The organism is Sphingobacterium tenebrionis, from assembly GCF_037126265.1.
In the GTDB taxonomy this organism is placed as follows: Bacteria; Bacteroidota; Bacteroidia; order Sphingobacteriales; family Sphingobacteriaceae; genus Sphingobacterium; species Sphingobacterium tenebrionis.
In genome coordinates this window covers 1-43193 of the sequence record NZ_JAYLLN010000034.1, presented here as the reverse complement: position 1 = coordinate 43193, position 43193 = coordinate 1, and the positions used below count along the sequence as shown (strand labels likewise).

The following is a 43193-nucleotide window of genomic DNA, read 5'->3' as shown; positions in this document are numbered from 1 at the left end:
AAAAACACACTTTCAGAAATCCTTTAAACAAAAATGACCGAGTAAGGTAAATCCTGTACTCAGTCATTTCTTTAAATCTCATTAAAAAGTTGAGACTTTTTCAGTGCCCTCAACGAAAGTTAGGGCTTTTTTTTTGTCCGGGTGGCAGATTCGAACCGTGGTTCGATCCGTAGGAGCTTGAGGGATTGAGTTTGGGGCTGTGGGGCTGAAGCAATCCTGCCACCCCGACAAAATAAGAAGCTCGACTCTGTCGGGCTTTTTTTATTGTTTTAATGTAAATTTGCAGTGGAAGGATTAAGTATCTTAGAAAAGCTAATAGGAACATGACCAAGCGAATGTTTAAAGATTTGATTGATGCATGATTGTTATTGCGGATAGTAATATCATTTTCAGTGCGTTGATAACTCCTAATGGCATAGTCTCACAAATCTTAAAATCAAAAGGCAAGTTACAGTTTTTTGCACCCAGTTATCTGTTTGATGAAGTGAACAGACATTTGGCTAAAATAGAAGAATTTTCTCCATTTATAAAAGTCAGCTAAAGGCTGAAATAAAAGCTTTTAAGAAGCTATCACGATAATAGAAACCAAAGACATTCCCAAAAAATATTATCTCGAAGCCTATTAAGGTAATAAATGCGATAAAATCATTAGATAAACCCAAAATAAAACTCAATAGTGATGATTTAGCTTTATGTTAAATTAAGGTGGTTAAAAGCCATCAGCAACGACAAAACATCCGACTGCAACAACTTTTTAAATAGTAGAAAATTGCAACAATAATCTGGTTCTGTCTTTTGCTAATGGCTTTTATTGAAGTTTTATCTTCGTTAATTGCTGAATAGAATATTGTTGATATTTACTGCATACCATTTACTATCGGTTCCTTTTATACAGATGCCATAACTTTCCGGAAATTCTGTTTCTAAAAGATAAATGGTAAGTACCCAGTTTTTAAGATTTAATTGACTTGGTATTATTTCGCCAGGTAAGCCCAACACATCAGTAGTAAATACAGTTCCACCATCTCCCATTATTACTTCTTTCGTGTTGTTGTCTATGAAAGAAAAGTAAAATGATGTCACTCCTTGACTTTTACCATTGGAAATTTCTTGATATTCTGTTTCTTGAAATGTTTTACCAACACCTTCTATCTTACCAAGTTCAATTACATCACCATTGTCGACTTTTCCATATACAACAACATCGATATTTTCATAAGGAAGTGATTTTGTCGCCAAATTTGCGATTTTAAATTTTATAAATCCATCTTTTGCCGCAGGTTCTTCGCTATTTTCGGATTGGCTTATTATGCTTATTGGCTGTCCCTCCTCTGGTTGAAACAATGTCCATTTTTCCGGGTTACCAGCTACCACATTAACTGTTTTTTCGGCCAAAACTTCACCGGTACTTTTATCATAAAATTCAAAAGTTCTTTCGCCTTCAGGAGCAGCGATCATTCCATCTTGCCTCCAGACAACTGAATTACCATTTTTTGTGCGAACTGCTAAAGAGGATTTAGTATTCTGGGTGTCAAAATATACCTCCCCAAAAATAGTAAACTCCTGTTCAACCTCTATTTTTTTACAACTACTAATGCTAATAAATACCAATAACATTACCGCCATCCATTTTAACATATCTTTTTTCATAATTATTTCAGTTTAAAATTTATAAGTAAAGGATAAAGAGAAATTTCTTCCAGTTTTTGACCGGTAAGTAACCCTATCACCATTATTCGGCTCATAGGCTGTAGTATTGCCACTTTTAAGTTTCATAGGAGAACCCATCGCATTACCAGATCCAATTATATTCCGACTTTGGATAATCCGAACTCACATTCGGAGCCCAATGCTGTAGCCCCGTCGGTGTTAACTCGTTTAAAGTTTGCCAATGCTGATCTCCGTAATTTTTCCATTGTGAGGAATAGTGAGATTAACAATGCTTTATTGAATACGGCAGATAGTGCTTTTTCATTTTCTACCGATGAGGCTGTTCTTAAAAAGTCTCTGGAGATCATCAGTCTTCCAAGGGTGGATGTTATTGTGAACCAGTTTTCGGGCCTTAATGAAGCTGGAGCTGGGACAGGATTTACGTTAGAAAATGCAAAGTATAAAGCCGCCTTAGTGAAATTTGATGAAGAGGTTGGAAAGATGTTGACTGCTATAATGGGAAGAAGCAATTATGCAAATGAAGAATGGTTAATCATTCTATCATCCTCTTTTGGAGGGTCTAAAACCGGACAAATAGGGTTGTTTGATAAGGATGCTGTGGAAACATTCAATGTATACTCCAATAGTAAATTCAAATCGAGCGAGTTTAAGGGTGGTTATTCCGCATATTTAAATGTTAATGGTTATTTTCCTGGAGTTTATACCTTCAATAATGTAGCGGATCAGAAGCCAAGAACCATAGAGAATCTAGGGGTGAATGCGACGACCAAAATGGGGCCAGAAAGTGAAATATTTAATGCCTCTAATTATGGCGGATTGACCGTGGATTTTAGGGTGAAACTGTATCCGGATAACTTCTGGGAAGAATATTCCCAATCTGGAGGAGATACACTTTTTTATAATAACATTGTTGGTAAAGATGAATCTTTTGACACCGCTACGAAAGGTTGGAGTATCTTGACAAGTAGGACCAATGTTTACCTGAAAATGGATTATGGAACTGCTTCTGCATCTTCACCATCTTATTTATTAGAAAGAGGTAAAATGGGAGAGTGGGCACATTATACATTAAGTATCGAAAATGGATCCCAAAGGGGGACTATCACCTATAAATGGTATTTAAATGGGGTACAGTCAAATCCTTTAAACCAAACTTTATATGGTCCAACATTAGAAACTATTGCCTCCGATGCCTCTTTAAGAGTTGGATTTAACCAACAATCTACTTCGTATAGATCCTTTTTAAATGCAGACGTTAGTAATTTACGGATATGGAAAAAAGTATTAAGTGCTGATGAGATTAAGGCTATTTCCTGTTTAAAAGAAATCCCAGAAAGTTTTTCATCCTATGAAAGCTTATTGGCAGATTATAATCAGTTATTCGAAAAAGGTAGTAATGGCCCTGTTTGGAAAAGTTCAACCAAACAAGCTGTCGCTGATCTGAATATTAGTGGTAGAAATCCCTACTTTAACTTTTCAGGGATTTCAACAGTTTGTGACCCATTAGATTATTTGAGCACTTACGATGTGCTTCCGCAAGTTTTCTACTGGATGAACCTGAGCACTCAATTGGACTGGAATTTAAATGGTAGACTGTTTTTGAACAAGTTTGAAAGCGAATTTTTGTAAGATGAAAAGATTTATATATGTATTATTAGGCATCAGTTTATTACAATTTTCTTGTAAACAGGATGAACTATTTGTTCCTGTGGATGAGAATGGTAATCCAGTAGAACAGATAGGTATTGTTAAGAAGTTATCAGGATTGACCGTTAAAGGCGATTATGATCTTAAGATTAATGTAGCTTGGCCTACTGATTTAGACCAACAAATAAAAGAAATTTTAATTTCTTTTATGGATGAAGGTGAGAAAAAGGAATTTACTGTGTCTGATTTTTCAAAACCTTATATTTTTGAAGTTTCCAAATTTCAAGAATACACTATCTCGTTTTATGCGGTTAATGCTTCTGGCATCTCATCGAATGCTTTGGTAACACAGGTTACTCCAAAAAAATCTTATAATGAAGATTTATTGGATAATATAACAGCAAAAGTAGGTCCTAATATTGTTCAAACTACTATTCCAAATTTGCTGTCCAAAACTTTAGAATTAAATTATTCGTATCAGGATTTGGAAAACAAAACTGTAACAGGTAAACTTACAATTGACGAAGTGAATGAGAGATTCCTGATCAAAGGCCTGAATGCAGATGATCCAAAAGTAAAGTTCAGTATAGTATCTGCTGATGGAACGGATGAAAAGACGTTGACCATTAATACAAAGCCTATCCTATTTGAATCTGCTGAAAGCAAACAAGGATGGACAATTTACGCCAACGCGGCCAATACCTCTACCTCGGCAGGGAAATTGGATTTAGCATTTGATGGGAAAGTTTTTGAAAAAACATCTGCAAACTATGGTTTTATATCGGCTAGTTACCCAAAATCCACTAGCACCAGGGAAATTTATATGACATTCACCAAAACACGAATGGAGCCAACTGATTCGCGATATGTAAATGAAGAACTTAAATCCCCTGCAGGTCCTTACGATAATATTATCCCTCTAAATCTTCACATCTATTTAATAGGTGGTAACAATGTGGGGGCATCTGAGGTCTTTCTTGACCCATTAAATACAGTTCAGGTTTTTGGTATTAAGAATAATGGGGAAATGGTTGAGCTAGCTCTTAAAGATATACCTAAAAATGAGATTTTGCCTTTGCTAAATTATAAGGTTAGCATTCCTCTTGAACAGCTTGGAGATTTACAGGTATATAAAGGCTTAAAAGTCCAGTTTAATAATAAGACCACTGCTCAAATGGGCGTTCATGAATTTGTATTGGAAGGTTATATCTATGAATAAGCCATAAAAAGATTCTGTTTAGTTTGTTATATTTATTTATTAAGGACTGTATCAAAAATTGATACAGTCTTTTTTTGTAAGAGGTATAATTTGTATTCGATTTACTCGATTTGTGGTCGATCAGGATTCAATTTTTGTTCGAAGTTTAAGTATGATTTAAGTGAGGTGTAAGTGTGTTGTAAGTGACTTTGCACACTTACATCCTGCTTACAACTTGCTTGTTTAGAACTTACATAAAGAGCAGTGAATAAGGAGTAATAGTAGCCGTTTAATTTTAATTGGATAAAGAAAGATGGTAGAAAAAGTGATTATGGATTTTGCATTAGCTGATGAGCGTATTAGAGCAGTTCTTTTAAATGGCTCCAGAGCTAATCCTCGGGTTAATTCTGATGACCTCCAGGATTATGATTTTTTATTATTAGTAGAGGATTTGGAAAGCTTTTTAATCGATAGAAGCTGGATAAATAAGCTAGGTAGCCTCAGTTTATTCCAATTGCCAGATGAAATGGAACTAGGAAAAGATCTCTTAAGTAGTAAGCCTTCATTTACCTTCTTGATGATGTTTAAGGAAGGATATCGAATAGACCTTACTTTATTTCCTTTGGATAGATTTAACAAGGAGGAACCTTTGGATAGTTTAACGGAAGTATGGTTAGATAAGGATGGGGTTTTTCAGGATGTTCCAGCAGCTTCTGATGTGGATTACCATATTAAAAAACCCACATCCAGGGAATTCCAGGAAGTGGCAAATGAATTCTATTGGTGTAGTACCAATGTGGTAAAGGGATTAAAAAGAGGGGAGATACTATATGCTAAAGATATGTTGGAAACAGTTGTGCGACCCATGTTTTGGCGGATGATAGAATGGCAAAAGGCTTGTGTTTATGATTTCAACATCAACCTTGGAAAATCAGGAAAATTTGCCAAGCGATTTCTTTCTGAAGACGAATATAAAAGGATTTTGGAAACCTATGCCGATGCGGATATTAAACGTAATTGGGAATCCTTGAAATTGATGATGGAATTGTTTCGGAAATATCAGGAAGAAGTTGCACAGCAACTTGGTTTTGAATTCAATAAGCTAGAAGCAGTATATGCTATGGAATATTTTAATACACATAATCATAAATGACCTCATCCTCTTCTAAATCTGCTGTTTTCTTAAACCCTAATCGATTAAGAAGATTGATGGCAGCCTGATTGGAATTAGAAGTCTCTGCCCAGATCCTTTTTAATCTAAGCGTATTTTTACCATATTCGATTGCCAGATTCATTGCCTCCGTCATGAAACCTTTCCCATAAAATTGAGGCAATAGTATACAGCCTAATTCTCCTGCTTCTTTTTCGAATCCTCTATAATATCCACACGTGTCAGCAAGTTTATTTGAATCGTTCAATGCTATTCCCCAATGTACCGATGAGCCTTCAAGGCAATTCTGTTGGATAAGGTTTTGCATGGCTGCAGCTTGTTCAACGGTTGAAGCTTTTTGGCCATCGTAATAAGAGATATCTAGAATATCTAATAAATCGGTGTGCTGAATTTCCCGAAGGGTTATCCTTTTTCCTGGAATAATAGGGAACTCCCTTGAAGGTAATTTGAGCATATTTTTAGAGTTTGATGGTAAAATCCTTTACTATTTTGATAATTCTCTTTATAAATATATGATATTCTAATCAATATATTTGTTTTTATAATGTATGACATATTAGATTAAATCACACCATTTACTAATATTCAACAGGAATAACCATTTATATTTTTAATACAGTCAGATATTTATTAATACAAACAGATTACGGTATATAAAACAATCACCTAAAAAAGAAAGGAGGGATAAACTAAACAGATATACTAAAAAAATAACGAGGAACTGCCATTCCCCGTTATGGAATAATTCGAATTAGCATAATTACACTAAATCGCAAATAAACTAACCAAAAGTAATGAAAATAACCAAATTATGTGTTGCAACATTTGTAATACTATGTGGGAATAATGCCCATGCAACTAATGAAAAAATTAACCTAAATAATCATTCAAGCCATACAACTTTTGAATTGGGTCCAAATATCCAATCAACCATTAAGGGAAAGGTGCTTGATAAGGATGGAAAGGGATTCCCAGGAGTTACCATTACTTCCCTACAATCCAATGAAAGTGTCACCACCAAAGAAGATGGTTCTTTTGAGATTAAGGGTAAGTTGGGAGATGAACTCGTGTTTACCTATGTGGGTTACAAGAGATTACAGGTAAAGGTAGAAGATCCCGATAACATGGAGGTCAAAATGAGCGACGATGTGATGAGCATCGAGGAAACGGTGATCGTCGGTTTCGGAACGCAAAAGAAATCAAGTTTAGTGAGTTCTGTAGCCACGGTTAAAGGATCTGACCTAGCCTTTCCAACCCGTAACCTGACCAATAACCTGGCCGGTCAATTACCAGGTTTGATCGCTATCCAACGTACCGGTGAACCAGGCTATGATAACTCTGAGTTTTGGATCCGAGGTATCAGTTCCTTCTCAGGAGGTACTTCACCTTTGGTATTGGTGGATGGTGTTCCTAGGGCCATGCAGGATATCGAACCGGATGAGATAGAAACCTTCACATTACTAAAAGATGCTGCTGCTACAGCGGTATATGGCGCCGAAGGAGCTAATGGCGTTATTATTATCACTTCAAAACGCGGTCGTCAGCAAAAAACGCAGATTAATTACCGTGGAGAATATAGTGTACTACAGCCTACTAGGCTACCTGAATTCTTAGGTTCTGCTGATTTCATGACGCTTTATAATGAAGCCTTGCGAAATGAAGGCTCTGCAATTATGTTCACTGATGAATTAATTGAAAATTACCGTCGCGGAGAGGATCGAGATCTATATCCAAATACCGATTGGTTGGATCTGATGCTCGACAAAACCACGAACAACATGCGACATACCTTGAATTTCAGAGGAGGGGGTGATATTGCTAGATTCTTTGTTTCTGGTGCTTACTTTTCAGAAAGTGGGATATTTAAAGAGAACAATCTGGCAGAATATAACAATAATATTGGTTTGAAGAGATTCAATCTACGTTCCAATGTGGATCTGAGTGTGACCAAGACCACGACTATTGGTGTTGATCTAAGCGGACAATATCTGATGACCAACTATCCAGGAGTCGGTACAGGACTTATTTTTCAACGAATGACCACTATTCCTTCTTACTTATTCCCGGCTGTCTATTCCGATGGAACCATTGCTGGGCACCCAAGGCCTAGTAATAACCGGATAAACCCATACAATTTATTAATGGAATCGGGGTATGCCAAAGAATGGCGTTCCAGCATACAATCTAATGTTTCCTTAAAACAAGAATTGGATTTTCTGACCAAAGGATTGGTCTTTCAAGGAAACGTAAGCTATGATGCGGTCATGAACTACTATATGAACAGAACCAAAACGCCTAAACAATTCTATGCTACCGGAAGAAATCCGGATGGTTCTTTGATTTACAAGGAAGTAGTAGCAGGGAATCCAGATTTTGGTGAACCGGCAGAAAGCAATACGGGGAGTAAGAATGTTTACCTGGAAATGTCGCTCAGATATAACCGTAATTTCTTGAATCTTCATGATGTTGGTGCCATGCTCTTGACCTATCAGAAAGAATCGCAATTGCATAACGAAGCATTGGCTTTCAGAAAACAAGGCTATGTTGGTCGTTTGACCTATTCTTATGATAACAGGTATGCTATTGAAGGTAATTTTGGTTTTACAGGTAGTGAAACCTTCGCCAAGGATTACCGTTTTGGATTTTTTCCAGCCGTTGGAGTTTCCTGGACTGTGAGCAATGAAAAGTTCATGACCGAAGAGATGAAGGCGGTGGTCAATAACCTAAAATTCAGGGCATCGTATGGACGTACAGGAAATGATAACACTGGTGGTGCAAGATTTCTTTACCGAGGAACCTTTTCAACTGGTGCAGCGGGATATCCATTTGGTATTGGAGGATCTGGTTCTTTGAATGGCTTGCCAGGATTGATCGAAGGGAGATTCGAGGCACCATACCTTTCTTGGGAAATCGAAGATAAAAAGAACTTTGGTATGGAACTCGGGATGTTCAATAACAAATTAACGATGCAGGTGGATTATTTTGATAATATCCGTTCCAATATTTTGCTTCAACGTCGAACCGTTTCCGCAGTGGCAGGATTTCGTCAAAACCCATGGCAGAACTTCGGAAAAGTAGCCAACCATGGTATTGATGGTAGCTTGAACATCAGACAGCCAATTGGAAATGAATTTGTATTGAGTCTACGTGGAAATGTCACCTTCGCAAGAAATAAAATCCTGGAATACGATGAGGTACCTCAATTATACCCTTGGATGAACGAAACAGGGAAAAGCTTAAGGTCATGGAACCTATACGTCGCTGATGGATTGTATAAGCATGAAGATTTCCATATTTCAGAGGTGAATGGTGTAAAAACTTATGAACTGAAAGATGGAATAGTGGAGTCGACCTTAAGTTCTAACATCCGTCCTGGAGATATAAAATATAAGGATTTGAATGGAGATGGCATCATCAATCAATACGATCAAACGCGAGATATTGCTAAACCAGGGGTGCCAGAATTAATTTATGGCTTTGGGATTTCAGGAGAATATAAAGGCATGTATGCCAATGTATTCTTTCAAGGGGCTGGAAATACTTCTACGGTTTTCGGGGCAAATATGGCATCAGGATTCTTCCCTTTTCAATGGGGAGTGGATGAGTCCAACCTCCGTGTAGAGGCTTTGGATAGATGGACAGAAGAAAACCCTTCGGATAACGTGTTTTATCCACGTCTTCATTCTGCGACCTTTGCCAACAATTCTGTACCAAGTACTTGGTGGCTAAGGGATGCTTCCTTTGTCCGGTTGAAAAATGTAGAACTGGGATATAGATTTAATGAATCCTTCCTAAGTAAATACGGCATCAAGGCAGGTAGACTTTATCTGAACGGGAATAATATTTATGTATGGGACAATATTAAAATGTGGGACCCAGAATTGGGCAACGCTAATGAAGGTCTGAATTATCCTATACCTTCTGCCTATACTTTCGGTCTAGAATTTACCTTTTAACTGACTATCATGAAAAATTTCAAAAAAATATACAGCATACTTTTAGTGACAGCCTCCTTAAGCCTAACCCAATGCAGCACCAGTTTTTTGGATGTTTCCGACGAACTTGCAGGTCAATTGACCATGAAGGAAGTTTTTGACAATACAGCATATACCCGGAATTGGCATAGAAATGTATTCACAGGAATACCAAATAGTTCTGGGATGATTTTGGATGCAGCTGCGCTGACCAACCCATGGGCAGGGGCTTCGGATGAACTCAAAATGGCCCAAGGGACGTTAAGAACGCTTAATTCAAGTGGCTTTAATTCTGGGAATGCACCTTTCCATCGTTGGGGATCCTTGTATACCCTCATCCGTCAGGCAAATCTGTTCTTAGAAAATGCCCATGAAATTCCCCGTAGTGGTGATACGGATTATATAGATGCTACAGAATTGGCAAAAATGAAAGCTCAAGTTCGTTTTTTAAGGGCATATTATCATTATTTGTTGTTCGAACAATATGGTCCGATTCCAGTGATCGATAAATCTATAGATCCATCTGGAAGTGATATCGATTTTGAACGAAATTCCATCGATGAAGTGGTGGATTTTATTTCCAATGAACTGACTGCTGTAACCAATGAGTTAGATGAATTTATTACGGATCAAAATTACCTGGCTTTACCTACCAAAGGGGTTGCCTTGGCTGTAAAAGCTAAACTTCATCTATATGCGGCAAGCCCATTGTTCAACGGGGGCTACCAAGAAGCTTTGGCTTTGACGAATCCTAGTGGGAAAAAGTTGTTTTCAGCGGCTGATCCTTCCAAATGGAATAAAGCTGAGACAGCGTTAAAGGAGTTTATTGATTTTGCCAATTCTGGTAAATATCAATTGTATAAAGTGAATACGAACGGTGTTTATGATCCAGATAAATCGCTATATGAGTTGTTTATGTCGTATAACGCAGAGATTATTTGGGCCAATCCAAACCAGTCATGGGGTGCCATTAACGGAGAAGGTGTTGATCGGCGATCTACGCCAAGATCGGAGAATGCTGGATTCGCCTGTATTGCGGTTACCCAAGAATTAGTGGACGACTTTTTTATGAACGATGGATTGTCGATTGAAGAATCTCCTAAATATTCAGAACAAGGGTTCTCTACCGCTGGCGATGACATTACGGGTAGAACCGAGGTTGGAACCTATAATATGTGGGTAAACCGAGAACCTCGTTTTTATCAAACGGTATTTTATCATGGTAGAAAATGGCACTTAACCAATAGGGTCGTTAAATTCAATAGAGGAAATGGAAATGATAATACTGCAGCAGATCATCCTTGGTCAGGGTATCTTTTGTATAAACGTATTTCAAGGAATGTTCATAATCAGGGGTCTTTTCCAAAAAGTCATTATAGACCATCTATTATCTTCCGCTTGGCAGAATTCTATCTTTTATACGCAGAAGCAATGAACGAAGTAAATCCGGGAAATCCTTTAATTTTAGAATATGTAGATAAGATCCGTGAGCGAGCAGGTATTCCAAAATTGAAGGATATCAAACCTGAGATCATTGGTAATAAAGATTTACAACGGGAGGCGATCCGGGCAGAAATGCGCGTGGAATTAGCCACTGAGGGGCAACGTTATTTTGATGTTCGACGTTGGATGATCGCAGAAAATGATGCTGGAGAAGGAGGTCAGGGCGGCCTGTTTTACGGAATGAATATGGGGGCAACTACAGAGAGTGAGTTCTTTAAGCGGACATCGTATGAAAACAGGGCGTTTACTCGTGAAATGTACTTGTATCCAATCCCTCTAAATGAAATACAGAAAAGTAAAAAATTAGTGCAGAACCCAGGTTGGTAATAAGTAAATAATAAAATAACGGCAATTCGAGAGAATTGCCGTTCATCATTTTAACTATACAACTTTAATATTACCTTAATGTTCTCTTTGGTTGTAAAGGACAGGGTATCTCCTTCTTCCTTCGTCCTTTTTCCGGAAGTATTCTCTTTAATGGCATCCTTGATCCGGATGATTTGCATGATCAACTTACGATTTGCCGTACCTCTTTTTAACCCTTTCATAAGAAATCAAATTAATTGGTCAGTTTGTACAACAAATATAATTTCAATAGGGCAGTTAAAAAATACTCCATTTAGGGTATTTTTTAAATTTTTATGGTTAAAAAAGGCGGTTAAAACCCGAATCTTGATACCATTTTAACGTTCGGTAGTAATTATGCACTAATTCTTCATTGTCTGAGATGGGTATATAGCAGGTCAATCCAGAATTAGTAACAATTGGAAATCCATTGAATTTCGGGGTGTTGGCTTTAAAGATTACTGCCCGTTCAATGCTGGATTGAAGGGTTGTAATATTACTGTAATTTTGATTTATAAAGTCTAGGAAATCAAAGGCAACCAAGGGGTTGCTGGTTCGATCAAAATCCATCCGTTGGATCTTTGACCGATTGAAGTCGCTATAGGTTGGATTCTGGTTTATTAGAATAGATTTGGTCTCCTCGGCAATGGTTGATAGGAGAGAGGCATCAATAACAGAAATGGTAGCTGATTGGTAATTACCCGTCATGCTGTTATAATGCTCGTAATATTTTTGAGCTAAAGTAGCATAGCCACTTTTGTCTTTACTAAAAAAGTAATTGATGGTTTTATCATAGGGCATACCATTGGCAATTACTTCGCCTGGAGAGGCGATGAAATACTTTGCTTTGTTTTTGATTTCATACAATACTTCTAAGCTTGCCATGGAGCAGGCATCAAAGCAGATGAAATCCAGATCATTTGGTAAAGCATAATCCAGATCTTTGATATCCATTTGGGATCCATTATCCTCTCCAAAGGATTTTAGTTTGATATTTCCGGTTCCAGGAGGAATCCATCCGGTAGCATGTGACCAAAGAATCAATCCATAGGTTTTTGCCGGAAAATTTTCCTTTACATCCTCCATGACTGTTTTCAACGTGTTAGGATCCGAGGAATTGTGGTTGGGATATTCCTTAATTTTTATCCTTCCATTTTTTGATTCCTTTATGCTCGGGATTCTATACAATGCAGGAGCAGTATTCGGAAGTTTGGTATAAATGATCAGATTGCTGTTCTCTACCTCAAAAGCTTTTTCCATCTGTGCAATGTTTTTATAAGCCTCTTGGTTGAGATTGTTGTCTGCAGCAATATAGATCACTACAGTCCTGAATTTCTCTTCTTCGATTAATGGTTTTTTCTCGGTACAACCTAGAAAAATAAAAAAGAGCAGGAATAGATAATTGGATAGGAACTTCATAGCTAATGGTTTTAATTGGATTGGACTAGTTCATAATCTTTTCTTGGCTAGGATAAAGATACAAGAAGTAATGGCAAATAATACCAAACAAACATTTAAACAGATTATCGTGTTAAAGACATCATTTTCCATATGTAGAGGGTTTAAAAAAGGGCGGCATAAACTGCCGCCCTTCGAGTTTTAAACTATTTATTCAACCTAATTACTATAAGTTCGGATTAACTTTAATTTTCACTCTAGTGATTACTTCACCTTTTGTAGGTGCTACATCACCGATGTTGAATTTGTTAGTTACTTTCACTTCGTAAACCAAGTAGATTGGTTGTTGTAGGTTAGCACCTAAGTTTTCCCAAACTAGGTCGTTTCCATTTACAACTGCTCTAGCACCTGATTGAAGTGGAACAACAGTACCTGATGCATTTTCTGCTTGGATGAATGTAATGTTAGATACATCGAACGCAGCATTTACACCTGATAGACCATAATATCCAGCTAATTGAGCGTTGAATACGTTGGTTGCAGGGTTGTTGTTGAAATCAAACAAGGTAACGTTGTTGAAGTCTGTTAACTTGATCAATCTTCTAGCATCAACTGTTGAAGTGTTGGTTCCAGAAACCTCTTTGTCCTTGAACTCTTTGTAAGGAGTTTTCGTAGCAATTGGTTTCACAGGATTAATGAATCTTACTGGGAACGTTGGTTGAGAAACTTCGTATACCACGCCGTTTACTCTTCTAGTTACACGTAAGGTTACATTGCCATTGTTCACTTTGTTACGAGCGGCTAATAGAGCTTCGTTAAGTACTACTTCGCTGCCAGATGCGATAGTGAATCCTGTTAATGGATCGATGATGGTGAAATCGTAGGTAGTTGCTGGTTTATCTGCTGCGGTTACAGTAGATTCGATCCAGTAATCCCAAAGATCTGCTTGTAATTTCCAAGTTCCTCCAACTAATTTACCATTGATGATACCGTAATTCAATCCTGAATCCCAGAATGGAGCACGTTTGCTGATGTTCGTGATTTTAGTACCTGTAACTGTAACAGTAACTGTAACCTGTACCACTGGATCGCTAGAGATCGATGAGTTGTAAGTACCTTTCATGGTGTAAGTACCTGGCATTACGGTGTTCGCAATGTTCAAGTTACGAGGAGAACCTTGTACTGGGTTGTTCATGCTTGCTGCATCGAATGTAATTCCAGCTGGGTTACCTGCGCTAGGTGTGAAGGTATATACTTGGTGGAAGTCTGAAGCAGTTTTTTGCGTTTTGTTGTATGCTGCATCTAATGTCAATGGTGTACTCCAAGAAATTGCTTTAACAACTCCTGTAGCAATAACATCATGAGAAACTACTCCATTAACCGCTACTGGAACCGCTGCATCCTGAACAAAATTAACTTTGATGAAACGTTCAGCAATTGCATTCGTTGTGCTTTGTGCAGGGAACATTCTTACGCGGATAACCACAAAATTGTTCACAGCTGCAGAGTTGTACACATTTCCATTGTTAGTAGAAATTTTAACCGAGATCTTACCTGTAACTGGGTCTAATGTAATCCAATCTCTTTCTTGTGCAGTTGGAGCATAATGATCTAGATCATAACGTAAGTTGTAATCATCCAAACCATGATCGTCCATGGATACTACTTTGTTGCCGATTTGCGTACGAGCATAGAAACCATTCAATTTCTCGTCCAAAATCGTTCCACCAACATAGGCAGTATTGTTGTCTAGGTTAGTAGTTGCATCGTTTTTGAAGTGTAGACTGAAGTTAGAAGTTGATCTAGCGTCTGCCAAAGCTTTTGTGAATGCCAATGATTGACTTCCTGCACCAGCGTCTGTGAATGAGCTACCATTGAATGAAGGGTTAACACCATTTAATAAGGTAACCTTATCGCCAGTTGCAGAAGTGTTTCTGTTGGATTTCTCGATGGTTGTCTCGTCTCTTTCAACGATTTCTTCTTTCGCTAATTCGTACTCAGAAGCAACATATTGCTGATTTGATGCCGCTTTATTGTTTTTGATCTGTAAAGCGATCATCAAATCTTCATTATCACCAGCATGTGGGAATACCGAGTTCGCATTTGTTGGTTTGTATTTAACTACGATATCGCCAAATGATTTTACGGAAGCTCCACCAGATACGAAATTTGAACTTGGTGTTTCACCAGAAGAACGGAATTGAACCTTATCTGCAGTAGAAACCAATAGACCATTTGCGTCGTAGTTTGCAACAGCAACACCAAATGGGTTCAAATTGTATTTGATTTTTGCATAACCTTGTAATACTGTATTTCTCAACCCGTTGTTATCTACGATACGTGGGAAGAAAACTACTGCCGAATTACTGTTCGTAAATTCTGGAACCAGGCTCATAGATGAAACAGCGATCGCTTCGGTTGCCAAGAACACATTGTCAACTACAGCACCCGTTGAATCGGTAATCGCTACATTATAACCACCAGCAGTTTTAACGAAAGTAACATCACCTGTAGAAGCTGCCACATTGGTGTTCACATCATTGATGAACCAGAAATATTTGCCACCAACTGATTTGATCTCCAATTTGGCATCTTTACCATCTGTACCATTAGTTCCGTTAGTACCGTTCGTACCTTGTGCTTTAATGGTTGTGTTGGTCCAAGTTTTACCGCCATCATTGGATGATTGCCACATAAACGTGGTTGGATCAATCTTCCACATGGTTCCTGCTGCACCGTCTTTTCCTGCTGCACCATCCGCACCTTTAGCGCCATTGACGATGTCGTAGGTAAAGGTTGTTCCGTCTGCTTTCTTGAACGTGATTTTGAAACCACCTGCAATGGAAGTTACAGATTCAACAACGTTGGTTGAGCCTAATGAAGTTAACTGAGATTTTAAAGAGGCAATGTCAGATTTGTTCTGATCAATCCCCTGTTGAAGTCGTGTGATGTCGTCATCATACTTCTTACAGCCTTCTAGCATCACTGAGCTACTGATCGCAATGACTAGGGCTAATTTGGATAGAGTTGTAATTTTCATATTTACTTATTGAAATTGATACGATGAATTTAAATATTGCAATACTTAATTAATTGTTCAGTAAAATTACAATATAATATTGTATTCACAAATTTTTTTTAATTTTTTTATTACGTGTAAGTTTTTAGCTCCAAAGTGAGGGAGTAGGTCTTGTTGTCAACGTCCTGGACGCTGATTTCATAGGTGGTCGTCGTTTTTGATTTTTGAATAGTAATATGGTCTTTAACAAAGTTTAAATCTTTTATTTTAATATTTTTTAAGGATATAAGATTAATTATATCCAGTGTTGTAATCTCACTGACTTTCTCATTGTTCGCTTGCTCCAGTACTTTGTTGTTACTATTGCTCATGTTGCTGGATAATAATAATGGTCTGTAATTTTTATACAATAGCTAATGCTCTTGGTTAATAACATTGCAAACGTACAATAAAAAATTGTATTCACCAATAAAATATTGTGTGATGAAATAAAAATTTCTTTTTTTACGGTTTTGGTCTTACTTTTGTGTATAATGTATGGCTGTTAGAGGATCTATTCAGTAAGACATTGTATATAAAAATTGAAATAAAACCATAAGATGAATAATTGGGATCGCCTGGAACAGGTAATACAATATTTGGGTTTAAATGTGAATTCTTTTGCTAAGGAAATAGGTCTTAGTAGGGCAGAGCGTTTATATCAGATAAAAAAAGGTAATTATGCCATTAGTAAAAACCTGGCAGGAATCATTACAGAAAGGTTTCCCGATATCAATGAAGCATGGTTACTGACAGGAGAAGGGACAATGGGCAAGGAAGTGGAACCTGTAACCAATACCAAGATACCTTTGTTTAACATTAGTTTGGATGCGTTTGATACGGATCTGTCCAATATGCCAGTGGCCTATGAGCTTGAAATCCCACTTTTGTCAGGTAGTGATTTTGCCTTTGTGAACCAAGGGGAGGCGATGCAACCGGAGATTGAGCATGGCAGTGTGGTTTTTGTCAAGGAAGTGGATAAGGATGCGGTTGTATTTGGTGATATTTATCTGATCATCTCCGAAAAGATGAATGTTGTCCGGTTCGTGCGGGGAGGAAATGATAAACAATGGCGCTTATTGGCCAAGAATGTGGAAGGCTATGATGAATTGTTCTTGGATCCTGACCATGTAAAAGCGATATATAAAGTTAAGGGTGTCCTATCGATGGTTTCTTTATAGGACAGTTTTAAAAAGAATAAGCCGTCTCACTCTTAGTTTCTGAAAGTACAAAATAAGTCTGTACCGTATTTACCTGCGGTAGAACCGCCAATTTATTCCTAAGGAATTGGTGGTAGGCATCCATATCTTTCGTTGCGATGCGCAGCATAAAATCGTAAGATCCCGCCATTTGATAACATTCCATAACCTCTGGGAATTTAGAAACCTCTTTTTCGAATTCATTTAGCACCTCAAAAGTATGCGCCTTTAGGAAAACCTGTGAAAAGGAAATCAAACCGATGCCTATCTTTTGCCGATCTAATATGGCAACCGTTCGTTTGATATAACCCGCATTTTTGAGTTTTTTTATCCGCTCATGAACGGCTGCAATAGATTTGTGCAGTTTTAGGGAAATTTCTTTGTTGCTCAAGGTGGCATCCTCCTGAAGGATCTTTAATAATTTGATGTCTGTAGGGTCAAGCTCCATAACGTTGATTTTCTCGTTGTTACCAAATTTAAACATTAAATTCTGAAAAATATATGGAAAATGGTGTATGTTTCGATAAAATTTATTGAAATGATGTAATCCAATTGAATATATTTTGGTTAATTAGCAATTTTGCAGAGTAAAATATTTATAACCTATTTTAATCACAAACAAAACAGATATGATCGCAGAGGAAGCTACAGTTAGCAAATGTTTGTCTCCAGAGTTGGATAGCCGTTTCAATCACCTTTGGTGCTTGGTAGGAAATACCCCTATGTTGGAATTGCAATATACTTATAAAGGTAAACCTGGAAAAATCTATGTTAAATGTGAAAACTACAATCTAACTGGAAGTATCAAGGATCGTATGGCATTGTATATTCTTTATAAAGCTTACGCAAATTGCCAAATCCGTCCGGAAGATATGATTGTAGAAGCCACCAGCGGTAATACAGGTATTGCATTTTCTGCTATTGGTAAAGCATTGGGCCATCAGGTAAAAATTATTATGCCAAATTGGTTGTCCAAAGAGCGTATCGATATCATCAAAAGTATGGGTGCAGATATCCAATTGGTGAGCAAAGAGGAAGGTGGTTTCTTGGGTAGCATCAAAATCAGTGAAGACCTTGCTGCACAAGGTGGTGTCTTTTTACCGAGACAGTTTGAGAACCTTTTCAATGCCGAGGCACATGAATTGACTACAGGAAAAGAGATCGCGCTACAATTAGCTTCCATCGGCCTTACAGCAGATGCATTTGTAGCTGGTGTAGGTACGGGTGGTACCGTAATGGGCGTAGGAAAGCAATTGAAAAATTATAATCCAGCTGTAAGGATCCATCCATTGGAACCACAGGAAAGTCCAACCTTGACCACTGGTTATAAGGTAGGAGCACACCGTATCCAAGGGATTTCTGATGAATTTATTCCTGCGATCGTAAAATTGGAGAATCTGGATTCAGTAATCTGCGCGTCAGATGGTGATTCTATCATCATGGCTCAAAAATTAGCACAGCAATTAGGATTGGCCGTAGGTATTTCATCCGGAGCCAATGTAATCGGTGCTATCAAATTAAAGGAAGAAATGGGGGATAATGCAGTTGTGGTGACTGTTTTATCTGATGATAATAAAAAATACCTAACCACTGATTTGGTGAAGGAACAGCCCGTTAAAGAAGGATACATTTCCACAGATCTTGATTTTACAGGCTATCATCCAATCGCTAGGTTAGAGAAACCTCTTTTTTCACACTAAGTAATTTATACCCCTTAAGGACAATGATGTTTCATATTGTCTGATGTTTACTGTTAAATAATCTATTCAGCGTCTTTAGGAGCCCTCCTAAAGGCGCTGATTGTTTAAGGGTAATGTCTTAATCTTTATGAGATTGCTATGTTATATTTTTATTAATTTTCTTAAATTACCTTAAATAATCATAGGCAAGAATTATTTTTGCTTTTCTTTTTAACCTAAACTGTATATAATGAAATTACAACAGCACTTCTTACTTCAACCATCGTTTATCAGGCAATTTTTATTGATGTGTATCTGTATGGTGTTTTCCATCGCAGCGTTTGGCCAACAAGCTGCCGTCAAATTATTTGCCCATAGGGCAGCTGCCCACGAATTGGACGAGAATACCATGTCGGCATTTAAGGAGTCCTATGAAAAGGGGATGAGGGGCTTTGAGACGGACATCAGAAGAACGAAGGATGGCAAATTGGTTATCTTTCATGATGATAATTTTGAACGTATTGTGGGGATAAAAGGTGGGGTAGAAGATGTTACCTTGGCTGAATTCAAGAAATTGCGAACAAAAAAGGGAAATGAGATGCCAACCTTAGCGGAGGTGGTACAGTATTTTTCAGATAAACCTGGGGTTTATATCGAATTCGAAATGAAAACTAATAAGCCGGTTTACGAAGAAAAGGTCCTTCATCAATATTGTGATGAACTATATAACCGTGTATACAGCAATAGACCAAAGGATTCTGAATACTTATTGACATCCTTTGATAAGCGACCCTTGAAATATTTGAATACGACTTATCCTGATGTGGATCTTCTGCTGATTAAATCAGAAGGTTTATCACAGAAGTTAATTGATGAGGCAAAAGAATTGGGGGTAAAAAGGATTGGGGCACGCGTGGAAATGAGTACGCGCAATATGGTTACTGCAGCTAAAAAGCAAGGGATGACCATTACCTTATGGCCAGGAAGATCTGTTGATGATTTCCTTTTAGGGCTATCCTTAGGTGCAGATTACCTTTGCTCTGACGTGCCATTGGCAGTAACGGATTGGGTGAAAAAAAATGCGCCTTGGATTGAGCTAAAATAAGGTCGGTTTAAACAGTTCAGGTTGTCCGAAATTTATTGGCAATATGATCCAGCCATTTTTTGATGATGGCGCATATTTCATAGGCCTCTTGGTTTTCATATTGATGGATCAATGATTCCAAGGTTAGACTGATCTCTTCCAAGTGGATGAAATTTCCTTCCTCATTCCGATATTCTGATAAAATATCCAGCAGAAAACAATGTGTCTCAAATTCCACGAATTTTTGCTGGTACTTTTCATCTGCAGATAACCAAAGTTTTTCATGTTTGAAACCAGAATCTATGTGTAAGCTACAGGCTTCCTCATATTGGTACCGATGGGATTGAAGGTCCTTCTTCATTTTTTCAACACTATTCAATAAAGAATCATACATGGTAGAAAGATGAATCTGAACCTGCTTTTGTCTTGAAATAAGTGGCATAACAAGGGGGTTTTTGATGCTCGCAAATAATTCAACAATTAAATGTACTGTTTTGTTTTTAATAAGTGGTTGATTGTTTGTCACTTAAATATTAAAATTAATTCTGCCCAACAAATTAAATATCTTTGATTTATGATGGAAAAGGAAATTAATGGTTATAAACTGGAGATTTGTGCCAACTCTTTTTATTCTGCCAAGCAAGCGCAATCCGCTGGAGCAAGTCGGATAGAATTATGTCAAAACCTTGAAAATGGTGGTACAACACCTTCTTTTGGCTTGATAAAATTGACAAGAGAAACATTAGACATTGCTGTACATGTGTTGATACGACCAAGGTCAGGAGATTTCGTATATAATGAGGAGGAATTTGAAGAGATGAAGGAAGATATTCTGATCTGTAAATCCTTAAATTGTAACGGTGTGGTCCTGGGCATCCTTTTACCTTCGGGAGATGTTGACAAAGTAAGGATGCAAGAGTTGGTAGATTTAGCTCGTCCAATGGAGGTGGTATTCCATCGAGCATTTGATCGATGTAGAGATCCAAAGGAAGCCTTAGAAGATATCATTGAGTTAGGATGCAATAGAATATTGACCTCTGGTCAAAAGAATAGTGCAGAGGACGGAATTGAGCTTATTCGTGAACTTGTGGAGCAAGCGGCTGGAAGGATTGAAATTATGCCAGGTGCTGGGGTAACTTTTTCAAACGTTAAAACTATCCTGGAAAAAACAGGTGCCAAGAGTGTTCATGCATCTGCAAAAATAACCCAGAAATCTACCATGACTTTCCATAATCCAGCACTGGTGGGTATGGATGAAGACATCTTTTATAGTGATGAAAAGAAGGTGGCTGAAATAATTGAACAAATAAAAAGCCTTTAGGAATTCCTAAAGGCTTCATATTTCCTTTTAATCTAAACTTATTTAGCGTCAGTAGCTAATTTGTTTAAGATTTCGTCATTTTTAGTGATTTGACTGTCTTTGGACATTTTGCTTTTTGAACCTAGTTCAATGTTGCGTCCTAATTTCAAAAACTGTACTTCAACACGTGCAACAGTTTTGTTTCTTCTATCTTTTCTTTTTAAACGTGTAACTCCCATTGTTAACAATATTTTTAATTTTCAAACGAGGTCGGAAGCGGATTCGAACCGCTGTAGGAGGTTTTGCAGACCTCAGCCTAGCCACTCGGCCATCCGACCCTTTACCTTAATAGGCATGCAAAAATAGGATTTACTTTTGAATATTAAAAGTCTTTTTTGCTTTTATCTGGTTTTATTCTTTTTCAAATCCATCTCCAAAAGAATTTTACCTGAATTTATCAGTGGAAAAACAATTTTTATTCAAATTAATTGACTGAATATTAAGTGATAAGAGTAAATGTTTTAACGTTAATTTGATTTTGGTCTAAACTTTGCGAGGATGTTGGTGTCAGTTGTTGAGCTGATTTAAAAATTGAAAAAACTATAAAGACTATGAAAAAATTATTACTATCATTCGGAGCTGTAGTATTGTTAGCAGCAGGTGCACAAGCACAAACAAGTTATGGTTTAAAAGCAGGTGTTAACTTAGGTAAATACAGCAACCAAACCGAAGAAGCAAAAGATTACCAAAAAAATAATGTTTCTTTCTATGTAACTGGTTTTGCAGATATCCCAGTAGCTCCTCAATTTTCTATCCAACCTGGAGTTTCCCTTCAAGGTAAAGGTGCTAAATATGAAGCGACTGGAGATAATGTAAGCGGAACTTCTTCAACTAATACCATGTCCGTTGAAATCCCAGTAAATGCAGTTTACTATATTCCTGCAGGTACAGGTAATGTGTTCTTAGGTGCTGGTCCATACGTTGGTTTCAACATCTCTGGTAAAACTAAAGCTGAAGGTGCATTAGGCGGTGTTGAAGGAAGTGTTGACAGGGACCTTAAATTCTCTGGTGATAACAAGGACATGAACTTGATCGATGCTGGTGTTAACTTCTTAGGTGGTTACAAATTCGGAAACGGATTGTTGATCAATGCAGGTTACGGATTAGGATTGTCTAATTTAAGTCCTAGCGATAATTCAGACAACAAATTCTCTAACCGCGTATTATCATTCGGTTTAGGTTTCCAATTCTAAGCATCTACGCATAGAAAAACAAAAGATTTTAGGAAATTATATCCTATCCTCTTAAAATATGAAAAGGTCGAGCATTAGCTCGGCCTTTTTTATATCTCTAAAGGTTGCATAAACACCTGTAAATCATTGGCTTGACTTTTGTTATTTTATCTATAACTAATAATTACACTTAACATCAATTATTATGAGAAAGTTATTTTTAATCACATTGGTCAGTTGTATTTCAACAGCAGCAATGGCACAAGTAAGTTATGGTTTAAAAGGAGGAGTTAACTTAGGTAAGTTTTCTGAGGCATTCTCAGATGAATTGAAAGATTATGAAAAAATGAATCCATCCTTCTATGTCACTGGATTTGCAGATATTCCCGTAGCACCGCAATTCTCCATTCAACCTGGTTTATCGCTACAGGGAAAAGGAGCGAAATATGAAGGTGAAGTGAATGGAACCTCTGGAAAAATTACGGTCAATATTATGTCCTTAGAGATTCCGGTTAATGCGGTTTATTATATCCCTGCAGGAACAGGAAATGTATTCCTTGGCGCAGGTCCATATGTAGGATATGCTTTAAGCGGCACCTACAAATCTGTTGTCAGTGGTAATGACGATGCATCTGTCGAAGAAGACATCGATTTCTCAGGAGATGATAAAGAAGCTAATGCATTTGAAGCGGGATTAAACTTTATGGGAGGCTACAAACTTTCCAACGGTTTTCTGATCAACGCAGGTTATGGCTTAGGATTAACGAAAATTGCAGCCGATGACGATGCTCCGAATTACAAAAATAGAGTGCTTTCCTTTGGTATAGGATTCCAATTTTAAATATAAAACAAAAGCCCATCAAAAGATGGGCTTTGTTTTTCTAAATGAAATCTATCACACTTTGATTTCAACTTCAACACCTGAAGGTAATTCTAATTTCATCAACGCATCAACTGTTTTTGAGTTTGATGAATAGATGTCTAACAATCTCTTGTAAGAACATAATTGGAATTGCTCACGTGCTTTTTTGTTAACGTGTGGTGAACGTAATACCGTATAGATTTTTTTCTCAGTAGGCAATGGAATTGGTCCACTAACAACTGCACCTGTAGGTTTTACCGTTTTTACGATTTTCTCAGCTGATTTGTCAACTAAATTGTAATCGTAAGATTTCAATTTGATTCTGATTCTTTGGCTCATCTTATGTATTTGATTTTAAAATGACCCCTGATTAGAGCTATTAACAATCAGGGATCGGTTTGTTTTTTATTCGAAGGAATTAGTCTTCAATATTCTTGATTTTTCCTTTTGATTTCGCGATTACTTCCTCAGCTACGTTACGAGGAGCTTCAGCGTAGTGGTCAAATTCCATGGTAGAAGTTGCACGACCTGAAGTGATTGTACGTAATTGAGTAACATATCCGAACATCTCAGAAAGAGGTACCAATGCTTTGATTACCTGTGCACCATTACGTGAGTCAAGACCTTGCATCTGACCACGACGACGGTTCAAGTCACCCATAACATCACCCATGTTTTCTTCTGGAGTTAATACCTCCACTTTCATGATAGGTTCCATTAATACTGGTTGACATTTAGGTAATGCCTGACGGTAAGCCATTTTACCTGCTAACTCGAAAGATAATGAGTCTGAATCGACTGCGTGGAAAGATCCATCAATCAAACGAACTTTCATACCTGATAGTGGGTAACCAGCCAATACACCATTGTTCATCGAAGATTCGAAACCTTTCTGAACAGAAGGAATGTATTCTTTTGGAATAGCACCACCAACGATCTCATTAACGAATTGAAGAGGGCTCTTAACAACATCCCAATCCTCATCTGCAGGAGAGATAACAACTTTGATATCCGCGAATTTACCACGACCACCTGATTGTTTTTTGTATACCTCACGGTGCTCAGAAGTACCGTTGATAGACTCTTTGTATGCTACTTGAGGAGCACCTTGGTTAACCTCTACTTTGAACTCACGTTTCAAACGGTCGATCAAGATATCAAGGTGAAGCTCACCCATACCTGAGATAACTGTTTGACCAGTTTCTTGGTCAGTTTTAACCACGAAGGTAGGATCCTCTTCAGCCAATTTACTTAAACCAATACCTAATTTATCAACGTCAGCTTGAGTTTTAGGCTCGATAGCTAAACCGATTACCGGCTCAGGGAATACCATTGACTCAAGAACGATAGGGTTTTTCTCGTCACAAAGTGTATCACCAGTTTTGATGTCTTTGAAACCTACTACCGCACCTATATCTCCAGCACCGATTCTTTCGATAGGGTTCTGCTTGTTAGCATGCATTTGGAAGATACGAGAGATACGCTCTTTGTTTCCTGAACGCGTGTTCAATACATAAGAACCAGCCTCTAATACACCTGAATATGCACGTACGAAACATAAACGACCTACGAATGGGTCAGTAGCAATCTTGAAACCTAATGCTGCGAATGGTTCAGCCTCAGAAGGTTTACGAACGATTTCTTCACCAGTATTCGGGTTAGTACCTTTAACCGCCTCTTGATCAAGAGGAGAAGGCAATAACTCCATTACGAAGTCAAGCATGGTTTGAACACCTTTGTTTTTGAAAGATGAACCACAAACCATAGGAACGATTGCGTTATCCAATACCGCTTTACGTAAAGCGTCTAAGATTTCACGTTCAGTCAATGAATCTGGATCTTCGAAGAATTTCTCCATCAAAGACTCATCGTATCCAGCAACAGCTTCCAATAATTTCTCACGGTATTCAGCAACCTCGTCGATCATATCGTCAGGGATAGGAACTTCCGTGAAAGTCATTCCTTTATCAGCGTCGTTCCAAACGATACCACGGTTGTTGATCAAGTCAACCACACCTTTGAAATCGTCTTCCGCACCGATAGGTAATTGAAGCGCAACAGCCTCAGATCCTAACATATCTTTTACTTGTTTTACAACTTTCAAGAAGTCAGCACCTGAACGGTCCATTTTATTTACGAAACCAATACGAGGAACTTTGTATCCATCAGCTAAACGCCAGTTAGTCTCTGATTGAGGCTCAACACCATCAACTGCAGAGAATAAGAATACTAGTCCGTCAAGTACACGTAAAGAACGGTTCACCTCAACTGTAAAGTCAACGTGTCCAGGAGTATCAATTACGTTTACTTGGTATTTTTTATTACGGTAGTTCCAGAATACGGTTACCGCAGCAGAGGTAATGGTGATACCACGCTCTTGCTCTTGTGCCATCCAGTCAGTAGTTGCAGATCCTTCGTGAGTCTCTCCCAACTTGTGGTTAACACCAGAGTAGAACAAAATACGCTCTGTAGTTGTAGTTTTACCAGCATCGATGTGTGCAGCGATACCAATATTTCTTACTAATTTTAAGTCTTTTGCCATAGTATTTTTGAAAAAAATACACCGACTTTGATAATGAATAATTTCAATTATCTAAAGTCGGTGTATCATATTTGAATCGTTGTGTTCAAAATTAGAATCTGAAGTGTGAGAACGCTTTGTTAGCTTCCGCCATTTTGTGCGTATCTTCTTTCTTCTTAACAGCAGCACCTTCACCTTTAGAAGCTGAAATGATCTCTCCTGCTAATTTCTCGAACATAGTTTTTTCACCACGTTTGCGAGCGTAAGAGATTAACCATTTCATACCCAAAGCGATTTTACGCTCCGGACGTACTTCCATAGGAACTTGGAAGTTGGCACCACCAACACGACGAGATTTAACCTCTACTGCAGGCATTACGTTGTTCAAAGCTTTTTTCCAAGTCTCTAAACCGTTCTCTTGTGTTTTGTTTTCTACTAATTCTACTGCATCGTAAAAGATTGAATAGGCGATAGATTTCTTACCGTCAAACATCATGTTGTTTACGAAACGTGTTACCTGAACATCATTAAACTTTGGATCAGGTAAAATGATTCTCTTTTTTGGTTTTGCTTTTCTCATTTTATTTTCCTCCGTTTAATTATTTCTTACCTTTTCCTTTTGCTGGAGCAGCTGCCTGTCCTGGTTTAGGGCGTTTTGTTCCGTATTTAGAACGACGTTGGTTACGACCTGCTACACCTGAAGTATCTAATGCACCACGGATGATGTGGTAACGAACTCCCGGTAAATCTTTAACACGACCACCACGGATTAACACGATAGAGTGCTCTTGTAAGTTGTGTCCTTCTCCTGGAATGTAAGCATTCACTTCTTTTCCATTCGTTAAACGAACACGAGCTACTTTACGCATTGCTGAGTTTGGTTTTTTAGGGGTAGTAGTATATACACGCGTACATACACCTCTTCGCTGTGGACATGAGTCCAACGCTGGTGACTTACTCTTGTCTACCAGAGCTACTCTACCTTTTCTAACTAATTGTTGAATAGTAGGCATTTACCTGTTTTCTTTTAGAGTTTTTTGTTAAAAAAATATTTTAAGTCCGCAAAGATATAAAGAATAATCGATATCGTAAAGAGTTGAGTATAAAGTTTTTTTTAAAGTTTTCAAAACTAACTAATCAACGTAAAATCGATCTGCCTCTTATCCAGGTCAACCTTCTTCACTTTGATCTGAACCTCATCGCCCAATTGATATACCTTTTTCTTGCGTTGACCTATAATGGCATAATTCTTCTCATCCAAGGTGTAAAAATCATCGGTAATATCCCTTAACCTCACCATGCCCTCGCATTTGTTCTCCTCGATCTCCACATACATTCCCCATTCTGTTACGCCGGAAATAATTCCTGTATATTCCGTGCCGATCTGGTTTTGAAGATATTCTGCTTGTTTATACTTCACGGAAGCTCTTTCCGCCTCAGCGGCTTTCTTTTCCATTTGGGAAGAATGCTCTGACATCTTCTCGTAATGTTCGGTATTCACCTTTTTGCCTCCATCTAGGTAATATTGGAGCAACCTATGCACCATTACATCCGGATATCGACGGATAGGGGAGGTAAAGTGCGTATAGTAATCAAAGGCTAGTCCGTAATGGGAAGCTTTTTTAGTCGTATAAATTGCCTTAGCCATCGAACGGATCGCCAAAGAAGTCAATAAATTCTGTTCCTTACTACCTTCGATCTGTTCCATCATCATATTCAAGGATTTCGCAGTCTCCTTGTCGGATTTAAAACTTAGCCTGTGCCCAAAACGGGACGCGAATTGAGAAAAGCTTGTCAAGGTCTCCGTGTTCGGAACATCATGGAATCGATATACAAAGGTTAATTTGCTTTTGCCTTTTCCTTGCTTGCCGATGTATTCGGCAACTTTTCTGTTCGCTAATAACATGAAGTCCTCAATCAGCTTATGCGCATCCTTACGGACTTTTGTATATACACCCAAAGGTTTTCCGTTATCATCCAATAGAAACTTCACTTCTTCCGTTTCAAAACTGATCGCTCCGCTCTTAAATTTTCGCTCACGAAGGATATACGCTAATTCGTTCAATTTTAAAATGGGCTCTGAAAGTTCATCTTCTTTTCCTTCAATGATTTCCTGCGCCTCTTCATAGCTGAATCGACGGTCGGAGTGAATGACGGTCCTACCGAACCATTGATCCAAAACATTGGCCCGCTCATCAAGCTCAAATACGGCCGAGAAACAAAGCTTGTCTTCGTTAGGTCTAAGTGAACACAAATTGTTTGAAAGTCGCTCAGGGAGCATCGGGATAACTCTGTCGACCAAATATACCGATGTTCCTCTCTCGAATGCCTCTTTGTCTAGTTGGCTATCGGGAATAACATAATGAGACACGTCTGCAATATGCACCCCCACCTCATAATTTCCATTTTCCAATTTCTTGAAAGATATTGCATCATCAAAGTCCTTCGCGTCCGCAGGGTCAATGGTAAAGGTGGTCGTGTTCCTGAAATCCTGTCTCTTAGAAATTTCTTCCTGACTGATTACATCGGAGATAGCGTTCGCTTCTGCTTCCACTTCTTTAGGAAACTCCAGCGGGAAACCAAAGTCTGCCAAGATTGCGTTCATCTCGGTATTGTTCTCGCCTTTTTTTCCTAATACCGATTTTACTCTACCGATCGGATTTTTTGCATTCTTCGGCCATTCCAATATGGAGACCACCACTTTCTCTCCATCTTTGGCACCGTTCAGGTTGTCCAGAGGAATGAAGATGTCGTGCAGCATTTTTCGATCATCAGGAAGGAAGAAAGCATAGGTGCTGGAGATATCAATGGTACCGGTGAAATCGGTCTTCGCGCGTTGGATAATTTCAATGATTTCACCTTCCCTTTTCTTGCCTTTTTTACGATCGTAAATATGCACTTTTACGATATCCCCGTGAAGGGCTTGTCGAAGCTTCCGAGGGGCTACGTAAATGTCGTTTTGAAACTCATCATCAGGGACGATGAAGGCTGATCCATCGGCAGTCATATCGACCTTTCCAGTTACATAAACATTGAGCTGTCTCAATTTAAATTTGCCGCGCTCTGGCTGTTGGAAAAGGCTGGTCTTCGAGCCATCCGAAAGGATGTCTGCGATAGCAACCTTCGAATCCGAATCCGAGATGTTAAGCTTCGCAGCAACCTGTTTATAGTTCAGTGCTTGGTTGCCTGATTTTTCAAATATGTCGACGATTAATTGGGTGAGTACTTCTTTGTAGGGATTTTCTTTTCTTGATTTCATATGCTATTGTTTTGCCCATGTCTGTCTAGAAATTATAGGGTAGGGAAGGAGTTCCCGATTAAATTTCCTAGACAACATAACCCTGATTTTTCAGGACTGTATTATTGAACTAATATATAAATTATAAACGGTTTTTGAGTGGGATAGTTTGCTCTAATTCAATAAATATTTATTTACTTATTTAAAACTTTGTTTTAGCTATTTAAAAATACTGAATATCTAATAGTTATGATTTGATATGCTAAAAATTATACAGATGTATTAATGTATATATGATTGATTTTCAGCATATTAAATTTTTTCATGCTTTTTTAAGTCTTTTGCTAAAAATTATTATATTAAAATTAATGTTTTTATTGATATGTGTAAAATGCTATAAAACAGATTAATAAAAAATTAAAAGCTAAATTTTAGCCTTATTGAATAATTGTACTTTAGCATTGAAATTTTGCTTGAATTTGAAAAAACGGAAGAGTAGAAATCCTGCGACCATAAGCAAGTTATAGTCGGAATTTCCTGATGTAAACAGTGCAATTAGCTTTGCTTTTCTTTACAAGAATCACATAATCCCACCGCATTTATCGCGATGGAATGCAAGGAGAAATTTGGAGGTAGGGCAATTTTTGGAAGAGAGATTTCATCCAGGCAAAAGACGGAATTGCAAACTGAACAGATGAAATGCACGTGCTGATCATGGTGATGATGTTGGGAACATTTGGTCGAACATAGGGCATAGGTAGCCGTTCCATTCAGGTCGAAAACTTTATGGAGAATACCCTTTTCTTCGAAACTTGCCAGGATCCTATAGAGGGTCACACGGTCGATTTCAGTACCTAAAATTTTCTCCAGATCTGGTTGTGAAATGGCTGTCGGCTTCTCCGAAATACTATCCAAAACGCGTAACCTAGGTTGGGTAATCTTCAGATTATTTGCCCTTAACAATTGGCTGAATTCCTCTAGTTTTTCTATGCTCGATGCTGCTTCTCTATCCGTTTTCATAAGGGTAAAATTACGAAAAATTTAGGGCATAAAAAACCTCCCTTTCAAGACGAAAGGGAGGTGCTATTTGATGCTTTTTTTTACTCGATTATTTACCTGCTGCTTTCGCGTGATCTGCTAAGAACTGTGCCAATCCACTATCTGTTAATGGGTGTTTCAAAAGGGCAGTAATCGCTGACAAAGGACCTGTCATCACGTCTGCACCGATCTTCGCACAACCAAGGATATGCGCACTGTGGCGAACAGATGCTGCAAGGATCTGTGTTTCGAATCCGTAGTTATCATAGATCTCTCTGATCTCTTCGATCAAACCTAATCCATCTACCGAGATATCATCCAAACGACCGATAAATGGCGATACGTAAGTCGCTCCTGCTTTAGCAGCCAATAAAGCCTGACCAGCAGAAAATACCAATGTACAGTTTGTTTTGATTCCTTTTTTGCTGAAATATTTGATCGCTTTTACGCCATCTTTAATCATAGGAACTTTTACTACGATCTTGCTATCTAAAGCTGCTAAGGCTTCGCCTTCTTTGATCATACCTTCATAATCGGTAGAAATTACTTCGGCACTAACATCACCATCCACGATTTCGCAGATCGCTTTATAGTGGTTAATTACGTTTTCCTCCCCAGAAATACCCTCTTTAGCCATTAAACTAGGGTTGGTTGTCACCCCATCAAGTACGCCTAAGTCCTGTGCTTCTTTGATCTGAGCTAAATTAGCAGTATCAATAAAAAATTTCATGATATAAAATGTTGATTAAAAATTTTGTCTTCATTATCAAGCTGCCACTGAGTTTGATGATGCAAAGGTAGGTATATTGTTGCGCTTTTTGCAACAAATTCCATTTCAAATTGTTATCTTATGACATGCAGATTTTCAGGTCCTTTGCTTATCCAAATTATAGATTACATGTAATCGGTCAATCGATCTCCCTTTTGGGTACCTGGATGCAACGGATTGCCATTAGCTGGCTGGTCTATAAACTCACTGATTCCGTATTCTGGCTAGGTTTTGTCTCCTTTATTTCTTTGTTGCCATCTTTGGTCTTATCACCATTTATTGGCGCATTTGTAGATAGGCATAAGAAATATAAACTGGTTTTTATTACCCAGATTGGTCTGATGATTCAGGCAGGATTATTAGCGCTAGTGGTTTATCTTAAAATGGAATCTGTACTTTATTTATCTATTTTAGGGTTCATACAAGGGGTTATCAATGCATTTGATGTGCTGGGAAGGCAATCCTTACTGGTATCTTTAGTTGATGACAAAAAAGATCTACCAAATGCCATTGCACTGAACTCTTCCATTTTCAATGCCGCCAGGATGGTCGGACCGGCAATTGGAGGGTTTCTTTTGTCCATGTATGGCGAGTTGGCCTGTTTTACCGTCAATTTCCTGAGCTATATTCCGGTAATTATATGTTTGATGCTCATGAACGTGAAGGAAACATTGGTCATAGTGCCCAATGAAAATGCCTTTCAGGGCCTTGTTCAAGGATTTAAATACTTGAAAAGGTCCCCACATATTACTTCGTTGATCATTATTTTGGCCTTTTCGAGTCTTCTGGTCATTCCTTATACCTCCTTATTACCGGCTGTTGCGCGGGAATTATTTCAAGGGAATGAGCGGACGTTTTCTTGGTTTGAAAGTGCTGCAGGTTTAGGAGCCATGATTGGTGCCATTAATATGGCCAGGCTGAAATCAGGCGAAAATTTAAGATATCGAATACTTTTTGCAGCCTTTTTTATGGGCGTAGCCCTTGTTTTATTGGCTTATGCGCATTATTTACCTTCGGCTTTATTTTTTACAGGAGCAGTTTCTTTCTCCATGATGATGCAGAATTCTTCCATTAACACCTATATCCAGACCCATGCGATGCCCGCCTACAGGGCAAGGGCTATGTCCTACTATGTCATGGCTTTCCAAGGGATTTTCCCTATTGGAAGTTTAATTACAGGCGCGATTGCTGAGTTTCTAGGGCTAAAAAACACCTTATATATCATGGGTGGATGTGGTATTCTGATTGCCTTAGGCTTTTATATTTACCTCCGGCTTCATATTCAACGGCGTTTATTCAAGTTTAATTTCCGTTGATTAAGCGTTAATTGATTTTTTTTGTAGTCTATCATTCCGCCATATTCTTTCAGGATATCACCTCCCAATACCCCAATAACGGGATCTATCCCTATTTGTTCGTATGCATAATTGATGGAACTTAGATCTAATACGGCTGTCGTGAAGTTTTTGATGGACCATTCCTTCATTTTGAACTCTGGAATGGTAAGCATAAAACTTTCCATACTATTGGTACCAAGACCAGTGGATAGGATATCTGTAGTTTCGAAATGTTCCTCTTGTATACCAGAATTCAATAGGGTGGTTTTATCCAAAACCGTTTTGGATGCGCCGGTATCTATAACCAATTTGAATTTACGATCGTAAAGTTCTACTTCTGTAATGATATGGTAGCCATCGGGTTGAAGTTTGATGACTTCAAAAGGAATTTTTTGCATACTTGGATAATAGAATGTGACACCTCGTAAAGAATAAATTTACTTGGTATAAATACAATTCTACTGTTTTTTCTCCAATTATATAGCTAATTTCTTCTTTTTCATCGCTTTTTGTAACCGGTCCTTTAGAATGGATTTATATTCCGGTGAAGTTTGTAATTCGATGGTATACATCCTAATCTCATCTAATTGTTCCAAGTATCTCTCCTTGGAATAATTTATCTTGAAGGATTCAATATCTGGTTGTGGCGCTAATTTGGAAAGTTCATTCCCAATGGCGGCCGTTGCTACCGTGGCTGTCCCTATAAGTAAAGTCTCTCCAACCGAAGGCGCGGCATCCGCATCCGATAATAGATTGCCATATGGATCTGTTTTGCTGTAATTTTTTTCAGGCTCATCTGTCAAACTGGATTTCATGATATCAACACCGGTTTTACTCATTCCTTTAAATAAGGGAGCTTCCTTCTTCCGATCAAATTTAATCTTTATCTTTTTTATGGTAGAAACTGGAATCTTCTTCATCTCCTTATCCTTCATCAAATAGATTTCCTCCACCGTTGCCCTATAAAAACTTCCTTTGATTGTTTCTTTCTTGGTTTTAATATGGGCATGGTAATTGGAAACAACAATTGGTTCTGGGTATTTCACGCTTTGTGCTTGACAATTTCCCAGAATTCCAATGCATATTACAAGATTTAATAAGATAATCCTCATGAAACAAAAATAAAGTTTATTTCATTTAAAGAATATATTTTAACAAAAGTTTATGGTTTTTATAGTGTGGAGATTTATTATTTTTCGGTTTACCTGAAGAATAGCAGTACATTAGTTAATGTCTGTTGATTGATCATTTTACGTTGCTTTTTAAGCATAAATTTTTGGTTATGAATGATGCGTTGATTTTGTTCGGCCATAAAATTTAACCGATTGGTCTGCCGGTCACGACTTATTTCATTTTCATACAGATTCAATCCTTCTTTTAAGGAGTCTATCCGCTTATTTTGAATATATTCCAATAATTTTGCCGTAGCATCAACAGTTCTATATTTTGCAGGGACGGTATTATTTTGCTCCAACAATTGGTTAATTTCATTCATCTCTTGTATAATAGGCTGATAGCGGATGGTTGAAGCCTGCTTCATTTCCATTTGCTTTTTATTGTCCAGTCTTGGACCTATTACATATCGCATCCCGAAGATTCCTACAGCAAAAGATATAAATAGGGCAAATACGCTAACAGTAAAATTATCTGTGAACCTGTTAAATATATTAAATAATACACATCCGATAAGAATACCTAAAATGGTAAACATAGTCTGACGATTATAAAACATAATTCTATAACGTTCATTTTCTAAGACTGCGTAATGACTCGCATATCTCTTTAACAGATCATGTTCCCGCTCTAAATTTTTTTCCAGATTTTGAAGTTCCATGCTATGTAAAATTTTCGATTAGTGTGAAGATTGCTTCGTCGTGCCTCCTCGCCATGACGCGGAAAGAATAGTCTCTTCGCGATGACGCGCTAGACTATCTCTTTAAAACGCCCTCATCAAAAAGTACGTCGTTCATTTTTCTGACCGCATCCGCACTTGCATCGAACAATTTTTGTTCCTCATCCGAAAGTTCCAAAGGAACAATCCTATCCCAGCCTTTATTATTTATAATTACCGGAACACCAATATTAATATCCTCCTGCCCGAATTCGCCTTCTAAATATACAGATGCAGTAAACAATCGATTCTGATCCCTTACGATACTTTCCACCATCGCTGCGGCAGCAGCACCAGGTGCATACCAAGCTGATGTCCCGATCAAAGCCGTCAAAGTAGCACCACCTACCATCGTTTTCTTTACGATTTCAGCTTCCTCTTCTTCCGTTAAAAAACTAGAAACTGCAATACTGTTCCAAGTAGCATGCTTGATCAATGGAATCATCGTGGTATCTCCATGTCCGCCAATAACGATGGCATTCAAATCATTAGCCGAAGCATTCAATTTATCTGAAATCTGGTATTTAAAACGAGCGGAATCCAATGCCCCACCCATACCAATGATCCTGTTTTTAGGTAGTCCACTGGATTTTAAAGCTAAATAGGTCATGGTATCCATCGGGTTGGATACAATCAGAATGATAATATCTGGAGAATGTTGGATCAGGTTCTCCACTACCGTTTTTACAATATTGGCATTGGTCCCGATCAATTCTTCACGTGTCATCCCCGGTTTACGTGGGATTCCTGAAGTAATGACAGCTACCGTAGAACCAGCTGTCGCTAAATAGTCATTGGTTACTCCCGTAATTTTCGAATCAAAACCAAGTAGGGCAGAGGTCTGCATCATATCCTGGGCTTTGCCCTCCGCGAATCCTTCTTTAATATCTAATAGTACAATTTCTTCGGCAATATTACGTCTTACCAGATTATCTGCAGTGGTTGCTCCAACTGCACCTGCACCTACAACGGTTACTTTCATAGCTTTACGGGTTTTATGTTACGCTCCTTAAATCTACTAAAAAGGATTCAAAAAACCTATTAGAAAGGATATCCGATCGCCAAGTTGAATACCAGGTTCTCCCTGCGCCAATCCCTTTCCCGAATGTCAATATACTTGAAAACCCAACGATCATCCTTCGGGCGATAAGGCACGCGGAATGGAATTGCAAAGTCGGTACGAAGGATCAAAAAGTCCAGATCCAATCGTAAGCCTACACCGCCACCAACAGCCAATTCGCTCAAGAATGCGCCAGACAGTTTACCACCTGGTTTATCATCATCTTGGTTCTGTAACCACACATTACCCGCATCAATGAAAGCTGCCCAATGCAGCATGCCAGCAATTTTAGCGCGATATTCGGTGTTCAGCTCCAATTTGAAATCCCCGGTCTGGTCCGCAAAGAAATTATCCTCGCCAATGTTCTCCGGAAGAGAAGATCCTGGACCTACCGAACGCGCACGGAAAGCACGTAATCCATTAGGACCACCCGTATAATACTGCTTCAGGTATGGTAATGATCGAGAGTTTCCATAAGAATAGGAGGTACCGATCATAATACGAGAAGCTAAGGTCGAATTGGCCGTTAATTTCATATAATGCCTCATATCAGCCTCTGCTTTAATGAATTGAGAGTAGGCTGTACCGAATAATTTCTTAACCTTTCCACTATTGAAATCCGCACCTTGGATCAATCCCAGAATATTTCCGGACGTATTCAGACCCGCTTTGGCATAGAACGTATGCTTTTTATTGTTTTCCATGGTATTGGTAAACGTATAAACATAGTTAGGACCAAATGAAAACTGCGGATCCACAATGTGTCGTAACGTTGGTACTGTATCCATCTGTGCTTTATACTCATCTGAAATTCCTCTCGGTTGTACATAGATGATTTCCGCTAAAGTCAGGTTGTGATCCCGTTGGTTATTTTCCTTCCATGCATATCCATAGTTTAAGGTCATGGAATTTAAGGTATAGGCTGTTCTTCTATTCAAGAACTCATATCCCGCTTTTAAGAACGTCTTTGGAATATATTGCCTAGCAGGTGCCCATTTCCAAGGAGAAAGAAGCCTTGGCCAGGTAATACCTACTTCCGCACCATAACGGATATAACTTGAATTCAGGTTTACATTTCCACCGGTCTGTGTCTCATAACCACCAAAAACGGATGCTGTCAAGGTTTCAAATCCCTTAAAGGCATTCCGCAAAGTCCAGTTCGCTGTTACTTCCGTTCCATTGTAAACAGCAGCAGTTTTTCCGATCAGCTCCAAACGGATCGACCTTTTCTCCAAAGGTGTCAGGTAATAATAAACATCCAAGTGGTTCAGAGAATCCGGGCTATCCACAAAATCGTTCTTCACAAATTTAAACGCATTCAAATTCACCAAGTGATTGATCGTTTGGTTATGGCTCCAACGGCTATATTTATCTTTTGGCTGCACAAAAATATGATTCGCCAATACTTTTTTACGGTATTTCCGTTCCGGATCTACGATGTAATATTTATCCTCAAATTTTTCAGTATTCCTAGGGATCCTGCGTCTTGCTGTTCCCGAGGTTTCCTTATAATCTGGAAAAATGTAGACATTCCCGATATATTGCGGATGTCTAGCTTTTTCTGGTGTTTCCGGTTTTACCGTGACGAACATATCCACCTTATGATTTCCGATCGTACTATCCACTTCCACCAAAATATTATCCGGACTGAAATAATAGAATCCATTAAGTTTGAGGTCGTTGTCAATTCGGTCGCGCTCGTTCAGGATCACATCCAAATTATAGTTTGAACCTGGTTTCAATAAAGTACGATCGCTAGGGTAGTTGATCCGCCATCCAAGATCCGTCATGGTATCCACATCAAATTTGACCGAATTGATACGGTAGACCTTTCCCGGATAAGCATCGTATTTTACGGATGCATATTTTCCATCAATGAGGGTATCCGAAGCTACACGGGCATTGAAGAAACCTAGGTTCTCCATTTTTCCGCGTAGAAGATTTTCATTGTATTCACGGTTTACATCGCTTAGTTTAACAGGTTCTTGGCCATTCCGTTTTAACCAACGTCTGAAAAAATTGGTCGAACTATCCGGACCTCCGCCCATGTTCCAAAGACCAACTTTATAATAAACCCCCAGGATTTTCGAATTGGGCTTTGGTAGGAGAGCATCTTCCAGAAAGGTTTCAAAGGCTTCTTTATTTTCAACCTTCATACTATCATGATGAATTTCTACATCACCTCCAGTATACATTTTTTCACCTTCAGCCAGGTATTTGGTCGGATTACAACTACTAATTAGTATTCCGCCCAATAGGCAGGAAAATAAAAACTTATTTTTCATCTTTTCCTCCTTCCTCATCTTCGTTTTTAATGGCCGATTCATTCGATTCCTTGATTCTATCAGTAGAATCAGGCAGATTATTGCTTGTACTGTCTTGTTGTTGCTGTTTCAACTGTTCTTCTTTTTGGCGCTCTTCCACACGTTTTCTATATTCTGGATCAACCCGCATCAAACTGTCGCGGATCACCAAGCGTACGCTGTCTCGATAAGCGGTATCCGTTTCCATTCGGTCTACATCAAATCTGCGGCGGAATCCTCTACTATCTGTATTATAATATTCCTGAAGGGCTTTTGAATTCATGAATAGCTCCTTGAATTTGTTGTAGCTCATATTGATGATAAAACCAATTCCTGTTTCCACAAACTGCCCTTGCAAAGTCGCTTGATATTGGTTTTTGCGATATACACGTGCAAAATAACGACCATCTTTCGATAATTGATAATCCAGGGAAATATCGCCCGCAATGTTGGATGCTTTCTCGCCTGGTCTTGTATTTCCTTCCACTTCGAAATTCGATCCAATCGTAATCTTTAAGCGGTCATCAAATAACATCTTCGAAATGCCTACATTCAAATCCGTACGGGTCTGTGCATTTCCGGTCAAATAATCCTCTTCTGAATTGAGGTTGAAATCCAATTCTACTCCTTTGATCAAATCCGAAGCCAGGTTGTTCAATTGCGAGGTCAAGAAGGAACTCACCGTACTTCTTGCCATGGATTCTGCACCACCACCGGACAAACTTTCAAATGGATTTGCCGACATGAACCTGCCCAATGCAATCAAGGAGAATACCTGTTTGTTCAATTCGGCCGGGTCCTCCCGGATATTCGATAGGGCAATATTCACCTTGCTCACCACATCTTGGGAAACAATAGCATTACTTTCATCCAGATCGATATCAAAATTGATTTCTGGTTTAAAAAGCTCACCGGTCAGTTTCAATAATACATTGAACGGCACCCTTTGTTTATAGAGGTTCTGGCTTTCTGCACCAATCTGGTTCTGTACCAATTCTAACGTGGCAAATTTACCTGTATACACTGCAGTAATATTCAGCCGCGCATCCAAAGGGTCCCCATTCCAAGTGATCGTACTTCCTTTCTGGAAACGGAAATCTTTGGAAATTGGACCTAAAGAGAAGGTATAATCACCATCTTCCACTGTAAATGTACCAGACATGATGATCTGGTCATTGGCATCAATGGTGGTATTCAGTTCGGCCACACCCTGGATATTTAGGGCATCCTGGGTTCCTTCATCCAAGATGATCTTGAATTTCGCTTCCCGATCTGTACTTAGGTTCAGCGCAATATCATAACCAGACAAGGTATTCGATACCTTGGTCATGGAATCCAGCTGCGCAAAAACATTTGCTCTGGTTGTATCACTTTTATCCACGAATTTAACCACCCCATCCCGTTGTGCTACGCCAGGATCATCGTTCGGTACAATGAAAGAGAAGTCTGTATTCTCATTGGCTTTCACATTTCCATCGATCTTCGGCTTGTCCAAATTACCAGTAACCCGCAGGTTGGAAGTTAAATACATTTTTCCGAAGAACATATCATTATCCTCACGGGTAGAATTCATCACCTCGAAATCATCCGTTGTTAAATTCAGGTTGAAATCGAAATCCGTATAGGTCGTGGTCCGGATAGATCCGTTTAACCTCGCTGTATTATTTTTGGAATCAACAATGTTGAATTGTCTAAAAGTGATTCCTTGATCGTTAAAATATATTTTCTGATCATCAATTTTCATGTTGGAGTTCAACATGGATGCATTGATGATGGCGTCATTAAATGTTAATTCGCCATTGATCCGAGGGGCATCCATTGTTCCACGGATCTTCAGGGTTCCAGAAAGATCGCCTTGGCTGCCCTGTAGATTCCCTAAACTGAAGGCTTCGATGGTTTTGATCGTAATCGGTTTCAGATCCAAGGTCGCATCAATTTGCATATCGCCTTGTGGTGGGATGATCACATCTCCGATCAATTGTACATCATTGCCGTTTTCGGTAATGCGTACATCTGCAGAATAAGTGTTTTCCTTGATGTTATTCACCTTTACCAACACATTCCCGATAGTATCTTTTCCGAAGTAGAACTTATCGATCGTTAGGTCGGATACAAAAACTGGATTCGCCTCTAATCTCGAAACTGTCGCATTACCATTGATACCGCCTCCCAAATTTAAGGATTCTGATTCCAGCATATTGGTGATGGTCTCGATCCTAAAATTGTTAAAAGTTAAATCGATAGGGGCATTCAGTGTGGAATCTTTTGATTGGATCACGAGCTCCTGGCCATCATTGGATAGGCGGAAGGCATTTGCACGGATGCCATTACTACCAAAGGTTAACTGGTTGTTTGGATTGATGGACCAATTTTCATAATTCAGCATCAAGCCATCCTCTTTCAAGGAGAAATTATAATTGTTGTTATCCACATTCATAAAGGCTCCTAAGTGGTACTGCTCTTTATCTTCTTTATCTTTTATCCAAAGCCCTAAATCGACTTTGTTTTCCACCACATTACCCGATAGGACGGTATTGTTCAATTCAATGTTATTGACAATGATATGGCCGATCAAGGTGTTATAGTAGAGGGTACTATCTGCCGTAATGATATCCATACCTACATTTTCTACTTCCGTACCGGCATAGATAATCTTAGGTGCTAAGAGTTTAGCCATTAAGGTTCTGTCCTGGCTATTGAACGTACCATCTAGGGTAATGTCGTCCATGACCTCTAAATCAGGTAGGAAATCCCTAATGATCCGGGCATTATTTAAGCGAGCAGAAAATTCGAATTGCTGCGGTGAATAGGTCAGTACAGTTCGATCGTTCGAAGGATTATAATAGGTGCGAACTATATCGGTTATCGATGCGCCTAATTCCGTCAATTTATATTTTCCGGTCAAGTGGCCATTCAAGAATTCCGAACTTAGTATCAAGGTATTCTTGCTGGTATCGGATTTTGCGGTTAAAGCAACGGTATCCAATACATATCGTTCATCATTGTAAGCAATAGAGGAGTTGACCACCTTTAATGCGCCATTTAAATGATCAAGGTCGAAGGTTTCAAAGTCTGCCGTGATCTTTCCGTGATAGCGAAGGTTCTGGTCCATCAATTTCAGGTTTTTGAAATTGATACTATCGATCATCATTTCGGCAAAGATCTTCGGATAGGCACCGCTCATGTCTGCAGAAATAGAAGCATCCAGGTCGACATTCGGATCGCCACTGTTGATGGTTCCTGCAATATCCCCACGGTTTGCGTTCATGTCAAAATTGATGTCGTGATAACCATAGCCCATCGCGTCAAAGCGGTTGATGGTACCTGTAATATCGGCTACCATGGTTTTCGGATTCAAACCTGTTCCATTTACCTGTGCTTGCGCAGCAACAATCCCGAGAACGGAATCTTGCTTCAGGAATTGACCAAGATTGAAGTTGTCTACCGTAACAAAGGCATTATAAGTCGTATCGCGACCCATATTCAATTTTCCATTGACAGTCGCATTCCCTTGCTCGGTAACCAGTTTTAAATTGGCATCAAAACCACTCATTCCGCCTTTAAAGGTTCCTGCCAAACTGATGTTTCTTGGTAATTGTATACTATCTGGCATCAAAGAAGGAGCGATTAATCGGTTAAGATCAGCTCGACCGGTCACTAATTTCTTGATGTTCAGGTCCAGGTACATTTTATCCATATCAGGTAATCCTTTTATATGGGCGGTAGCAATTACGTGGGTATTATCTAACGTTTTAAATTCAAAACGTGGAATCCTAAGATCATTGAGTTTCCCTGTAACACGGCCGTCGATGTAGAAACGTTTGTTCATCAACGGTCTCATTACTTCCTGTTTTTCAAGGTCAGGAGCCAGGAAACGGATATCCCGCATGTCGATATGGCTTTTCTTGATGTTGGCCAAGATGGTCATGCTGGATGGATTATTGGAGACAGCGTCTAAAGAAGTATAAGAAACTTGAATTTCATCCTCTATTCGGGTGTATGGCGTTTCGATCAATAGGTTTTTAACGGTTGCCCCTTGGTTTCCATAAACAAAATCGCCTCTCAATTGCTTAAGATAGAATCCGGAATGATCCTTAGCAGTTACATTGTCCAGCTCCCCGGAAATGGAGTCTGCCGAATAATAAAGATTGTCCATCGCCGCTGCTAGATCGGTCATTTTAAGATTGAAATAATCAATTCCTTTGGTTCTTGGCTGATTATCGTCTTTGAACCAGAAATTGGATTTGTCAATCACCAATTTATCAGCTGAAACCACCCAATTAATACTGCTGGTATCTGAATCAGCTTTATCATCCTGCTTTTTAACGGTTTTTCCAAGAAGTACTTCCGAGTCAGAACCATCCAGTTTGATCTCTTTTAGTTTAACGATCTCCTTATTCAGGTCTAGTTGTTCAACATTAGCCAATAACTCCTTGATGTCAAACTTGGTTTTCATGTTATTGGCCTCATCATCGTATTTCACCAAGATGTTTTTCAGATTCAAGGTATTTATGCCGAGATCAGGAAGGAGGGAAGTAGCTTCGACGGTTGGGTCGTTGATTCCGAAATCGGAGGCATCCGGTGCTTCTTCCGATTCGGCCACCGCCCACTGCTTAATAACGGCCGTTAATCCATCGATGTTAACCACTGGCATATCAAAGGCCATATTTTTCGTCAGATCAAATCTTTTGACCCTAGTATCGAAATGTTTTAGGAAAAGGTCTGCCGAAGTCCCAATAACGTCATCCTTATAGACAAACTTTATATCATCAAAATTGACTTTATCGATATCAAAAACCAAAGCAGATGTGCTATCAGCAGTGGTTGTACTTTCCTTTTCCGTAGCAAAAGCATTCACGATATAAGCAAAATTGAAAGTACTATCCGGAAGGGATCGATTGATTTTGGCGGTAATTCCCTTGAGCTCAAACTCTTCGATTTCAATCGTGTTCTTCAATAATTTGAACATATTGATGTCCACTTTTAACTCTTGTCCAGCCAATAAAGTGTCCTTGGATTGATCTTCAAAATATACATTTTCCAGAACCAATTTTTTAGGAAAGGTAATGTTGATATGGCCAATATCTACGGGGGTTCCGATTTTATTTTCCAGATAATTGGTCACTTTGCCCACAATATAATTTTGTACAGCGGGTAAACGAACGAGGAATATTACAAGAAGAATGAGTGCGATTATTGATCCTATTATCCATAGGAAGGTCTTTAACGCAATACGGCCAAATCTATTCAAAGCGGTTGAATGTTCTTTTATACTAATTAATTAATCAATTTAATAACAAGGATAAACTTATTTTGTTTATCCACGGCTTAAATTAATGCTATTAAACAATCCTACAAATATAGCTTATGAAAAGGAAATTCTTCCTTTTTTGGTTAATTATAAACATGTTGCAACAGCTTATTTTTGAAATATCTACTGCTATCGGATATAGGGAAAAGACCTGTTGCCTTCAGTTTTAAGTACGGTTTAAGTGAGGTGTAAGTGAGTTGTAAGTGACTTTTTGCACTTACAACTCACTTACATGTCACTTAAACCTCACTTGCACCAAGAAACGAACAAGTTGAAAAAGTATTGAAATACAAAAAAAAGAAGGTGTCTAAAAAGGCACCTTCTTCTGTTTTATAGCTTTCTGGAGCTCCATTATAATTTCATGAGCAATATTAGGCTGCAAGTCGATGTTTTGTACTTTTCAG

At 38.5% G+C, this 43193-nt stretch carries 34 protein-coding genes and 1 tRNA gene; 13 read left to right on the top strand and 22 right to left on the bottom strand.

Features of this window, described 5'->3' with window-relative positions; translation table 11 throughout:
- Positions 1-358 precede the first annotated feature (358 nt).
- Entirely contained in the window at positions 359-541 is a 183-nt protein-coding gene (locus VJ786_RS16595; RefSeq protein ID WP_367575546.1) for a PIN domain-containing protein, read from the top strand.
- A 287-nt stretch (positions 542-828) separates the two neighbouring features.
- Here VJ786_RS16595 and VJ786_RS12955 read toward each other — a convergent pair whose 3' ends face one another.
- Positions 829-1650, bottom strand: coding sequence for a hypothetical protein (locus VJ786_RS12955; RefSeq protein WP_336557836.1), 822 nt, complete (start codon positions 1648-1650; stop codon positions 829-831).
- A gap of 216 nt (positions 1651-1866) precedes the next feature.
- On the opposite strand from VJ786_RS12955, the gene VJ786_RS12950 reads away from it, so the two are divergent.
- From VJ786_RS12950 to VJ786_RS12940, 3 genes are all read left to right on the top strand, one after another.
- On the top strand, positions 1867-3300 hold the full coding sequence (locus VJ786_RS12950; protein WP_336557835.1) for a LamG-like jellyroll fold domain-containing protein: 1434 nt from the start codon (positions 1867-1869) through the stop codon (positions 3298-3300).
- Between the two features lies 1 nt (position 3301).
- Positions 3302-4537, top strand: coding sequence for a hypothetical protein (locus VJ786_RS12945; RefSeq protein ID WP_336557834.1), 1236 nt, complete (start codon positions 3302-3304; stop codon positions 4535-4537).
- A gap of 310 nt (positions 4538-4847) precedes the next feature.
- Complete coding sequence (locus tag VJ786_RS12940) at positions 4848-5669, top strand: aminoglycoside 6-adenylyltransferase (RefSeq protein ID WP_336557833.1); 822 nt, start codon at positions 4848-4850, stop codon at positions 5667-5669.
- Here VJ786_RS12940 and VJ786_RS12935 read toward each other — a convergent pair.
- The gene (locus VJ786_RS12935; protein WP_336557832.1) at positions 5647-6141 is read right to left on the bottom strand and encodes a GNAT family N-acetyltransferase; all 495 of its coding nucleotides are present in this window, start codon (positions 6139-6141) and stop codon (positions 5647-5649) included. The two genes, VJ786_RS12940 and VJ786_RS12935, sit on opposite strands and share 23 nt — an antisense overlap.
- Positions 6142-6481: 340 nt before the next feature.
- Between VJ786_RS12935 and VJ786_RS12930 the strand changes: the two genes are divergently transcribed.
- Complete coding sequence (locus tag VJ786_RS12930) at positions 6482-9643, top strand: SusC/RagA family TonB-linked outer membrane protein (RefSeq protein WP_336557831.1); 3162 nt, start codon at positions 6482-6484, stop codon at positions 9641-9643.
- 9 nt (positions 9644-9652) lie between these two features.
- Positions 9653-11491: a RagB/SusD family nutrient uptake outer membrane protein gene (locus VJ786_RS12925; RefSeq protein WP_336557830.1), complete on the top strand. Its 1839-nt coding sequence runs from the start codon at positions 9653-9655 to the stop codon at positions 11489-11491.
- Between the two features lie 50 nt (positions 11492-11541).
- Here the strand turns inward: VJ786_RS12925 and VJ786_RS12920 are convergent, their stop codons facing one another.
- From VJ786_RS12920 to VJ786_RS12910, 3 genes are all read right to left on the bottom strand, one after another.
- On the bottom strand, positions 11542-11712 hold the full coding sequence (locus VJ786_RS12920; RefSeq protein ID WP_167554278.1) for a hypothetical protein: 171 nt from the start codon (positions 11710-11712) through the stop codon (positions 11542-11544).
- Positions 11713-11809: 97 nt separating this feature from the next.
- Positions 11810-12928, bottom strand: coding sequence for a clostripain-related cysteine peptidase (locus tag VJ786_RS12915; RefSeq protein ID WP_099365247.1), 1119 nt, complete (start codon positions 12926-12928; stop codon positions 11810-11812).
- A 205-nt stretch (positions 12929-13133) separates the two neighbouring features.
- Positions 13134-15947, bottom strand: coding sequence for a hypothetical protein (locus VJ786_RS12910; RefSeq protein WP_144038060.1), 2814 nt, complete (start codon positions 15945-15947; stop codon positions 13134-13136).
- 578 nt (positions 15948-16525) lie between these two features.
- Between VJ786_RS12910 and VJ786_RS12905 the strand changes: the two genes are divergently transcribed.
- Positions 16526-17146 carry a S24 family peptidase gene (locus VJ786_RS12905; protein WP_099365250.1) on the top strand — a complete coding sequence of 207 codons (621 nt, stop codon included), beginning with the start codon at positions 16526-16528 and terminating at the stop codon, positions 17144-17146.
- Between the two features lie 7 nt (positions 17147-17153).
- On the opposite strand, the gene VJ786_RS12900 is transcribed toward VJ786_RS12905, so the two are convergent.
- Positions 17154-17648 (bottom strand): Lrp/AsnC family transcriptional regulator, encoded by a 495-nt coding sequence (locus VJ786_RS12900; RefSeq protein ID WP_099365251.1) that lies wholly within the window; start codon positions 17646-17648, stop codon positions 17154-17156.
- Positions 17649-17793: 145 nt separating this feature from the next.
- On the opposite strand from VJ786_RS12900, the gene VJ786_RS12895 reads away from it, so the two are divergent.
- Both VJ786_RS12895 and VJ786_RS12890 read left to right on the top strand, forming a co-directional pair.
- Positions 17794-18864: a PLP-dependent cysteine synthase family protein gene (locus VJ786_RS12895; RefSeq protein ID WP_134777507.1), complete on the top strand. Its 1071-nt coding sequence runs from the start codon at positions 17794-17796 to the stop codon at positions 18862-18864.
- Between the two features lie 229 nt (positions 18865-19093).
- Entirely contained in the window at positions 19094-19948 is an 855-nt protein-coding gene (locus VJ786_RS12890; RefSeq protein ID WP_336557829.1) for a glycerophosphodiester phosphodiesterase, read from the top strand.
- 16 nt (positions 19949-19964) lie between these two features.
- Here the strand turns inward: VJ786_RS12890 and VJ786_RS12885 are convergent, their stop codons facing one another.
- Positions 19965-20369 (bottom strand): hypothetical protein, encoded by a 405-nt coding sequence (locus VJ786_RS12885; RefSeq protein WP_099365254.1) that lies wholly within the window; start codon positions 20367-20369, stop codon positions 19965-19967.
- Positions 20370-20501: 132 nt separating this feature from the next.
- Between VJ786_RS12885 and VJ786_RS12880 the strand changes: the two genes are divergently transcribed.
- Complete coding sequence (locus VJ786_RS12880; RefSeq protein ID WP_336557828.1) at positions 20502-21248, top strand: copper homeostasis protein CutC; 747 nt, start codon at positions 20502-20504, stop codon at positions 21246-21248.
- A 38-nt stretch (positions 21249-21286) separates the two neighbouring features.
- Here VJ786_RS12880 and VJ786_RS12875 read toward each other — a convergent pair whose 3' ends face one another.
- Positions 21287-21466, bottom strand: a complete 180-nt coding sequence (locus VJ786_RS12875) for a spore protein (protein ID WP_099367985.1) — start codon at positions 21464-21466, stop codon at positions 21287-21289.
- A 28-nt stretch (positions 21467-21494) separates the two neighbouring features.
- Positions 21495-21565: transfer RNA gene (locus tag VJ786_RS12870), tRNA-Cys, on the bottom strand.
- A gap of 273 nt (positions 21566-21838) precedes the next feature.
- Here VJ786_RS12870 and VJ786_RS12865 point away from each other — a divergent pair.
- Both VJ786_RS12865 and VJ786_RS12860 read left to right on the top strand, forming a co-directional pair.
- A complete protein-coding gene (locus tag VJ786_RS12865; protein WP_099367984.1) occupies positions 21839-22480 on the top strand; it encodes a porin family protein in 642 nt (213 codons plus the stop codon).
- A gap of 184 nt (positions 22481-22664) precedes the next feature.
- A complete protein-coding gene (locus VJ786_RS12860) occupies positions 22665-23300 on the top strand; it encodes a porin family protein (RefSeq protein WP_099367983.1) in 636 nt (211 codons plus the stop codon).
- 54 nt (positions 23301-23354) lie between these two features.
- On the opposite strand, the gene rpsJ is transcribed toward VJ786_RS12860, so the two are convergent.
- The 7 genes from rpsJ to fsa all read right to left on the bottom strand — a co-directional run bounded on the left by rpsJ (position 23355) and on the right by fsa (position 30848).
- Positions 23355-23660, bottom strand: coding sequence for a 30S ribosomal protein S10 (gene rpsJ / locus VJ786_RS12855; protein WP_013667229.1), 306 nt, complete (start codon positions 23658-23660; stop codon positions 23355-23357).
- A 79-nt stretch (positions 23661-23739) separates the two neighbouring features.
- Positions 23740-25863, bottom strand: coding sequence for an elongation factor G (gene fusA / locus VJ786_RS12850; protein ID WP_099367381.1), 2124 nt, complete (start codon positions 25861-25863; stop codon positions 23740-23742).
- A 91-nt stretch (positions 25864-25954) separates the two neighbouring features.
- The gene (gene rpsG, locus VJ786_RS12845; RefSeq protein WP_099367382.1) at positions 25955-26422 is read right to left on the bottom strand and encodes a 30S ribosomal protein S7; all 468 of its coding nucleotides are present in this window, start codon (positions 26420-26422) and stop codon (positions 25955-25957) included.
- A gap of 19 nt (positions 26423-26441) precedes the next feature.
- Positions 26442-26855: a 30S ribosomal protein S12 gene (gene rpsL, locus VJ786_RS12840; RefSeq protein ID WP_099367383.1), complete on the bottom strand. Its 414-nt coding sequence runs from the start codon at positions 26853-26855 to the stop codon at positions 26442-26444.
- Positions 26856-26971: 116 nt separating this feature from the next.
- Positions 26972-29101: a ribonuclease R gene (rnr, locus tag VJ786_RS12835; protein WP_099367384.1), complete on the bottom strand. Its 2130-nt coding sequence runs from the start codon at positions 29099-29101 to the stop codon at positions 26972-26974.
- Between the two features lie 534 nt (positions 29102-29635).
- Positions 29636-30100, bottom strand: a complete 465-nt coding sequence (locus VJ786_RS12830; RefSeq protein WP_099367385.1) for a Fur family transcriptional regulator — start codon at positions 30098-30100, stop codon at positions 29636-29638.
- An 88-nt stretch (positions 30101-30188) separates the two neighbouring features.
- Entirely contained in the window at positions 30189-30848 is a 660-nt protein-coding gene (fsa, locus tag VJ786_RS12825; protein WP_099367386.1) for a fructose-6-phosphate aldolase, read from the bottom strand.
- A gap of 125 nt (positions 30849-30973) precedes the next feature.
- Here fsa and VJ786_RS12820 point away from each other — a divergent pair, with 125 nt between their 5' ends.
- Positions 30974-32203 carry an MFS transporter gene (locus VJ786_RS12820; protein WP_336557827.1) on the top strand — a complete coding sequence of 410 codons (1230 nt, stop codon included), beginning with the start codon at positions 30974-30976 and terminating at the stop codon, positions 32201-32203.
- Here the strand turns inward: VJ786_RS12820 and VJ786_RS12815 are convergent.
- The 6 genes from VJ786_RS12815 to VJ786_RS12790 all read right to left on the bottom strand — a co-directional run bounded on the left by VJ786_RS12815 (position 32170) and on the right by VJ786_RS12790 (position 42612).
- Positions 32170-32622, bottom strand: coding sequence for an aspartyl protease family protein (locus tag VJ786_RS12815; protein ID WP_336557826.1), 453 nt, complete (start codon positions 32620-32622; stop codon positions 32170-32172). The two genes, VJ786_RS12820 and VJ786_RS12815, sit on opposite strands and share 34 nt — an antisense overlap.
- Before the next feature lie 78 nt (positions 32623-32700).
- On the bottom strand, positions 32701-33270 hold the full coding sequence (locus VJ786_RS12810) for a hypothetical protein (RefSeq protein WP_336557825.1): 570 nt from the start codon (positions 33268-33270) through the stop codon (positions 32701-32703).
- Positions 33271-33425: 155 nt separating this feature from the next.
- The gene (locus VJ786_RS12805) at positions 33426-34058 is read right to left on the bottom strand and encodes a hypothetical protein (RefSeq protein WP_336557824.1); all 633 of its coding nucleotides are present in this window, start codon (positions 34056-34058) and stop codon (positions 33426-33428) included.
- Positions 34059-34152: 94 nt separating this feature from the next.
- Complete coding sequence (locus tag VJ786_RS12800) at positions 34153-35097, bottom strand: malate dehydrogenase (RefSeq protein ID WP_336557823.1); 945 nt, start codon at positions 35095-35097, stop codon at positions 34153-34155.
- 59 nt (positions 35098-35156) lie between these two features.
- On the bottom strand, positions 35157-37460 hold the full coding sequence (gene tamL, locus VJ786_RS12795) for a translocation and assembly module lipoprotein TamL (protein ID WP_336557822.1): 2304 nt from the start codon (positions 37458-37460) through the stop codon (positions 35157-35159).
- Positions 37450-42612, bottom strand: a complete 5163-nt coding sequence (locus VJ786_RS12790; RefSeq protein WP_336557821.1) for a translocation/assembly module TamB domain-containing protein — start codon at positions 42610-42612, stop codon at positions 37450-37452. Before VJ786_RS12790 ends, tamL begins: the two co-directional genes overlap by 11 nt.
- Positions 42613-43193 lie beyond the last annotated feature (581 nt).

What these genes read in the sequence shown, in the direction of transcription:
- VJ786_RS16595 (WP_367575546.1), top strand. Translation starts at nt 359, where the DNA reads ATGATTGTTATTGCGGATAGTAATATCATTTTCAGTGCGTTGATAACT.
- VJ786_RS12955 (WP_336557836.1), bottom strand. Translation starts at nt 1,650, where the DNA reads ATGAAAAAAGATATGTTAAAATGGATGGCGGTAATGTTATTGGTATTT.
- VJ786_RS12945 (WP_336557834.1), top strand. Translation starts at nt 3,302, where the DNA reads ATGAAAAGATTTATATATGTATTATTAGGCATCAGTTTATTACAATTT.
- VJ786_RS12940 (WP_336557833.1), top strand. Translation starts at nt 4,848, where the DNA reads ATGGATTTTGCATTAGCTGATGAGCGTATTAGAGCAGTTCTTTTAAAT.
- VJ786_RS12935 (WP_336557832.1), bottom strand. Translation starts at nt 6,141, where the DNA reads ATGCTCAAATTACCTTCAAGGGAGTTCCCTATTATTCCAGGAAAAAGG.
- VJ786_RS12930 (WP_336557831.1), top strand. Translation starts at nt 6,482, where the DNA reads ATGAAAATAACCAAATTATGTGTTGCAACATTTGTAATACTATGTGGG.
- VJ786_RS12925 (WP_336557830.1), top strand. Translation starts at nt 9,653, where the DNA reads ATGAAAAATTTCAAAAAAATATACAGCATACTTTTAGTGACAGCCTCC.
- VJ786_RS12920 (WP_167554278.1), bottom strand. Translation starts at nt 11,712, where the DNA reads ATGAAAGGGTTAAAAAGAGGTACGGCAAATCGTAAGTTGATCATGCAA.
- VJ786_RS12915 (WP_099365247.1), bottom strand. Translation starts at nt 12,928, where the DNA reads ATGAAGTTCCTATCCAATTATCTATTCCTGCTCTTTTTTATTTTTCTA.
- VJ786_RS12910 (WP_144038060.1), bottom strand. Translation starts at nt 15,947, where the DNA reads ATGAAAATTACAACTCTATCCAAATTAGCCCTAGTCATTGCGATCAGT.
- VJ786_RS12905 (WP_099365250.1), top strand. Translation starts at nt 16,526, where the DNA reads ATGAATAATTGGGATCGCCTGGAACAGGTAATACAATATTTGGGTTTA.
- VJ786_RS12900 (WP_099365251.1), bottom strand. Translation starts at nt 17,648, where the DNA reads ATGTTTAAATTTGGTAACAACGAGAAAATCAACGTTATGGAGCTTGAC.
- VJ786_RS12895 (WP_134777507.1), top strand. Translation starts at nt 17,794, where the DNA reads ATGATCGCAGAGGAAGCTACAGTTAGCAAATGTTTGTCTCCAGAGTTG.
- VJ786_RS12890 (WP_336557829.1), top strand. Translation starts at nt 19,094, where the DNA reads ATGAAATTACAACAGCACTTCTTACTTCAACCATCGTTTATCAGGCAA.
- VJ786_RS12885 (WP_099365254.1), bottom strand. Translation starts at nt 20,369, where the DNA reads ATGCCACTTATTTCAAGACAAAAGCAGGTTCAGATTCATCTTTCTACC.
- VJ786_RS12880 (WP_336557828.1), top strand. Translation starts at nt 20,502, where the DNA reads ATGATGGAAAAGGAAATTAATGGTTATAAACTGGAGATTTGTGCCAAC.
- VJ786_RS12875 (WP_099367985.1), bottom strand. Translation starts at nt 21,466, where the DNA reads ATGGGAGTTACACGTTTAAAAAGAAAAGATAGAAGAAACAAAACTGTT.
- VJ786_RS12865 (WP_099367984.1), top strand. Translation starts at nt 21,839, where the DNA reads ATGAAAAAATTATTACTATCATTCGGAGCTGTAGTATTGTTAGCAGCA.
- VJ786_RS12860 (WP_099367983.1), top strand. Translation starts at nt 22,665, where the DNA reads ATGAGAAAGTTATTTTTAATCACATTGGTCAGTTGTATTTCAACAGCA.
- rpsJ (WP_013667229.1), bottom strand. Translation starts at nt 23,660, where the DNA reads ATGAGCCAAAGAATCAGAATCAAATTGAAATCTTACGATTACAATTTA.
- fusA (WP_099367381.1), bottom strand. Translation starts at nt 25,863, where the DNA reads ATGGCAAAAGACTTAAAATTAGTAAGAAATATTGGTATCGCTGCACAC.
- rpsG (WP_099367382.1), bottom strand. Translation starts at nt 26,422, where the DNA reads ATGAGAAAAGCAAAACCAAAAAAGAGAATCATTTTACCTGATCCAAAG.
- rpsL (WP_099367383.1), bottom strand. Translation starts at nt 26,855, where the DNA reads ATGCCTACTATTCAACAATTAGTTAGAAAAGGTAGAGTAGCTCTGGTA.
- rnr (WP_099367384.1), bottom strand. Translation starts at nt 29,101, where the DNA reads ATGAAATCAAGAAAAGAAAATCCCTACAAAGAAGTACTCACCCAATTA.
- VJ786_RS12830 (WP_099367385.1), bottom strand. Translation starts at nt 30,100, where the DNA reads ATGAAAACGGATAGAGAAGCAGCATCGAGCATAGAAAAACTAGAGGAA.
- fsa (WP_099367386.1), bottom strand. Translation starts at nt 30,848, where the DNA reads ATGAAATTTTTTATTGATACTGCTAATTTAGCTCAGATCAAAGAAGCA.
- VJ786_RS12820 (WP_336557827.1), top strand. Translation starts at nt 30,974, where the DNA reads ATGCAGATTTTCAGGTCCTTTGCTTATCCAAATTATAGATTACATGTA.
- VJ786_RS12815 (WP_336557826.1), bottom strand. Translation starts at nt 32,622, where the DNA reads ATGCAAAAAATTCCTTTTGAAGTCATCAAACTTCAACCCGATGGCTAC.
- VJ786_RS12805 (WP_336557824.1), bottom strand. Translation starts at nt 34,058, where the DNA reads ATGGAACTTCAAAATCTGGAAAAAAATTTAGAGCGGGAACATGATCTG.
- VJ786_RS12800 (WP_336557823.1), bottom strand. Translation starts at nt 35,097, where the DNA reads ATGAAAGTAACCGTTGTAGGTGCAGGTGCAGTTGGAGCAACCACTGCA.
- tamL (WP_336557822.1), bottom strand. Translation starts at nt 37,460, where the DNA reads ATGAAAAATAAGTTTTTATTTTCCTGCCTATTGGGCGGAATACTAATT.